Origin of the sequence: Burkholderia sp. 22088 (assembly GCF_052045915.1) — a bacterium.
In the GTDB taxonomy this organism is placed as follows: Bacteria; Pseudomonadota; Gammaproteobacteria; order Burkholderiales; family Burkholderiaceae; genus Burkholderia; species Burkholderia cepacia.
The window spans coordinates 1-57,169 of the sequence record NZ_JBQEPY010000001.1 but is presented as its reverse complement, the minus strand read 5'-3'; the positions used below and the strand labels follow the sequence as shown (position 1 = coordinate 57,169).

Here is a 57,169-nt window from a genome sequence, read left to right as displayed (position 1 = left end):
CGACCAGTGGTTCGTCGCAATGACGAAGCCGGCGCCGGAAGGCACGTTCAATCCCGGCAAGTCGATCACGGAAACGTCGCTCGACGTCGTGCGCAACGGCCAGATCAAGTTCGTGCCGGAAAACTGGACGACCACCTATTACCAGTGGCTCGAGAACATCCAGGACTGGTGCATCTCGCGCCAGCTGTGGTGGGGCCACCAGATTCCCGCGTGGTACGGCGAGAACGGCGAGGTGTTCGTCGCGCGCAACGAGGAAGAAGCGCGCGCGCAGGCTGCCGCGAAGGGTTACGCGGGCGCGCTGAAGCGCGACGAGGACGTGCTCGACACGTGGTTCTCGTCGGCGCTCGTGCCGTTCTCGTCGCTCGGCTGGCCGAACGAAACGCCTGAACTGAAGCACTTCCTGCCGTCGTCGGTGCTCGTCACGGGCTTCGACATCATCTTCTTCTGGGTCGCCCGGATGGTGATGATGACCACGCACTTCACGGGCCAGGTGCCGTTCCACACCGTCTACGTGCACGGCCTCGTGCGCGACGCGGAAGGCCAGAAGATGTCGAAGAGCAAGGGCAACACGCTCGACCCGATCGACATCGTCGACGGCATCGATCTCGACACGCTGGTCGCGAAGCGCACGACGGGCCTGATGAACCCGAAACAGGCCGCGACGATCGAGAAGAAGACGCGCAAGGAATTCCCGGACGGCATCGCCGCGTTCGGCACCGATGCGCTGCGCTTCACGATGGCGTCGATGGCAACGCTCGGCCGCAACGTGAACTTCGACCTCGCGCGCTGCGAGGGCTATCGCAACTTCTGCAACAAGCTGTGGAACGCGACGCGCTTCGTGCTGATGAACTGCGAAGGCCACGACTGCGGCAGCGACAAGCCGGAAGTCTGCGGCGCGGGCGATTGCGGCCCGGGCGGCTACCTCGACTTCTCGGCGGCCGACCGCTGGATCGTGTCGCTGCTGCAGCGCACCGAGGCCGACATCGCGAAGGGCTTCGCCGATTACCGCTTCGACAACATCGCAAGCAGCATCTACAAGTTCGTGTGGGACGAGTACTGCGACTGGTATCTCGAACTCGCGAAGGTGCAGATCCAGAACGGCACGCCGGAACAGCAGCGCGCAACGCGCCGCACGCTGCTGCGCGTGCTCGAAACGGTGCTGCGCCTCGCGCACCCGATCATCCCGTTCATTACCGAAGCGCTCTGGCAGAAGGTCGCGCCGCTCGCCGGCCGCTATCCGGAAGGCAAGGCCGACGGAGAAGCGTCGCTGATGGTGCAGGCGTACCCGGTCGCGAACCTGCAGAAGATCGACGAGGCGTCCGAACAGTGGGCGGCCGACCTGAAGGCGATCGTCGACGCGTGCCGCAACCTGCGCGGCGAGATGAACCTGTCACCGGCAACCAAGGTGCCGCTGCTTGCCGCCGGCGATGCCGAGCGCCTGCGCTCGTTCGCGCCGTACGTCCAGGCGCTCGCGCGCCTGTCGGAAGTGCAGATCCTCGCGGACGAAGCGGCGCTCGACAAGGAAGCGCACGGCGCGCCGATCGCGATCGTCGGGCCGAACAAGCTGGTGCTGAAGGTGGAAATCGACGTCGCGGCCGAACGCGAGCGCCTGTCGAAGGAAATCGCGCGCCTGACGGGCGAAATCGCGAAATGCAATGCGAAGCTCGGCAACGAGGCTTTCGTCGCGAAAGCGCCGCCGGCGGTGGTCGAACAGGAGCAGAAGCGCGTCGCGGAATTCCAGAGCACGCTCGAAAAACTGCGCGCGCAGCTCGATCGGTTGCCTGCGTAACAAAGGGTAAGGTTGTTTGCGTTCACTATAATGCGGACGTGAACATAAACCGTCTGACAAGTCGATTACAGAAATAAAGGTTCGATCATGTTGAAAGTCACCAAGGCGGTATTCCCTGTTGCCGGCCTCGGCACGCGCTTCCTCCCGGCAACGAAGGCAAGCCCGAAGGAAATGCTGCCGGTCGTCGACAAGCCGCTGATCCAGTACGCGGTCGAGGAAGCGATCGCCGCCGGCATTACCGAGATGATCTTCGTCACCGGGCGCAGCAAGCGCGCGATCGAGGACCACTTCGACAAGTCGTACGAAATCGAGGCCGAACTCGAGGCGCGCGGCAAGGAGAAGCTGCTCGAACTCGTGCGCAGCATCAAGCCGAGCCATGTCGACTGCTTCTACGTGCGCCAGCCGGAAGCGCTCGGCCTCGGCCATGCGGTGCTGTGCGCCGAAAAGCTCGTGGCCGACAACCCGTTCGCGGTGATCCTCGCCGACGACCTGCTCGACGGCAACCCGCCCGTGATGAAGCAGATGGTCGACGTGTTCGACCACTATCACAGCTCGGTGATCGGCGTCGAAGAGATTCCGCCGTCGGAGACGAAGTCGTACGGGATCGTCGACGGCAAGGAGTGGGAGGAGTCGATCGTCAAGATGTCGGCGATCATCGAAAAGCCGGCGCCGGAAGTCGCGCCGTCGAACCTCGGCGTGGTCGGCCGCTACATCCTGAAGCCGAGGATCTTCGAGCACCTGCGCGCGCTGAAGCCCGGCGCGGGCGGCGAACTGCAGCTCACCGACGCGATCCAGGCGCTGCTCGCCGATGAACAGGTGCTGGCCTACAAGTACCAGGGTACGCGCTACGACTGCGGCAGCAAGCTCGGCTACCTGAAGGCGACGGTCGAATTCGCGCTGCGCCACGCGGAAGTCGGCGCGGAATTCGACGCGTACCTGCGCGCGCGCGCCAGCGCTCACCCGGCCGACTGAACGCGGCAAGGGCACGAGGGCTCACTCCGGCGAGCCCGCCCTCACCTCACCGGCCGGCGCTCAGCGCGCTTCGGCCGGCTTCACCGAGACGACGCCCGGCATCCCGCCCGCGTCGTCTTTTTTCGTCTTGACGAGCCAGCCGTTGCCCGCGTCGAACGGCATCTTCGCGAGCGCGCTCTTCACGAGCGCCGGCGCGGCCTGCTGCGTGCCCGGCTCGCGATCGCGCAGCGACGCCGTCACGCGATAGACGTCGGCCCCCGACTTCGCGTCGACGAACCGCAGCGTCAGCACGTGGCGGTATACCTTCCCGGCGAACGGCAGCGCGAGCGGCGACGGCCCGTCGACGGTCACGCACGCGCTGCTCGCCGCACCGCACTGGTCGGCGACGGCCGCGACCGCCGTCGGCTGCGTCGCGTAGGCGACCGACAGCCGGTAGCGCGCGTCCTTGAGCGGTTTCGCATCGAAGCCGCGGTGCGCGAGTTCGTCGCGCACGAGCGTCTCGATCTGCCGGTATTCGGCATCGTTGGCCTGCGCGGCCGTCCGCACGAAATCGTAGCCGTGTGCATCGGATGCGAACGCGTTCGGCTGCCCGACCGCACTCACGCCGCTCGTCACGCCGGCGCAACCCGTCAACAGCGACGCCGCCAGCGCGGCCGCTGCCCATTCCTTTCTCATGGCTTTCCCCAAATACCTGCCGTCGTGCCCGGCCCTATCAGGCGGACGGCTCGTCGATCGCGGGCAGCGACACCGTCACCGCGGTGCCGACACCCACCTCGCTGTCGACCGACACGCTGCCCCCATGGCGCGTGACGACCGTCTTCACGAATGCCATGCCGAGCCCGGAACCCGAGATTTCGGGCCGCTCGCCGGCATGGAACCGCTTGAAACGCTCGAACAGATGCCGCTGATCTTCCGGCGCAATGCCGTACCCCTGATCGCGAATCGTACAGAACATCCGTCTCGATGCATGCTCGACCGCCAGCGTACACGTGATCACGGTATCGGACGGACTGTATTTGACCGCATTGTTCAGCAGGTTCACGAACGCGCGCGTGATCAGCGAGCGGTCCGCGCGCACCCAGCACATGTCGGTGCCGACGTCGGTGTCGATGCGGATGTGCTTCGCCTGCGCCTGCGGCCATACCTCGTCGCTCGCGTCGATCAGCACGTCGACGAGGCTCGTCGCCTCGAGCTGGTACGCCTGCGACTCCGCGCGCGCCAACTGCACGAACTCGTCGGCGAGCGACAGCGCGCGGTGCGCATAGCGCTCGATCCGCGCGAGCAGCCCGCGCATCGCGTCGGTCTCGACGCGGTCGCGCTCGATCTCGACGAGCGCGAGGATCGACGACTGCGGCGAGCGCATGTCGTGCGACAGCAGGTGCAGCGCTTCCTCGCGATGCCGCTCGGCCGCGTGCAGTTCGGTCACGTCGACGAGGCCGGCGATCCAGCCCGTCACGCGGCCCTGCGCGTTCGTGCAGGCCGCGTAGCGTAGCAGATGGTCGAGCCCGTCGCGATCGCGCACCTCGATGCCGCGCGCCATTGCATCGTGCTCGTCCTCGAGCGTCGGGTCGAGCACGGCCGGCCAGCGCTCGCGAATCGCCGCGTCGTGTTCCGCGTTGCCGTCGACGGTCTTCATGAACGTCAGCTCGCCGAGCGCGGTGCGCAGCGGCCGCCCTTCCGGCAGCGGCAGCGCGAGCCGCGACCCGTAGCGCTTCGCTGCATGGTTCGCGATCAGCACGGTGCCGGCCAGGTCGGTCACGAAGATCGGCTCGGGCATGCTGTCGAGGCTGTCCCACACGAAGCGCTTCATGTCCTGCACGCGCTGCGCGGCTTGCGCCATCAGCGCCATCTGCCGCTCGAGCACGTCGCCGCCGACGCTGCGCGTGCGCGGCGCCTCGGGCAGCAGGTGCGGCTCGTCGGCGAGCCGCTGCAGCTCGCGGCGCAGGTACGACATCGTCATTTCCAGGCGCCGCCAGTTCCAGATCGGGTAGACGGCGACCAGCCCGAAGATCGCGGGCGCCGGCGACAGCCAGATGCGCGCCTCGAACAGCAGCGCCATGCTCGCGACGACGGCGAGCCCGGCAAGGCTCAGCGTGAGCAGCAGCGCGCGCCACGGCGACAGCATCAGGAAGCCGCCCAGCAGCACGGCGAGCGGCAGCAGCGACGCGGCGAACAGCCCGGCGCGCGACGCGGGCGAGATCGCGCTGCCGGTCGCCAGCATGTCGAGCACGTTGGCGTGGATGTACACACCGGCGAGCGGCCCGAACTCGCCGGACACGGGCGTCGCGAAGCGGTCGTACAGCCCCGACGCCGTCACGCCGACGACGACGATCTTGCCGCGCAGCGCGTCGGGCTTCACGCGCCCTTCGAGCACGTCGTCGAACGACAGCGTCGGATACGCGGGCGTGTTGCGGCTGAACGGGATCAGGTAGCGGCCCTCGCCCGCCGCGTCGCGCGACAGGTCGTGCGCATGCGCACCGGGCACGCCGCCGACCGGATGCAGCCGGCCGCCCTGGATCGCGCGATACACGGGCACCATCAGTTGCGGCCAGCGCACGCGGCCGTCGCTTTCGAACAGCGCGACGCTGCGTACGATACCGTCGCGGTCGACTTCGAGGTTGATGTGGCCGAGCCCGACCGCGCGCGCCGCGAGCGCGGCCACCGGCGGATCGACCGCGCGCGTGCCGTCCGCCTGTTCGGGGCTCAGCAGCACGGGCAGGAAGGTCGGCACGTGGCTCATCGCGTCCGCGAACGCGCGATCCTCCGCGGACGGCTCGGTAAACAGCACGTCGTAGACGACGGCAGCCGGCTGCGCGCGCGCGAGCGTATCGAGCAGCCGCGCGTGCACGTTGCGCGACCACGGCCAGCGGCCGAGCGCGGACACGCTCTGGTTGTCGATGTCGACGACCACCACGTCGGGCGACAGCGGCAGGCTGCGCAGCATCAGCAGCCGGTCGTAGATCAGGCCGTCGACGCTCGTCGACAGGCGGCCGAGCGCGCACGCGAGGATCACCGCGATCCCGAGGCAGCCGATCGCGATCCATTCGATCAGGAAGCGGCGGCCGAGGCGCCGCCGCGGGGAAACGGAGTCAGGTTTCATGCGCCGCGGATCAGCGCGACAGCGTGAACGCGCTGACCGGACTGGTCTTCTCGTAGAACTTGCCGCCTTCGAATTCCTCGACGGTCACGGCCCAGAAATAGTCGCCCGGCGGCAGGTGCGCGACGGTGATCTGGCGCGCATGCAGGCCGACCTGGTCGACGACCGGTGCGCTCAGGTCCTTCGAGCGCGACAGCACGAACCGGTAGCGCGCATCCTTGCCCGAACCGTTCGGCGACCAGCGGAACTCGTAGCCGTCGGCGCCGGGCGACGCGCTCGCGTCGAGCCCCATCACGCGGCGCTCGAACGCATACGTGCGCGGCCGGCCCTCGAGGCCGTTCGCGTCGATCGCGGCGACCCGCACGAAGTAGTTCCCGTTCGGCACGTCGTGAAAGACCGCCCGCGGAGAATCGGTGCGCGTTTCGCGGAACAGGTCGAGCAGCCCGGCGTCGTGCGCGAGCTGCAAGCGGTAGCCACGCGCGTCGCCGAGCGGCGCGACGTCGAATGTGACGTCGGGCTCGTCCTGCACCTTGTCGGGATGCGCGAGCGCCGGTGCGGGCAGCAGCTCGACGGGCGCGCCGACCGCGCCGGACGACGTCGCGACGCTGCCGAAATTCGCATGCACGAGCGTCGGGCCGGCCGGCTGCCGATCGCCCGCGACGCCGACGGTGCCGTCGAGCACTTCGACGCGCGTCGACGCGCTACCGGCCGCGTCGTAATTCACGCGAAAGTGCGTACCGCGCACGCCGGCCACGACCGACGGCGAACGGATCTGGAAGCGGTCGTCGCGTTTCTTCAGATGGGTGACCTCGCTGTCGACCGAACCGCGCGTGAGTTCGAACTCGCGATCGAGCGTGCCGGTCAGCACCGTGCGGCGCAGCGCCTTCAGGTCGAGCTGGCTGTCGGGCGGCAGGCTCATGTGCGTGCCGTCGGCGAGCTCGAGCGTCACGAAGCCGTTCGGGCCCGTGCGCACGCGATCGCCCTCGGCAAGCGTCGCATCGTTCGCGAGCGGCGCGTAAGCGTCGCCGGACGCGCGTTCGGCCGTCCCCTGTACCGCGACGACGCGCGCGGTCAGTTTTTCCTTGCGCAGACGCGCCACCGGCAGCTTCAGCGCGATGCCGGGCTGCAGGTGCTTCGGCGCGGGTACGCCGTTGATCTGCTGAAGCAGCTGCCAGTCGTCCGCGCCCTGCAGGTAGCGCGCGGCGACGTCGTACAGCGTGTCGCCCGCCTGCGTGCGGTAGACGACCATCTTGCCTGCCACGGCAGGCGGCTGCGCGGCCGCATGCTGCGCGGCGAACGCAAACGCGACCGCGCAGGACACACGCAGCGCCGCCGTCCGCAGGTTCGCCGTGTGCTGCGTGATTCCCGTGGTCACTCCGGTTCTCCCTGGCCGACCCGCTCGAGCCGGTAGCCGTAGCCGTAGATCGGCGCGAGGCGATAGCCGTTTTCGGGCCGCAGGCCGAGCTTGGTGCGCAGCATCGAGATGTGCGTATCCATCGTGCGCGACGGGATGTCGGTCGCCTGCTTCCACACGAGATCGAGAATGTGCGCGCGCGACAGCGGCCGGTCGAGGTGCTGGAACAGCAGCAGCGCGAGCTCGAATTCCTTCTGCGTGAGGCTCACTGCCTTGTCGCCGACGTAGGCCTGCTTCAGGTTCACGTCGAAGCGGAACTGGTCGAACTCGCGAACGGTTGCCTCGGCGTTGACCGGATACGCACGGCGCAGCAACGAGCCGATGCGCGCACGCAGGATCGGGCCCGACACGGGCTTGACCACGTAATCGTCGGCGCCGGCGTTGAGGATCTGCGTGATCCCCGCCTCGTCGTCACGGCTCGTCATGAAGATGATCGGCAGGCTGTGCTCGGTCTGATTCGCACGCACCCACTTCAGCACTTCCTCGCCGGACATGTCGGGCACGTTCCAGTCGAGCACCAGCAGATCGAACGTCTCGCGCTGCAGGCGCTTCTTCAGGGCCTTGCCTTCCTTGAACGCATAGCACGTATGGCCGACGGCCGTCAGCGTTTGACTGACGAAATCCGTCTGGGCCGGATCGTCATCCAGTACAGCAATTCTCATAGCACCCCGCAAATCGAAATCGATTCGTCCAGTTCAGCTCCCCGCCCCCACCCCGGCCGCGCAGCACATGCGCGGCTTCCGGATACCGGCCGGCGAGCCGTCGTTCGCCGCTCGCGCCACCTGCGCAAACCGGCGACCCCGGCTAAATATCTCAAAAACGGGGCACGGACGAACCGGCGATTTCATCATAGTAGTATGAAATTCGCCAATAAATTGCGCGGACTACCGTCTTTTCTTCGAATAATGCTTCCTGTCGCGCAATCGGGCGTCTAGTCGGCGCCCGCGATGCCGGCCACCGGCTCGACAACATCGTCGGCCGGCACGTGCTGCGACAGCGGTTCCGCATGCGCCGGTTGTACAAGCATCCGCTGCAGCTGGCCGCGCACGCGCTCCCACGCGGCGGCCGCGTAGTCCGGCTGGCTCGCCGCCCACGCCTGCGCCAGATCGAACACGCGCTCGATCGTCGCACCGCAGTAGGTCAGGCCCGAGCCGTCGTCCAGCGCGGCGTCGCGCAGCCGTTCGTCGAGCCACTCGGCCAGCCACGGCATCTCGGCCGCGGCCGAATCCGCGTAAGCCTCCAGCGCCGCACGCGCGTGACGATCCTGCTGCGGATCAAGCTCGATACGGCTCAGTCCCGATACGCTGCGTTCCGCTCCGGACGGACTTCGAATGGTCCCTGGTCTGAAGGACATGTCCTCTCCCCGTTGTACGACGGTAGCGTCAGGCATGGCCCCCGTGCCCGCCGTAAGACGTACCGTGGCCGGCGCATCCGCTGGGAGCGGACGACCGGCCGGGTCAGTATACGCAGCCGGTCACGAAGCGAGGTTTAAGAATTGTCAGAAAAGCGCGGCCCGGCGCCAGGCGCGGCCGGCAGCATGACGCGGGCCTTCAGCGGCGGCGCATCAGGAACACGAAGGTCTTGTCCTGCGTCGTCGATTCGACGATCTCGTTGCCCGTCTGCTTGGCGAACGCGGCGAAATCGCGCTGCGAACCCGGATCGGTCGCGAGCACCTTGAGGATTTGCCCGCTTTCCATATCGGCGAGCGCTTTCTTGGCACGCAGGATCGGCAACGGGCAATTGAGCCCGCGCGCGTCTACTTCCTTGTGAATCTGCATCGGCTGTCGACCTTCGAATGTCGCGCCACACGCGGCGCGGGAAGAAGCCGCGATTTTACCGCAGCGCCGCCGCGCCTGCCCGGGCAGGCCAAGGCCCGGCACCCGCGGGCACCGGGTTCACGCGCCGGAGAAACCGCCAGCGAGCCGTTCCCGCAGGTGCCGCACGAGCGCGCGCACCGCGCTCGGCACGACCGGGCTGTACGGGCGGATCGCGAAGATGTGGTCGCCGAACGCACCCGACGGCCGCCAGCCGTCGAGCAGCGCGACGAGCCGGCCGGCGTCGAGATCGCGCTGCGCGCTGAAGTCCGGCAGCAGCGCGATGCCGAGCCCGCCGAGCGCGGCTTCGCGCATCGCCTCGCTGTTGTTCGCCGCGAAACTGCCGCGCACCGGCACGCTCACGCGCTGGCGCCGCCGGCCGTCCGGCTCGAAGCTCCACGCGGCCGGCTCGTGCTCGCGCAGGTAGCACAGGCAGCTGTGCTCGACGAGTTCGCTCGGGTGCCTCGGCGCGCCGCGCGCGTCGAGGTAGTCGCGGCTCGCGACGAGCAGCGAACGCGTGTCGCACAGCTTCCACGCGACGTGGGTCTGCGGCGCGATGGTCGTATGGCGGATCGCGAGGTCGAAACCCTCCTGCGTCAGCGAATGCAGCCGGTCCGACAGGTCGAGCTCGATATGCACGCCCGGATGCCGCCGCAGGAAATCGGGCAGGTGCGGCACGACCTGCTGGCGCCCGAGCGCGACCGGCACCGTCACGCGCAGCAGGCCGCGCGGCTCCCCGGCCAGGTCCTTCACGCGCGCGAAGTGCTGCCCGATCGACTCGAACGCGTCGCGCGTGCTGTCGACGAGCGTCTGGCCCGCGTCGGTGAGCCGCACGCTGCGCGTCGTGCGCCGCACGAGCGGCACGCCGGCCGCTTTTTCGAGATCGGCGATGCGCTGGCTCATCGCGGCCTTGCTGATGCCGAGCCGCTGCGCGGCGGCCGTGAAACTGCCGGCCGCGGCCAGCACCGTCAGCGAATGGATATGCGGCCAGAGGGCCTGGACATTTTGCTGATTCATCCGCCGATTATTCAGAATTCTGAACAGTGAATCAAGCTGCACGGCCTTCTCCCGCCCGGCGCGTTTGCCTAGACTGGGTGCCGTCCACCCTACCCGATCCCCCAGGAGACACGATGAATCCGGTTCCCGCGTACACCTCCGACGCCGACGTCGGCCACTATGTCGACGGCGCGCCCGTCTCCGGCCGCAGCGGCCGCTTCCAGGACGTGCTCAATCCCGCGCTCGGCCGCGCGGTGCGCCGCGTCGCGCTCGCCGACGACAGCGAAGTGCAGCAGGCCGTCGCGTCGGCCCATGCCGCGTTCCCCGAGTGGGCCGCGACGCCGCCGATCCGCCGCGCACGCGTCCTGCATCGCTTCCTGCAACTGATGAACGAGCATCGCGACGCACTCGCGGCGATCATCACGGCCGAGCACGGCAAGGTGTTCTCCGACGCGCAGGGCGAAGTCGCCCGCGGCATCGACATCATCGAATTCGCGTGCGGGGTGCCGCAGCTTCTGAAAGGCGACTTCACCGACCAGGTCAGCACCGGCATCGACAACTGGACGATGCGCCAGCCGCTCGGCGTCGTCGCGGGCATCACGCCGTTCAACTTCCCGTGCATGGTGCCGTGCTGGATGTTCCCGGTCGCGATCGCGACGGGCAACACATTCGTGCTGAAGCCGAGCGAGCGCGACCCGTCGGCGGCCTTGTTTATCGCCGACCTGCTCACGCAGGCCGGGTTGCCGGCCGGCGTGTTCAACGTCGTCCAGGGCGACAAGGGGGCGGTCGACGCGCTGCTCGACCACCCGGACGTGCAGGCCGTCAGCTTCGTCGGCTCGACCCCGATCGCGGCCTACGTGCAGCAACGCGCGGTGCAGTCGGGCAAGCGCGTGCAGGCCCTCGGCGGCGCGAAGAACCATCTGGTCGTGATGCCCGATGCAAACCTCGAGCAGGCCGTCGACGCGCTGATCGGCGCCGCGTACGGCTCGGCCGGCGAACGCTGCATGGCGATCAGCGTCGCGGTGCTGGTCGGCGACGTCGCGGACAAGATCGTGCCGCTGGTGGCCGAGCGCGCCCGCAAGCTCGTGATCGGCGACGGGATGTCGCCGGAAGTCGAGATGGGCCCGATCGTCACCGGCGATGCACTCAAGCGCATCGAAGGCTATATCGAGCAAGGCGTGAACGAAGGCGCGCAACTGGTGGTCGACGGCCGCGGGCTGCGCGTGCCGGGCCGCGAGGCAGGCTTCTTCACCGGCGGCACGCTGTTCGACCACGTGACCCCCGACATGCGCATCTACAAGGAAGAAATCTTCGGGCCCGTGCTCGGCTGCGTGCGCGTGAAGGACTTCGGCGAGGCGGTCGACCTGATCAACGCGCACGAGTTCGGCAACGGCGTGTCGTGCTTCACGAGCGACGGCGGCATCGCGCGCGAATTCGCGCGGCGCATCCAGGTCGGGATGGTCGGCATCAACGTGCCGATTCCGGTGCCGATGGCGTGGCATGGCTTCGGCGGCTGGAAGAAGAGCCTGTTCGGCGACATGCACGCCTACGGCGAGGAAGGCGTGCGCTTCTACACGCGCCAGAAGTCGGTGATGCAGCGCTGGTCGTCGAGCATCGGCAAGGGTGCCGAATTCGCGATGCCGACCGCGAAGTAATCGCCTGAAGGCACGCCGGCGGCCGGCCGCTGGCCGCCGGCCGCCGGTTGCCGGTCGCTCCTGCGGCCGGTATACCGGCAGGCGACTTCAGCCGGCCTTCGTACCGTGCGCGCCGTCGGCGGTCGGCAGGTACGACAGTTCGAGCCGATACGCGAGCGCGACGAACAGGCTCTGCGCGAGGCCCATCGTGGCCGTCAGCGCGCGGAAGCCGAACGTCTCGCTGTCCTGCACCATCAGCGTCACCTCGGCCTCCCGTGCAAGCGGGCTCATCCGGCTGTCGGTGATCGCGATCAGCCGCGCGCCGCGCTGCACGGCCTGCTGTGCGACCTGCACGGTTTCCTCCGCATACGGCATGAACGAGATGACGATCATCACGTCGCCCTCGCGCACCGACCGGATCTGCCCGAGATGCATGCTGCCCAGCGCGCTGAACAGCCCGATGCGCTTGTCGGTGTGCTGCAGCGCGTAGTCGAGGTACACGGCGATCGGAAACGCGCGCCGCGAGCCCGCGATCCAGATCGCCTGGGTTTCGGCGAGCAGGTCGACGGCCTGCGCGAGCGCCTGCGAATCGAGCGTCTGCCGCAGCTGCTGCATGCCGGCAATGCTGCCCTTGATGAATTCGTCGGCGATCTGTTCGGGCTGCAGGCTCGACGAGCCCGACTCGATCACGTCGCGCAGCCGCAGGTTGTACGCGCGCCCCGGCGCGATCTGCTGCGCGAGCCCTTCGCGGAACAGCCGCTGCATCTCGGAGAAGCCGGAAAAGCCGAAATGCTTCGCGAAGCGCACGACGGCCGACGGCTGGACGCCGCACGCCTCCGCGAGCGACTGGATGCCTTCCAGGCCAAGCTGGTCCCGATGCGTTTCCACGTGGCGCGCAATCACCTTCAGGCGATTGCTGAGGCCGTCGTATTCCTGCGTCAGGTGCTGCAGGAACTGCTCGACGGTGGCGGGAGGTTTCTCGGATGAACTCATCGGATAGCGCGAAGTTGACGGCCCCGATGCGCGCACGACACTGACGGACGCGGCCCGGGGCTCACCTGAACACATGCATGAAGGGCGAATTTAATCACGTTTGCGGCGCGGCCCGCGCCACGTGCTCGCTCCCACGCGCTCGATCATCACTTGCCTACGCTCCACGGCGATACTGGAAGCGATTGTCCAACGCTCGCGCGGCGTCGTAAAGATTAGGGCGTCTACCAAGCCGGCCATCGGGGCGAAGCGGCGAGAAACAGCGAGAAACGGCAAAAGCGACAGAAGCGGAGACATGCGGCAGGCAGCCGCCCGCCCCGCAGCCTGCCCGCGCCGCCGGTTCAGCGATAGTCGACCCACACCCCGCCCGCATCGGCGGAGCGCACGCAGTTCTCCACCCAGCGCACGCCTTCCACGCCCGCATGGACATCCGGAAAGCGAATGCTCTTCAACGCCGCGACGTCGCCGCGATCGGCCGCATCCATCGCAAGCGCGAAGCGCGCATAGAGATTCGACCAGGCCTCGAACAGCCCCTCCGGATGCCCGGCACCGATGCGATCTTCGCGCAATGCGTGCGGATGCAGATAACCCATCCCGCGATCGAGCACCTGGGCGGGCTGCCCCTGCACTTCGTAGCGCAACTGGTTCGGATGCTCGTCCCACCATTCGACGCTCGCCTTCGCGCCGATCACCCTCACCTTCTGGCCGTGCATCGAGCCCGCGTTCACCGCGCTCGACCACACGTAACCGACCGCGCCCGTGTCGTACTCCATGATCGTGAACGCGTTGTCCTCGAGCGGCGCGCGGCTCTTCACGAAGCTCTGCCGCGAGCACATCAGCCGCCGGATCTTCAGCTCGGGCGCCATCACTTCGGAGATGTACAGCGGATGCGTGCCGATGTCGCCGAGCACGTAGCTCGGGCCCGCGAACTTCGGGTCGACGCGCCAGCGCGCGGCCGCGCTCGCGGCCTCGACGCCCTCGCTGTGGAACCCGTGCGCGAACTGCATCTGCACGATGCGGATCTCGCCGAGATCGCCGCGCGCGATCATCTCGCGCGCCTGTTCGATCATCTGGTGTCCGGAATAGCCGTACGCGACGCCGACGACCCGGTTCTTCTCGACCGACAGCCGCTGCAGCGCCTCGGCCTCCTCGGTCGTGAAGCACAGCGGCTTCTCGCAGACCACGTGCAGCCCCGCGTTCAGCGCGGCGCGGCAGATCTCGAAGTGCGTGTTGTTCGGTGTCGCGATCGACACCGCGCGGATGCCGTCCGGGCGGCGCGCCTCGGCGTCGAACATCGTCGCGTAGTCGGGATAGCAGCGCTCGGCGGCGACGCCGAGCTTCACGCCGAACTGGCGGCCGCGTTCGGGATCGATGTCGAACGCGCCGGCGACCAGCTGGAAGCTGCCGTCGCGCAACGCGGCCGACCGGTGGCTGTAGCCGATCTGGCTGCCGAGCCCGCCGCCGACCATGCCCCAGCGAATCGAATGTCCAAGCAGAATCTGTCCGTCAATCATGATGGTGATGTTCCTGGTTCGTGTTCAGGGTGTTCAGGGGTGCAACGCGCGGTGGATCATGCGAAGCCGGCCGACGCGAGAAACGCGCGGCTCGCGGCGACGTCGCGCAGGCTCGTGCCGGCATTGCGCGGGTCGCGCTCCTGTTCGATCGTGATGTACCCGGCGTAACCGATGTCGTCGAGCGCGCGGCGGATCGCCCGGTAGTCGAGCACGCCGGTGCCGATCGGGCACATCACGCCGCGCGCGCACGCGGCGAAGAACGCGATGTGCTCGCCCATCACCGCGTCGTACACGGCCGCGTCGATGTCCTTGAAGTGCACATAGTCGAGGCGCGCCGCATGGCGGCGCAGCCAGGTTTCCGGGTCCATGCCCGAGTAATGCAGGTGGCCGGTATCCAGACAGAGGCCGGCCGTGTCGGCCGGAATGTCGGCGACGATCCGGTCGATCTCGTCCGCGAATTCGATGTAGCCGCCCGCATGCGGATGGATCACCGTGCGCACGCCGAATTCGCCGCGCGCGATCGTCGCGATCTGCCGGATGTGCTCGACCATGCCGGCCCAGCGTGCGCCGGACAGCCGCGGCGCGCGATCGGCGTGGCCGGCCGCGTAGTCGCGTTCTTCATGCCCCCAGTCGATCACGACCAGGTACGGCGCCGCGTAGCGCTGGCCGTCCTGCGTCGGCAGTTTCGGCAGCCGCGTGATCAGCGCGCAGATCTCGCGCGTCTGGCGCAACAGGTTCGACAGGTTCTCCGGCGCCACGAGATCGTCGAAGATCGTACCGGCGGTGATGCTCAGGCGCTGCCGCTCGAGCTCGGCGCTCACCACGTCGAGTTCGAGCGGGATGTAGCCGTACGGCCCGAGCTCGATGCCCGAGTAGCCGGCCTGCGCGGCCTCGGCGAGCACCTGCCGCCACAGCGGCAGGTGCGGGTTCTTCACGTCGTCGACACCCCAGCAGCACGGTGCGCAACCCATCTTCATCGTCATGTCGGTCAGTCCGGCAGGTAGGTAGGCGGCTGCGGTTCAGCCACGATAGAACGCGGGGCGTTCGGCCATCGCGATCGATTCGACCGCCCCGCTCTTTTGCGCACGCACGCATGCATCGGCCGCGACCGCCGCCGCGTAGCCGTCCCAGGCCGACGGCCCGGTGAGCGCGTGCGCGCGCACGCCGTCGATGAACGCCTGCAGCTCGACGTCGTACGATGCGATGAAGCGCTCCTTCCAGTCGGTCATGATCTCGACCGACTGCCGCGCCGCATGCTTGAGCCCCACCGCCGGCGGATCGGGCAGCTTCGCGATGCCCTGCTCGCCGACCACCTCGCACTGGATGTCGTAGCCGTACTGGCAGTTCACGAAGATCTCGACGTCGATGCGCACGCCGCTCGCGGTTTCCAGCAAAACGATCTGCGGATCGGCGAGATGCGACGATGCATGGCGCGTCTTCTTCGGATAGACGACCTGCGTGCTCACGTAGTCCTCGCCGAGCAGCCAGCGCAGCACGTCGAGTTCGTGAATCAGCGTGTCGGTGATCGCCATGTCGGTCGTGTAGCGCTCGCCGACCGACTGGTTGCGGTGCGCACAATGCAGCATCAAGGGCGCGCCGATCTCGCCGCTGTCGATCACGCGCTTGAGCGCGCGATAGCCTTCGTCGTACGGACGCATGAAGCCGACCTGCACGAGCCGCTTGCCGTGCGCGACTTCCGCTTCGACGATCCGCATGCAGCCTTCCGCCGTGACGGCGAGCGGCTTCTCGCAGAACACGGGCTTGCCGTGCGCGATCGCGTCGAGCACGAACGCTTCGTGCGTCGGCCCCCACGACGTGACGAGCACGGCCTGCACGTCGGCGGCCGCGACCACCTCGTGGCCGTCGGCGTAGATCTCGGCATCGAGCCCGTACTTCGTCACCGCGTCGCGCGCCTGCTGCGGATCGATGTCGTTGACGGCCACGACACGCGCGCCGGACAGCGTGCGGGTCAGTCTGCGGATGTGGTCCTGGCCGATCGCGCCGCAGCCGATCACGCCGATTTGCAAGGTCATCTAACAGTCTCCAGTCGTTCATCTGCGGTGCGACACCCGCCGCACCGGCCAGCAACAGGTCAGCGCGCGGTGCGATCGAAAAAACGATCGACGTAGCGCCGGATCGTGTCGCGCATGTAGCGCGACGACGCTTCCGCGCGGTCCTCCCACGCGAACACGCACGACGACATCACGCCGTCGAAGCCTGCCGCGCCGAGCGCGCGAAAGAACACGTCCCAGTCGATCTCGCCCTGCCCGATGTCGAGATGCTGGTGCACGCGAATCTGGTTCGAACCGGGCGGATTCACGATGTAGCGCAGCTGGCTGCTCTTGCGGTGGTCGAAGGTGTCGGCCACGCGCACGTGCGCGAGGATCGGCGCGGCCTGCGCGATCATCGCGGCCATGTCGTCGCCGTAGTAGAACGTGTGCGGCGCGATGTACGACAGCTTCAGCGACGGCGAGCCGATGTTCGTGACGATGTCGATCGCCGGCTGCAGCTGCTCGATCCAGTCCTCCGGATGCGGCTCGACCGACAGCACGATGCGTTCGCGCTCGAGGATCGGCAGCAGCTCGTCCATCGAACGGAACCACGCGGCTTCGCACAGCTCCTTCGGGTTCGCACCCGGCCGTTCGCCGACCGAGCGCTCGGGCGACGCACCGCGCCCGAACTCCGACACCATCAGCGCGCACTCCATCTCGACCGCCACCTCGATCGCCTTCTTCCAGCAGCGCACGGCCCATAACCGCTCGTCCTCGAACGGGCTCGCCCAGCGGTACATCGGCTGCAGCGACGCGAGGCCGACGCCGCTCGCGCGCATCGCCTGCCGGAAAGCGGCCATCCGCTCGCGCGTCGCGCGCGGCATCACCCACCAGTCGAGAAAGTCGCTGCGCGGCGACAGCTCGATCTGGTCGTAGCCGAGCTCGGCCACCGCGTGCGGCAGGCGGTCGAGCGGCAGGTGGCGAATCATGTAGGGGTCCAGCGCGATCTTCATCGAAAGTCCTCGGCGATAGCGGGTTCCGGACGAACGCAGCGGCACGTGCCGCCCTCGTCCGGCGATGCATGACGGTCAGCGGCGCTTCTTCTTGTTGCGGTACTGGTCGGCGATCACGGCCGCGACGATGATCGCGCCCTTGACCATCTCCTGGTAATACGCGTCGATGCGGATGAACGTGAAGCCCGACGTCATCACGCCGAGGATCAGCACGCCGATCACGGTGCCCGTCACGCGGCCGAGCCCGCCCGACAGCGACGTGCCGCCGATCACGACGGCCGCGATCGCGTCGAGTTCGTACATCACGCCCATGCCCGACTGGCCCGAGATCGCGCGCGCGGCGGTCACGGTGCCGGCGATCCCGCTCAGCAGGCCCGCGATCGCGTAGACGAAGACCAGGTGGCGCGTGACGTTGATGCCGGACACGACGGCCGCATGACGGTTCGCGCCGATCGCGTACGTGTACTTGCCGAAGCGCGTGTAGCGCAGCACGACGTGGAAGATCGCGGCGATCACGAGGAAGATGATCACCGGATTGGCGCCTGCGCCGATGGCCGCGAACTGGTCGGTCAGCATCGACACGGGCATCCCGTTGGTGAACCACTTCGCGAACCCGCGCGCGGCCACCATCGTGCCGAGCGTCGCGATGAACGGCGGGATGCCGGTCATCGCGATCAGCGAGCCGTTCAGCAGGCCGACCAGCAGCCCGACGCACACGCCGGCCAGCACGGGCCAGATGATCGGCAGGTCGGTCAGGTGCGGGAACACCGCGCGCGGGAAGTCGGACACCTGCGCGAGGCTTGCCGACACGACCGCCGCGGCGGCCACGACCGAGCCCGACGACAGGTCGATCCCGCTGGTGATGATCACGAGGTTCACGCCGACCGCGATGATGCCGATCACGGCCATCTGCAGCACGATGATCTCGAGCCGCTCGGTATTGAACAGGAAGCTCTGGCCGACGACGATCCAGCCGACGATCTCGAAGAACAGGCTGATGCCGACGAGCACGAGGAAGATGCTCAGTTCGGGCGGCCACTTCATGTGCCGCGCCTTGATCGTCATGGTCTGCGCATCCGCAGCCGGATTCAGGTTGCCCATTTCATTTGTCTCCAGTCTTGTTTCGGCTCAGCGCGACGCGAGATCCATGATGCGGACCTGGTCGGCGTCCTTGCGATCGACGATGCCGGTCATGCGCCCTTCGTGCATCACCATCACGCGATCGCTCATTCCCAGCACTTCCGGCATTTCCGACGAGATCATCAGCACCGCGACGCCCTTGCCGGCGAGCGCGCTGACGAGCCTGTGAATCTCGGCCTTCGCGCCGACGTCGATGCCGCGGGTCGGTTCGTCGAGGATCAGGATGCGCGGCTGCGTGAGCAGCCACCGGCCGATCAGCACCTTCTGCTGGTTGCCGCCCGACAGGTTCTGGATCTCCTCGTGCAGCCCGGGCGACTTCACGCGCAGCATCCGGCTCATTTCCTCGCAGTCGCGCTTCAACTGCGCCTGCCGCACGAAATTGAACTTCACGTAGCGGTTGCTGAGCACCGCCGCTTCCATGTTCGCGAGCAGGTCGAGATTCAGGAAGCAGCCGGTGTCCTTGCGATCCTCGGTGAGGAAGGCCATCCCGTGCTTCATCGCCTGCGCGGGTGTCGCGATCCGCACCGGCTTGCCGTCGATCCGGATCTCGCCCGACGTGGCCGGCACGACGCCGAACAGCGCCTCCGCGACGTTCGAGCGCCCCGAGCCGACGAGGCCGGCTACGCCGAGGATCTCGCCCGCGCGCAGCTCGAAGCTCACGTCGCGGAACACGCCGTCGACGCCGAGGTTCTTCACCGACAGCACGACGTCGCCGATCGGCACCTCCTCCTTCGGGAACATCTGCGTGATCTCGCGCCCGACCATCATGCGGATGATGTCGTCGCGCGTGACGTCGCTCGACGCATGCGTGCCGATGTACTTGCCGTCGCGGAACACCGAAAACTCGTCGGCAATCTCGAACAGCTCGTTCATCTTGTGCGTGATGTAGACGATGCCCTTGCCCTGCTCGCGCAGCTGGCGAATGATCCGGAACAGGTGCGTGACTTCCTTGTCGGTCAGCGCGGAAGTCGGCTCGTCCATGATCAGCACGTCCGAGTCGAACGACACGGCCTTCGCGATCTCGACCATCTGGCGGCTCGCGACCGTCAGCGTGCGCACGTCGGTTTCCGGATCGATGTCGATCGACAACCGCTCGAACAGCGCGGCCGTCTGACGGCGCAGCGCCGCGTGATCGATCAGGCCGAAGCGGTTCTTCGGTTCGCGGCGGATCCAGATGTTCTCCGCGACCGTCATGTACGGCATCAGGTTGAGTTCCTGGTGAATCATCGCGATGCCGCGGTCGAGCGCATCGAGCGGGCCGTTCAGCACGACCGGCTCGCCGTTGATCAGGATCTCGCCCTGGTCGGGCGTGTAGACGCCCGCGATGATCTTCATCAGCGTCGACTTGCCCGCGCCGTTCTCGCCCATCAGTGCATGGACGGTGCCGCGACGCACGCGGAACTGCACGCCGTCGAGCGCGACGACGCCCGGAAAGGACTTGCCGACACCGCGCACCTCGAGCACGCAGTCGGCCGCGGAAGAAGCCGGCGGGGCCGACGAGCCGGACAAACCCGACGCACCGGCCGACGCATCGTCGCCGGCCATCGGGCGCGCGATCCTGGCTGTAAACATGGACGTTCCTCGACGAGTCGCGCGCGTGCCCGGTCATGCCGGGCACGCGCAGTTCAACGGATCACCGGTCAGTGCTTCGCGTACTGGCTCATGTTCTCGGGCGTCACGAGCTCGAACGGCACGTTCACGTAGCGGTCGACGGGCTGCTTCTTCGCGAGCTTGAGCGCGGCCGCGACGGCCTGCTGCCCCTGCCCGGACGCGTTCTGGTACACCGACACCTTCAGCTCGCCGCTCTTCATCGAGGCGAGCCCGTCGGGCGTCGCGTCGATGCCGGCGACGATCGTCTTCGGCGTCCACTTGCGCGCGGCCTTCAGCGCATTGATCGCGCCGATCGCCATCTCGTCGTTGTTGGAGATGATCGCGTCGTACTTCGTGCCGGAGCTCAGCCAGTTCATCGTGATGTCCTGGCCCTGCGTGCGGCTCCACTTGCCCTCGCGCTTGTCGACGATCTTCATGCCCGCGCAATCCTTCGTCGCGATCACGTCCTCGATGTCTTTCGTGCGGGCGCGCGCCGATTCGTTGGACAGCTCGCCCATCAGCACGAGGAGGTCGCCCTTGCCGCCGAGCAGCTTGCACACCTGGCGCGCCTGCAGCGTGCCCGACTGCTTCTCGTCGGACGCGACGACCGCGACGCCGGCCGGCAGCTTGTCGAAATCGACCGGCTTGCGGTTCACGTAGACGAGCGGGATCTTCGCGGCCGTCACCATCTTCGTGATCTTCGGCGTCGCATCGGTATCGACCGCGTTCACGATGATCGCGTCGACCTTCTGCGCAATCATGTTCTGGACCTGGCTCAACTGCTTGCCGACGTCGTTGCCGCCGTCCTCGATCTGCACCGTCGCGCCGTCCTTCTTCGCCGAATCGGCGATGCTGTTGCGCAGGATGGTCAGGAACGTGTCGTCGAACGACGCCATCGTCACGCCGATCTTCTCGGCATGCGCGAGCGGCGCAGCCAGGATCGCGGCGGCCGCGACGGCCATCAGCTTGGTCTTCATGATCAATCTGTCTCCTCATCTCCGGGGGGCGGAAGACGGCGCGTTGCGCGCCGCCGGGCCGAGTCCGATCGAATCCGATACGGACTGAAGCATCCGGATGAAACTGTAGATCACTTCCTCGAAAATTTGGAAATTTATTTCTACGTGATTTCACCTAGGGAACTGGATTTCCAAAAAGTCTAGGCTGCGTCCGTAGCCCGATTCCTTGCGGCAGGCAGTCCCGCGTCGTGCAATACACGGTGCGGACGGTCGCGACCGGATCGGCCCCCTAATCCGCCGGCATTGCCGAACGCCGGCCGCGAGCGTGACACGTGATATGAGCCTGCTGAACTTTCCGAGTGACCGCCCCATCGATCTCGCCTGCCTCGGCCGCGTGGCCGTGGATCTCTATGCGCAGCAGTACGGCAGCCGCCTCGAAGACGCGCGCAGCTTCCAGATGTATCTCGGCGGCTCGTCCGGCAACGTCGCGTTCGGCGTGGCGCGGCTCGGGCTGAAGACCGCGATGATCTCGCGCGTCGGCGACGAGCAGATGGGCCGCTTCCTGCGCGAGACGCTCGAGCGCGAAGGCTGCGACACGAGCCAGCTGCAGACCGACCGCGAACGCCTCACCGCGCTGGTGCTGCTCGGGCTGAAGGATCGCGACACGTTCCCGCTGCTGTTCGTGCGCGAGAACTGCGCGGACATGGCCGTGCGCGCCGACGAGATCAGCGAGGACTTCATCGCCGGCTGCCGCGCGCTCGCGATCACCGGCACGCATCTGTCGACGCCGGGCACGCGCGAGGCGTCACTGACCGCGCTCGGTTATGCGCGCCGCCATGGCGTCGTGCGAATTCTCGACATCGACTACCGGCCCGTGCTGTGGGGCCTGACCGCGCGCGGCGCGGGCGAGAACCGCTACGTGCCGGACGCGCAGGTGACGCGTCAGCTGCAGCAGGTGCTCGGCGAATTCGACCTGCTGGTCGGCACCGAGGAGGAATTCCTGATCGCGGGCGGCGTGCCGCACGACCTGATCGGGTCGTTGCAGGCGGTGCGCGCCATCACGAACGCGACGCTGGTCGTCAAGCGCGGCGCGCTCGGCTGCTGCGTGATCGAAGGCGACATTCCCGCCCGCATCGACGATGCGCCGACCTTCCTCGGCGAACGTGTCGAGGTGCTCAACGTGCTCGGCGCGGGCGACGCGTTCCTGTCGGGCCTGCTGTCGGGGCTGCTGCGCGGCCGCGACTGGGCCGAGTCGACGCGCATCGCGAACGCGTGCGGCGCGATCGTCGTATCGCGCCACGCGTGCTCCGCGGCGATGCCGACGCCGGCCGAGCTTGCGCACTGGTTCGACGGCAGCCGCAATCCGGTGGTCGATGCCGATCACACGCTCGCGCACCTGCATCGCGTGACGGTGCCGCGCCGCGAATGGGACGACCTGTGCGTGATGGCGTTCGATCATCGCAGCCAGTTCTACGAACTCGCGGTGCAGGCCGGCGCCGACGAAGCACGGATCAGGACGCTGAAGCGCCTGCTCGTGCGCGCGGTCGAGCAGGTCGAGCGCGAGCGCCGGATCGAAGGCCATGTCGGCGTGCTGATCGACGGCGGCGGCTACGGCAGCGACGCGCTGGCGTCGGCCACCGGGCGCGGCTGGTGGGTCGGCCGCCCGGTCGAGCTGCCGGGCTCCCGGCCGCTGCGCTTCGACGAAACGCGCTCGGTCGGCTCGTCGCTCACGCACTGGCCGACCGAACAGGTCGTGAAGTGCCTCGTTCACTATCATCCGGACGACCAGGTCGACCTGCGCGTCGAACAGGAGCAGCGCGTGCTGGAACTGTGGGAAGCCACGCGCGCCAGCGGCAACGAACTGCTGCTGGAAATGATTCCGCCGCGCGCGGTCACGCCGGCCGGCACCGAGGACGACGCGGTGCTGCGCACGATCGCGCGCTTCTACAACCTCGGCGTGAAACCCGAATGGTGGAAGCTCACGCCGCTGAGCGCCGACGGCTGGGCACGGCTCGCCGCGCTGATCGCCGAGCGCGACCCGCACTGCCGCGGCGCGGTGATCCTCGGGCTGAACCAGCCGCTGCAGTACCTCGTCGACAGCTTCCGCTCGGCGACCAACCCGATCGTCAAGGGCTTCATGGTCGGGCGCACGCTGTGGGCCGATGCGTCGCTGAACTGGTTCGCCGGCCGGATCGACGACCAGGCGCTGATCGATGAAGTGGCCGGCAACTTCGCGCAGCTCGTGGACGCGTGGCTCGGCCGCCGTGCGGCGGCCGCCCGCGCCGCCGCGGCGTGACATGACGTGACGCGACACGAAGCGACGCCCGCGATGATCCACCCGAATCCTCTTCACCGACCGACATGACCTCTACCGTAAGACTGACCGTCAGCCAGGCGCTCGTGCGCTACCTGGCCGCCCTGCGCGCCGAAGTCGTCCAGCCCGACGGCCGCGTCGAGATCCTGCCCTACTGCGGCGGCGTGTTCGCGATCTTCGGCCACGGCAACGTGGCCGGGCTCGGCGAGGCGCTGCACGCTGAAAAAGACCGGCTGCCGACGTTCCGCGCGCACAACGAGCAAGGGATGGCGAACGCGGCGATCGCGTTCGCGAAAGCGAACTTCCGCCAGCGGATGATGGCCGCGACGTCGAGCATCGGCCCCGGCGCGACCAACATGCTGACCTCCGCCGCGCTCGCGCACGTCGGCCGCCTGCCGCTGCTGCTGCTGCCCGGCGACGTGTTCGTGTCGCGCCTGCCCGACCCGGTGCTGCAACAGGTCGAGGATTTCGAACAGGGCGACGTCAGCGCGAACGACTGCTTCCGGCCGGTGACGCGCTACTTCGACCGGATCACGTCGCCCGAGCAGCTGCTCGTCGCGCTGCCGCGTGCGATCCAGGTGATGACCGACCCCGCGCAGTGCGGCCCCGTGTGCCTCGCGCTGCCGCAGGACGTGCAGACCTTCGCGTACGACTGGCCCGAGGATTTCTTCGCGCCGCCGGTGATCCGGATGCGCCGGCCGCCGGCCGACGCGCTCGAGCTCGCCGATGCGCTCGACGTGCTGAAGGCCGCGAAGAAGCCGCTGATCGTCGCGGGCGGCGGCGTGCTGTACAGCCAGGCGTGGGACGCGCTGCGTGCGTTCGCCGATACGCATGGCGTGCCGGTCGCGGAATCGCAGGCCGGCAAGGGCAGCCTCGCGTGGGACCACCCGCTGAACCTCGGCTCGATCGGCGTGACGGGCTCGCCCGCCGCAAACCGCGCGGCCGCGCAGGCCGACGTGGTGTTCGCGGTCGGCACGCGGCTGCAGGACTTCACGACCGGCTCGCATGCGCTCTACGGCAACGCAACGCTGCTGAGCCTGAACGTGCAACCGTTCGACGCAGGCAAGAAACGCGGCCGGCAACTCGTCGCCGACGCGCGCACGGGCCTCGGCCAGCTGTCGGCCGCGCTGGCCGGCTGGCACGCCGATCCGGCATGGACGGCCAGCAACCGCGACCAGGCCGCCGCATGGAACGCGCGCGTGACCGAACTCACGACGCGCGTGCCGAACGACACGCTGCCCTACGACGCGGAAGTGATCGGCGCGGTGCGCGACTCCGCGGCCGACGCGGGGCGCGACAGCGCGCGCGACGACCTCGTGGTGTGCGCGGCCGGCACGCTGCCGGCCGAACTGCACAAGCTGTGGCGCAGCGGCGTGCCGGGCAACTACCACATGGACTACGCGTACTCGTGCATGGGCTACGAAGTCGCGGGCGGCCTCGGCGCGAAGCTCGCGCGGCCCGAGCGCGAAGTGATCGTGATCGTCGGCGACGGCTCGTACATGATGCTCAACGCGGAACTCGCGACCTCCGTGATGCTCGGCCGCAAGATCGTCGTCGTGATCCTCGACAACCGCGGCTACGGCTGCATCGAGCGGCTTCAACTGAACTGCGGCGGCGCGAGCTTCAACAACATGCTCGACGACTGCGTGCCCGAAGGCGGCGAACGCTCGACGATCGACTTCGCGATGCATGCGCGCGCGATGGGCGCCGAAGCCGTGCACGTGCGCGATATCGGCGAACTGCGCAGCGAAATGAAGCGCGCCCGCGCGGCGAAGAAGAGCCAGGTGCTCGTGATCGACACCACGCACCGGCGCACGACCGACGACGGCGGCGCATGGTGGGAAGTCGCCGTGCCGCAGGTGTCCGAACGCGCCGGCGTCGAGGACGCGCACCGCGCGTATCTCGACGCGAAGACCCGGCAGCGGCGCTGATGACGCACGCTGCCCACGCACCCTCCCCGCGAAAAACACATTCGAACCAAGGAAGCCCGTCATGAGCTGGAACGTCCGCATCGGTATCAATCCCCTGTCGTGGATGAACGACGACCTGCCGTCGCTCGGCGGCGAGACGCCGCTCGAAACGGCGCTGAAGGAAGGCGCCGAAATCGGCTATGCGGGCTTCGAGCTCGGCAACAAGTTCCCGAAGACGGGCCCCGAGCTGAAGGCGAAACTCGCCGGGTTCGGGCTCGTGTGCGTGTCGGGCTGGTATTCGGGCTTCCTCGCGGAAGTCGCGCCGGGCATGAGCGACGCCGATGCGGTCGCCGCGGAAATCGAGCGCTGCCGCGCGCACATGACGAAGCTGCAGTACAACGACGTGAACGTGGTCGTGTACGGCGAATGCGCGGGCACGATCCAGGGCAACATCGACACGCCGGTCGCGAAGCGGCCGCGCTTCGTCGACGAAGACGCATGGCGGCGCTACGCGGCACGCCTCGACGCATTCGGCGCGCACCTGCTCGCGACCTACGGCATCAAGCTCGCCTACCATCACCACATGGGCGCATACGTCGAATCGCCCGACGACGTCGACCGGCTGATGGCGCTGACCGATCCGGCGAAGGTATTCCTGCTGTTCGATACCGGCCACGCGTATTTCGGCGGCGCGGCCGACCCGGTGACGCTGTTGAAGAAACACGTATCGCGCGTGGTCCACGTGCATTGCAAGGACGTGCGGCCGCAGGTCGTCACGCAGGCGCGCAACGACGGCTGGAGCTTCCTGAACGGCGTGATCAACGGCACCTTCACGGTGCCCGGCGACGGCGCGCTCGACTACGAGGCGACGCTGCGCACGCTGAAGGATGCCGGCTACGAAGGCTGGCTCGTCGTCGAGGCCGAGCAGGATCCGGCCGTCGCGCCGAGCTATGCGTATGCGAAGAAGGGCTACGAATCGCTGCGCGCGATCGTCGACCGGTTGAGCGCGTGAGCCCCGTCACCCCCGCTGTCACCCCATTGCGGAGCCCCACCCCATGACGATTTCTCCCCTGCTGGTCAAAGCATCGCCCGAGCGCGAAATCTGCAACGTCACGCCGGAATCGGCCGGCTGGAAGCACGTCGGCTTTCGCGCGCTGCGCCTGAAGGCCGGCGACACCGAAACGCTCGACACGGGCACGCGGGAACTGTGCGTCGTCGTGCTCACGGGCACGGTGCGCGCGGAAGTCGACGGCACGACCTACGATGCGCTCGGCAAGCGCGACAGCGTATTCGAGGACGTATCGCCCGATGCGCTGTACGTGCCGGGCGGCAAGACGGTCACGCTGGTCGCGACGCGCGATGCGGAAATCGCGCTGTGCACCGCGCCGTATGCAAGCGGCGACAAGCCCGTGCAACGCCTCGACGGCGAACGGATGCGCCGCTCGGTACGCGGCCAAGGCACCAACACGCGCTACGTGTGCGACATCCTGATGGGCGACAACCCGGCGGCCGAACGCCTCCTCGTCGTCGAGGTCGTCACGCCGGCGAGCCATTCGAGCAGCTATCCGCCGCACAAGCACGACCGCGACGCAGCGCCCGACGAAACCTCGCTCGAGGAAACCTACTACCACCGGATCGATCCGCCGCAGGGTTTCGCGTTCCAGCGCGTGTACACGGACGACCGCAGCCTCGACGAAGCGTGCGCGGTCGAGAACCACGACGTCGTGATGGTGCCGCGCGGCTACCATCCGGTCGTCGCGCCGCACGGCTACAACCTGTACTACCTGAACGTGATGGCCGGGCCCAGCCGCGCGTGGGCGTTCAGGAACGACCCCGCGCACGAATGGATGCTCGACGCGGCGCCGAAGCGCTGAATGGAAGACGGGCCCGCGCGCGGCCCGTGACGATGCGATGCCCGGCACGCGCACCCAGAGCCGGGAACGCCACGGAGCCGCCATGGTGACGACCCTCTTTCGCCTCGATCCCCACCCGTTCGACGACGACGCGTCGAACCCGGCGCTGCCGCGCTTCGATGCGGCGCTTGCCCGCCGGATGGGCGAGATCGCGGTCAACCTCGCGTCGCGCCGCGGGCTGCCGATCGCGGTGAGCATCGTCGGCGAGCAGGCGCCGCTGTTCTATTGCGCGCTCGACGGCAGCCACGCGAACGACAGCGACGCGATCCGCCGGCGACAGAACACGGTGTTGCGCTTCGGCCTCAGCTCACTCGCGGTCGGCGAGCGCTTTCGACGCGCCGGCTGGTCGCTGCAGTCGCAGGGGCTGTCGGATGACGACTACGCGCTCGACGGCGGCGGCGTGCCGTTGCGCGTCGCCGGGGCCGGCATCGTCGGCGCGATGACGATCGCGGGGCTCGACTCGGAACACAATCACGCGCTCGTCGTCGAGAGCCTGCAGTGGCACGTCGGCCGTTACGCGCTCGCGCCGCACGCGTAACGACAAGGGCACGACCGGCGCAAGCGCGCCGAGGCACCGCCCCGCACGATCAGTTCAACCCGCCGCTCACGACGAGATGCTCGCCGGTCATCCAGCGTGCATCGTCCGACGCGAGGAACACGGCCACCGACGCGATGTCGTCCGGCTCGCCGAGGCGGCCGAGCGGCGTCTCGCTGCGCACCTGCTTGTCGAGATCCGAACCGATGATGCCCGCGCTGTGCGTGCCCTCGGTCACGATCATCCCCGGGTTGATCGCGTTCACGCGAATCTTGCGCGGGCCGAGTTCGAGCGCGAGCACGCCGGTGATCGCGTCGACCGCGCCCTTGGTGCCGCTGTAGACGGCGCTGGCGGGCGGCGTGATGCTGGTCACCACCGAGCTGATGTTGATGATGCTCGCGCCTTCGCCGAGATGCTTGACGGCGGCCTGCGTCGTCAGCAGCACGCCGAACACGTTCGTGTCGAACTGCCGGCGATAGTGCTCTTCGGTGATCGCCTCGATCGGCGCGAATTCGTACACGCCGGAATTGTTGACGAGCACGTCGAGACGGCCGTACGTGTCGATCGCCGTATCGACGATGCGCTGCGCGTCGGCTGCCTTCGACACGTCGCCGCCCACCGCGACCGCGCGGCCGCCCGCTTCGACGATCGCGCCGACGACCGCGTCGGCACCCGCCTTGCTGCTCGCATAGTTGACGACGACCGACGCGCCTTCGGCGGCCAGTGCCTTCGCGATTGCCGCGCCGATGCCCTTCGATCCGCCCGTGACGATCGCGACCTTGCCTGCCAGCTTGCTCATGATTTCATTCCTCAGTCAAAAGACCTTCGATGGATGGCGCCGGTTGCCGCGCAGTGTGTCGATGCGGCGACCGGCATGCATGGCAATGTACGGTGCGGCACCGCAGCGATAAAGCGGCTCGACACGAATTGACTGGCGGCGTTTTCCGAACAATCGCTCGCGCGCCGTCAGCCGGCGCTGAGCCAGGCGTTCGCGACCTCGCCGCCCAGGCCGTCGAGCGCGCCGTCGTAGACGATCCGTCCGCGCCCCATCACCGCGACGCGCCGCGCGAGCCGCGGCGCGAACTGCAGCCGCTGCTCGATCAGCAGGATCGCGACGCCGTCGGCCTGCAGCGCGGCCAGGCACGCGCCGACTTCGTCGACCGCGAGCGGCGCGAGGCCTTCGGCCGGTTCGTCGACGATCAGCACGCGCGGGCGGCCGGCCAGCGCACGCACCAGCGCGAGCACCTGCTGTTCGCCGCCCGACAGCCGCCCGGCTTTCACGTCCGCGCGCGCGGACAGCAGCGGAAAGCGGTCGAACAGCCGTTCGAGCGCCGCGCGTTCGGCCGCACCGCGGGCGCCGCGCAACCCGAGCCGCAGGTTGTCGCGCACCGTCAGCAGCGGGAACACGTCGCGGCTTTCGGCAACGTAAGCGACACCGCGCCGCGCGATCTCGAACGTGCGCGCGCCCACGCATTCGGCGCCGTCGATGCGCACCGAGCCGGCCGTGCGCACGAGCCCCATCACGGCCTTCGCGAGCGTCGAGCGCCCCGAGCCGTTGCGGCCGAGCAGCGCGAGCGTCTCGCCCGGTGCAAGCGCAAGATCGACGCCGTCGAGCACGGGTTGCAGGCCGTACCCCGCGCGCAGGCCGCGGATGTCGAGCAGCGCGCTCACAGGCCGCCCTCGCCCAGGTAGGCGGCCCGCACGGCCGGATCGGCGCGGATCGCATCGGGTGCGCCGGTCGCGACCACCGTGCCGCGCACGAGCACCGTGATGCGCTCGGCGAACCCGAACACCGTGTCCATGTCGTGCTCGATCAGCAGGACCGTTCGCCCCCGCGTCGTCGCACGGATCAGCGCGATCATCCGCGCCGCTTGCGCGCGGCTCATGCCGGCCGTCGGCTCGTCGAGCAGCAGCGTGCGCGCCCCGCTCGCGAGTGCGATCCCGAGATCGAGCGCGCGCTGTTCCGCATAGCCCAGTTCGGCGGCCGGCGTGTCGCGGTGCGCGTCGAGGCCGATGTCGTGCAGCACGCGCCCGGCCGCGAGATCGACCGACGCCGATTCGCGCAGCCGGTTCCACCAGCGCCGCCGTTCGGCGGGCGCATGCAGTGCCGCACAACGCAGGTTGTCGAACACGGACAGCCGCGCGAACGCGCTCGTCTGCTGGAAACTGCGGCCGATGCCGAGCCGGCTCGCGACGACCGGCCCGCGCCCGCGCAGCTCCACGCCATGCAGCACCACGCGCCCGCGCGTGGGCCGCGTCGCACCGGCGATCACGCCGAACAGCGTCGACTTGCCCGCGCCGTTCGGCCCGATCAGCGCATGACGCTCGCCGGCCGCGATGCTCAGCTCGACGCCGTCGAGCACCGTCTGCGCGCCGAAGCGCTGCACGACGCCGTGCAGCGCGATCGCGTTGCCGTTCATCGCACGTCCTCCCGCTTGCCCGCCTGCCCGCCCGGCGCGAAGCGCGCGCGCCAGCCCCACAGCAACGCACCGATGCCGGCCGCCGAACACGCGACGGCCCAGCCGGCCGGCGTATCGGCGTCGATGCGCCAGGCGCCGAACGCGAAGCCTGCGCCGTCGTCCTGCGCGAAGCGCCACGCATAACCGAGCTCCGCCGCGCAGACGATCGCGACGCCCCAGAACACGCACGCGGCGACCGCGCACAGCATGCGCCACCGCTCGGCCGCTGGCGCGCCGCGCCGCGATGCTTGCGCGAGCGCCTGCACGATCCCGGCGATCCCGCGCGGCGCGGCCACGACGATCGCGACGAACAGCACGCCGAGATACAGCGCCCACGCGCGCGACACGCCCGCGACGACGATGCTCAGCAGGGTCAGCACGGCGGCACCGGCCGCCGGCCCGAAGAACGTACCGGTGCCGCCGATCACCGCGGCGATCAGCACGGTCGCCGAACGCGCCATCGACACGCTGTCGGGCGTCGCGATTTCGACGTCGATCAGCGTCAGCGTGCCCGCGACACCCGCGAAGAACGACGCGCAGGTGACCATCGCGAGCCGCACGCGGCGCGGATCGGTGCCGAGCGCGGCGACGCGCGCGGGATTGTCGCGCACCGCGTTCGCGAGCCGCGCGAGCGGCATGCGCGTCAGCGCGTGCATGGCCCACGCCGACGCGATGCACCACGCGGCGATGACCGCATACGCCTGCACCGGTGCGCCGAAATGCCAGCCGCCCCACGGCGTGCCGCTCGCGCGGTCGATCGGCACGCCGCCGATTCCGCCGAACCACGCGGGCACGCTCCAGGCGGCGGCCGCGACGCATTCGCCGAGCCCGAGCGTGATCATCGCGAACGCGGTGCCGGAACGGCGTGTCGCGAGCAGCCCGGCCGCGAAGCCGAAACCGGCGCCGGCCATGCCGCCGACGAGCGGCAACAGCGGCAGCGGGCCGCCGAAGTGGTTGAACCAGTGCGCGGCCGCGAACGCGCCGAGGCCCGCGAACGCCGCGTGCCCGAACGACAGCAGCCCGGTCGTGCCGAGCTGCAGGTTGTACGACAGCGCGAGCACGACCAGCGCGGCCGTCTGCGCGAGATAACCGAGCACCGCGCCATGCGGCCACAGCCACGCGGGCAGCGCGACGCACGCGGCGAACAGCGCCCCGCGCGCCAGGCCGGCGGCAAGCGTGCGGCTACGCATCGGCGCGCTCGCCGAACAGCCCGCGCGGCCGCGCGACCAGCACCGCGACCAGCAGCAGGTACGGCACCAGCGGCGCGAGCTGCGCGATCGATACTGTGGCCACGCTGTCGGGCAGCGCGATGCCGGCCCATGACGCGAGGTCGCGCAGCGACGTATCGCTCGCGGCCGCGAAGGTCTGCGCGCAACCGACGGCGAGCGACGCCGCGAACGCGCCGCCGAGCGAACCGAGCCCGCCGATCACGACGACCGCGAACACGACCGAACCGACAGTTTCGGCCAGCGCGGGTTCGATCACCGCGAGCGGCGCGCCGATCACGCCGGCCAGCGCGGCCAGCGCGGTGCCCGCGCCGAACAGCGCCGTCATCACGCGCGGCACGTCGTAGCCGAGCGCCTCGACGGCCGCCCGGTGCGTGAGTGCCGCGCGCACCACGAGCCCGATGCGCGACGTGCGCAACAACGCGCCGAGCGCAACGAGCATCGCCGCGGACATTCCCATCATGAACAGCCGGTAGCGCGGCAGCGCGAGGCCGAAGACGGTCGCGGGCGCGCCGTCGAACAGCGCCGGCACGGGGGCCGGCAGCGGCGCCAGGCCCCACACGAGTTTCGCGCCCTCGCCGATCAGGTACGCGAGCCCGAAGGTCAGCAGCAGTTCGCTCGTATGGCCGCGCGCCTGGACTCGGCGCAGCAGCGTGCGTTCGCAGCCGGCGCCGAGCAGCCCCACCGCGAGCGGCGCGAGGACCAGCGCGGGCCAGAAGCCCGCGCGGGCCGCGATGCTGTAGCCGACATACGCGCCGAGCATGTAGAAGCTCGCGTGTGCGAAGTTGAGCACGCCCTGCACGCTGAAGATCAGCGTGAGGCCGGCCGACAACATGAACAGCAGCAAGCCGTAGCTGAGGCCGTTGAAGGCCTGGAGCGCGAATGCGTGCACCGCGAGGTCAGGCCGCGAGCGGCTCGAGCGCGGCGCGCAGCGCGTCGGGCAGCGGCACCGGGCGGCGCGTGCCGCGATCGACGTACACGTGCACGAAATGCCCCTGTGCGGCGGGCGACGCGTCGCCCTGCGCGAACAGCCCGACCTCGTAGCGCACGCTCGACGTGCCGAGCTTCACGACCCGCAAGCCCGCGTCGACCGACTGCGGAAACACCAGCGGCGCGAAGTAGTTGCACTGCGTCTCGACCACGAGGCCGATCGTCTGCCCGTGCTCGACGTCGAGCACGCCGGCGCGGATCAGGTATTCGTTCACGACCGTGTCGAAGTAGCTGTAGTAGACGACGTTGTTCACGTGCCCGTAGACGTCGTTGTCCATCCAGCGGGTCGTGATCGGCAGGAAGTGGCGATAGGCGTCGCGCGGACGCGGTTGCGGCTTGTCGGACATGGCGATGGCGGTCAGGACGATGAAAGCGCTGAGGACGAAGCGCGGCGGCCGCGTGGCACGGCGCGCCGGCAAGAAGCCGGGCGCCGCGATCGCTCGCGGCACGGCGGCTGCAACCCGACTGGCCGGCCCGTCACTGGCCCGGCCGGTCGACGAATTCGAAATCGAGGCCGCGCGCACGCATCCAGTCGGCGAGCGCGACACCCGTGCCGGCGCGCCACGGGCGCAGCAGCGGCGGATCGACGAGCTTGTATTCGAGCAGTTCCGGCGACAGCGCGACCGTGCCCGACGCGCGCACGTGGTACGCGATGATCAGTTCGTTCTTGCGGATGAATTCGTAGACGCCGACGAGCGACACGTGCTCGGCCTTCAGGGCCGTTTCCTCGAACACCTCGCGCGCGATGCCGTCCTCGGGCGTCTCGCCGTTCTCGAGGAAACCGGTGATCAGCGCGAACATGCCTTCGGGCCAGGCCGCGTTGCGCGCGAGCAGGATCTTGCCGTCGAGCTCGACGATCGCGGCCACCACCGGCAGCGGGTTGTTCCAGTGCACGTAGCCGCATGCGTCGTCGGGACAGGCCTGGCGGACGCGGCCGCCTTCATGGTCGGGATCGGCGCGCTCGGTGAGCGGGCTCGCGCAGCGCGGGCAGAAGCGGTAGTCGGCGGTGGTCATCGATGGGGATCTGGCGGGCGCGGGAAAGGCCTCATTCTAGCGAGTTTGCCGGCCGCAAGCCGTCGCCCGTGAAAGCGGACGACAGTGGCCGCCCCTCGCGCGACGCGTGCCGAATCCCGACCGTTGCCGCTCCCCCGCGCGCGCGGCACACCACGAAAAAGGGGGCTTCACGGCTCGGCGTGAAGCCCCCTTTGCGCGGCACGACCGCGACCAAGGCCACCCGGCGACGGCATACGTGCCGCCATCGCCGGCCGGCCATCCCGTCAGGCACGCACGCCGGGCGGGTGTCGGATCGAAGCCGCAATGGCGCGACGTTCCCGGAAGGCGTGTATCACCACCACGAACACCGCCTCCCGGAATGCGGCGATCAGTTCCGGATGTCGCCGAAATCGAGGCCCGCGACCGGCACCGCCGCCGCGCTTCCGCTCACGCTGCTGCCGCGCACGGAGCCGATGTTGAGGCCGACCAGCCCGCCGTAGAACTGGTCGTAACCGGCCGTGTACGCAACACGGCTCCTCGAGCTCGAGTTCTCGACCGTACCGAAGTTTCCACCCGCCACGCCACCCAGCCGCGCATTACGCCCGCCGGACACCTTGCCTGACGACGACGACGACGCGATCCTGCCTGCGTTGTTGCCGACGAGACCGCCGACCCAACTGTAATCACCGCCCTTTGCCGAACCCGACGAGTCCGACGCATTGATCGATGCGCCAGCGGAGTTGATGCCGACCAGTCCGCCGACGTTGCCATCGGTTCCGGCAACGACGTCACCCGATGCGCTCGACGACGATACGCTGCCGTCATTGCGTCCGACCAGACCGCCCGCATCGCCGGCTCCGTCGACGGTCACGGCCCCGCTCGCGCTGGCGCTCGCCACCGTGCCGGCGTTCTTGCCGACGAGCCCGCCGGCGCTGCTGTTCGCACCGGCCGATACGTCGCCCGCCGCGGAGGACGCGGTAAGGGTGCCGCCGTTTCCGTTCTCGCCGACCAGACCGCCAGCCTTCGCGTTGTCGCCCACGGTCACGCTGCCCTTCGCGTCGGACGCTTCGATCGATGCGGCGTTGTAGCCGACGAGGCCGCCCGCCGTCGCGTAGCGGCCCGCCTTCACGGTCGCACTCGACGAAGAGGCCTTGATCCGTCCGGCCTTGTCCCCGCCTTCGTTGAAGCCGACGAGACCGCCGACACGCCCGCCGCTGCCCGGCGCGTTGACGCTGCCCGCAGCCGACGAGCCCGCGATGATGCCCCGGTTGACCCCGACCAGGCCGCCCGTGCCGCCCGCCGAGCGGCTGCTCACCTGAACGTCGACGCGGCTGTTCGCGATGGTCGCGTCGCCGAGGTCGGGGTACAGGACCGTGCGGTTTTCGCCGACCAGGCCGCCAACCGCCAACGCATTCTTGTCGCCTTCGACCCGGCCCGACACGAACGCGCGATCGATCGAACCGCTCAGATTGCTGCCGACCAGGCCGCCGACATACGTCAGGCCTTCGCCGCTCACGAACACGTCCTTCGCCTTCACGTTCGATATCTTGCCCGCGTTGGCGCCTGCCAATGCGCCGACGCTGACGGGAGCGCGATTGGGCTGACCAAACGCTTGCGCCCTGACGTTCTCCAGCGTGAGGTTGGAGATCCGGCCAACGTTGCTCGCGAACAGCCCGACGAAGGCTGCGCCGGGATTCACGACCGACAGGTTGCCGATGGTATTGCCGAGGCCGTCGAACACGCCGCCGAATGCGTTGCTGTTGCCGCCGAGGCTGCGGAACTGGGCGCCGTTGCCGTTGATCGCATTGCCCAGCACGTAACGGCCGTTCAGGTTGCCGTCGACGTCGCGCAACCCCGCGAGGTCATGAATCACGCGATACGCTTCCCCGTTTGCCGAGAACGATGCATTGCGCCCCGACAGCGTGACCACCGCACCGTCGTTCGCCAGCGTATGCCCGCTGCCCGAATTCAGCTCGAGGTGCGCGTTTTCGCCCGTCAGCGCCAACGTGTTGCCGATACGGACGCGCTTCGCCGCATTCACCGCCACGCCCGCGTTCGCGCCGCTCGCCGTCAGCGACTGCTTCAGGTCGACGTTGCCCTTTTGCGACGTCAGCGTCAGCGCGTTGTCGCCCGTCCAGGTCACCGCGTCATTCACCGTCAGATCGCCCGACGTATTGGTCAACGCGACGTTCGTCGTGCCCAGGTTGCGCGACAGCGTCTCCCCGTCGATCGCGTTGGCTCCGGAGCCGACCCCTGCGTTGGCCGCCTCGATCGTCCACCGGCCCGCGCGGCCCGACGCCGCGCGCGTATCCACCTGCGCGTCGCGCGCCACCGTCACCCGCTCGCCACGCGTCGTCACCGTGCCGCCTGCCGTCGATGCGTCCTGCGCACTCGCGTCGAGCTTCCCGCCGACATGAACCTGGCCGCCGTCCAGCGTGATCTTCCCGTCGCGGCTGCTCAGGCCCTTCGCCTCGATCGCGCCGCTGTTCTTCACCACCGAACCCAGCAGATCGCCCGCCGCGCGCGCCGTCATCAGCACTTCACCGCCGTCCGCCTGCAGCAGCCCGCCGTTGTGCGCCTGCGCGTCCACCGCCCCGCCTTCCACCTGCAGGCTCAGCAGCCCCTGGCCGTCGAAGTTCACGTTGAACGCATTGCCCGCGCCCAGCGCCACGCGCCCCATCTGCGCGCGGATCACACCCGTGTTCGACACCCGCGCGCCCAGCAGCGCCACGCTGCCGCCGTCCGCCGCCGTGATCGTCCCCGCGTTCTGCACCGACTGGCTCGACGTCCCCGCGAACCGGTAGCGCCCCGCCAGGAAATCCGCGTCCGACAGGTTCTGCGTCGACGCCACCAGACCGCCCACGTTCACCTGGGCACCCGCACCGAACATCACCCCGTTCGGGTTCACCAGGAACACCCGGCCGTTCGCGTCGAGCTGACCCAGGATCTGACTGCCGTTCGACCCGAGCACCCGGTTCAGCGCCATCGACTGGCTCCCCGGCTGCTTGAACGACACCCGCTCGCCGCTGCCCACGCTGAAGTCCTGCCAGTTCGTGATCAGCTTGTCCGTGTGCTGGTGGATCGACATCGTTTTGCCGTCCACCGACGTGTCGATGTTCGCCTTTCCCGACTCGATCACGCCGCCCGTCGGCAGCGCATACGCGCCCGACGCCGCGAGACCCAGCAGCGACACGCCCGCCGCGAGCAGGCGCTTGCCGCCGCTCGACTTGCCACGACGGCGCGCCGTTTCCCCGACCGCGCACCAGCCTCCCTGCGCTTCATTCCATACCAACGAGTAGGCTTTATTCATTTTGGGATCCTCTTCAATTTACTCAAGAAAGACCGTCTTGCCAGACGGACTGCGATCACGCTCGCTCAGAAATACCGAGCGGCCTGAACCCATACGCTCGGCGCGCGGGTCGGCGAGTCGCCTCCCCTGCCGAGCGGCAATGCGGCAGTCAGCGACACCTGCCGGGTCGAGCCGTACCAGCTCGCGCCGAAGCCCACCGACTGCATGTGCTGCGTATTCCGTTCGCGCGTCCATGGATGCCGGTTGAGCTGCACGCCGCCCGCGTCGACGAACGTGCTGACCTGCCATCCGGGCGCGGCGAGATAACGCAGTTCCGCGCTTGCCTGCCAACCCTGATCGCCGCTGCCTTCGCCGAGCGCATACGCGCGCACGCCGTATGGTCCGCCGAGGCTGAATTTCTCCGACGAATCGAGATTGCGCGACGCAAGCTGGCCGCTGACCTGCGCGTACACCTGGAACCGGCTGCCCACGGCCTGAATGCGCTGCAGGTTCAGGTTCAGCTTCGTGAAACTGCCGATCGCGTTCGTCAACTCGTTCGCTCCGAGCGCATCGTTGCTGCGCAAGCGCCCGACGCCGAACATCACCGAGAAGCCGTTGCGACCGCCGCCCAGCCAGCCGTCCTGGCTGTTCCCGCTGAGCGCGACAGTCCACAAGCCGACGTTCTTGTCGTTGCGCAACGAAAAGACGCCGTATTCGTCATGCAGGTTCTTGTTCTCGTACTGAATCTGGGCCGTAAGGCCCGCGTTGCGTGCGCGCACGATCGGCTGCGCGACGTACACGGTCTGCACGCTCGCGCGCCCGCTCGCGTCGAGATCGGAAAAGCCGCCGGTGAGCCGGTAGCGCAGCGACGAATACCCCACCCCGACCCGCGTCGACGCCGGTCCGACCGGCACCTGATAGGCGGCGCGGCAATAGCGTTGCCGTTCATTGCTGACGAGCCCGCGCAGGCTCAGGCGATCGCCGAGCCGCAGCGGCGCATTGACGTCGACGCTGCCGCCGACGCGGTAACGCCCCGTCGACGGATCGCCGAAGTTGTCGAATTCGAGCGCCCCGGAAGCAGGCGACGCGCGCCCGGCCTCGACGACGAGATCGGTGGTGCCTGGCGCGTCGCCGGGACGCAACGTGCCGCGCGCGCCGACGCCCGCCAGATCGTCGAGCAGCAGCAGGCGGCGCTCGAGACTGGCGCCACGGACGACGTCGCCCGCGCGCAGTGCCGCGAGCGGCTGGCGCAGCACGGCGTCGAATACGCGGGAATGGTTCTGGATCTCGATGCGGCCGTAGCGGCCTTCGACGACTTCGATGCGCACGACGCCGTCGTCGATCTCCTGCTTCGGCAGATAGGCTCGCGCGAGCACGTAGCCGCGCGCGCGATAGAAGGCGGAGATCCGCTCGGCCGCGCGCTGAAGATCGGCGAAGCCCAGCGCATCGCCGGCCAGATCGGCGACGAGCGCCTGCAGCGTTGCGCTGTCGAATACCGTATTACCGCCGACCTCGAACCTGCGCACCCAAACACGTGCCCCGGTTTCGGCAGGCGCCTGCGCGGCGCTGCCGGACGGCACGATCTCAAGGTCGGGTGCGGCTTCCGCCGGCAGGTTCGGCCGGGACGTCTCGATGTCGCGCATCGCCGAGCCGGCGTTCGGCGCCTGCGCATACGCGTGGCCGAACAGGCTCGCGGCACCCGCTCCGCACAGCAGCGACAGGCACATCGCGCGGCCGACGCCGGCGGTCGCTCGCCGCATGCCGCGAGCGCCGATCACCCCGGCATACTCATCGGCAGCGCGAAGGCCCGCCGCCGGAAAACGGTCGATGTCGTCACGACAACGGACGACGATTCTGATTGGTTCTACCCACATGCGTCGCGGCACCCTGAATCGAGTTGCCGGATACTCGCCGGCAATCAAATAATTCGGGGCATGCTACCGATCGATAGTCCGCGTGTATGTAGGGCACGTACGAAATTAGCGCGGCATTTTTCGTTCAATTAGAGACGTGTATCAGCCTTCGCGAGCTGAAACATCGCAATCCTATTCATTTATCCCGTGCGATGCCGGCGTGCGACGGCGATCGTCGCAAAGCCCGCGGCTCCGGCCAGCAGCACCGCGGCCGCGAGCCAGAGCACCGGCGTGAACGACGCGTACCGCGCAACCAGCGGCGCCGCGACGAGCGGCCCCAGGATCTGCCCGACCCCGTACGACGCGGTCGCATAACCCATCAGCCCGGCCGCGCGTTCTCCGTGGAGCCGCCGCGCCTCGCGCATCGCGAACAGCGTGATCGCGGTGAACGGCAGGCCGAGCAGCGCGCTGCCGACCGAGAAGCCGGCCGCGTTCGGCCACACGATCCCCGCCGCGATCCCGAGCGCCTGAGTCGCGCAGCCGGCGGCGAGCAGCAGCCGGTTGTCCCAGTGGCCGGGCAATCGCGAAGCGGCGATCGCGCCGACGATCAGCGCCGCGCCGAACATCGGCCAGAACAGGTCGGGCCACGGCGAGCCGGCCGGCAGCGCGGCACGCGCGATCACCGGCAGGAACGTCGCGGTGATGATGTAGCCGAAGCCCGGCATCCCGTACAGCACGACGAGCCACGCAGCGTCGACCCGATGGCGCCGCGCGTCGTGCGGTGCCGCGACCGTCGCCGCATGCCGGGCAGGCTCGGCCGTCGGCACGGCTGCCGACACCGGCGCACTGCCGAACGTGCGCCAGATCGCAATCGACAGCACGGCCGACAGCGCCGCGAAACCGAGCCAGCCGGGCGCCGCGCGCTGGCCGGCCAGCGCGCTGCCGATCAGCCCCGTCACCACGATGCCCACGCCGGGCCCCGCGTAGATCACCCCGCTCCACTCGGGCGCGTGCAGTTCGGCCAGCCGCCGCAGCCCCCATTGCGACACGAACACGAACGTCCAGGCGCTGACGACGCCCGCGACGAAGCGCACCACGAGCCACACCGGCAACAGATGGCCGACGCCCATCGCGGCGGTCAGCAGCACGGTGGCGGCAAGCCCGATGCGCACCATCCGTGCGGGCGCGGCGCGCACCGCCGCGCAGCTGACCGCACCGACGAAATAGCCCGCGTAGTTCGCCGACGCGAGCCAACTGCCGGCCTTCAGACTGATCGAGCCGTCGGCGAGCATCAGCGGCAGCAGCGGCGTGAACGCGAAGCGGCCGACGCCGAGCGCGACCGCGAGCCCGATCATGCAGGCGAGCGCGGCCGCGCGGGCGCGGCGGTCGGCGTCGGCATCATCGGGCAGCTGTACGCCGGCGGCGGCGCTCGGGGCATCGGAACGGGACATGGCGGCATGGGCCGCGCGCGAAACGCGCCGGCCGGATCGGAAATCGGAACGTTTCCATCGTAGCTTGACCAAACGTTCTCGAAAAATGAATAATTGAGAATCCATTCATCGCTCGGAGAGAATCATGGATCTGGCGGCGCTGGCGATATTCCGGGCCGTGGTGCGCGAGAACGGCGTGACGCGCGCGGCGGCCAAGCTCAATCGCGTGCAGTCGAACGTCACGACGCGCATCAAGCAGCTCGAGGAGGAACTCGGCGCGGCGCTGTTCGTGCGCGACGGCCGCCGGCTCGTGCTGACGCCGGCCGGGCACACGCTGCTGCCGTATGCGGAGCGCCTGCTCGCGCTCGCCGACGAGGCGCGCGACGCGGTGCGCGAGGACACGCCGCGCGGGCGGCTGCGGCTCGGCACGATGGAGAGCACGGCCGCGAGCCGGCTGCCGACCGTGCTCGCGCGCTATCACCACGCGTGGCCCGACGTGTCGCTCGAACTGGTGACGGGCACGACGGGCTGGCTGATCGAGCGCGTGCGCGACTTCGAGATCGACGCCGCGCTGTTCGCGCGCCCGCCGGCACCCGACACGCTGCCCGACACGTTCGAGACCGTGCCGGTCTTCCGCGAGGATCTGGTGCTGCTCACGCCGCGCGGCCATCCGCCGGTGCGCACGCCGCGCGACGTGATCCTGCCGACGCTGATCGCATTCGAGCGCGGCTGCACGTATCGCAAGTACGTCGAACAGTGGTACGCGGCGCACGGCGTCAAGCCGGCGCGCGTGCTCGAACTCGGCTCGTATCATGCGATCGTCGCGTGTGTCGCGGCAGGTGCCGGCGTCGCGGTCGCGCCGCGGTCGGTGCTCGACCTGCAGCCCGAGACCGGCAACATCGCCGCGCACGTGATCCCCGAGCTGGAGGGCATCGACACGCTGCTCGCGTGGCGGCAGGGTTATGCGTCGGCGGCGTTGGCCGCGTTGCGCGATGCGCTCACCGAAGCCGCACGGCAGCCGGATGGCGCGGCGAAGCCGCCGGTGGCCGTGCCGGTCTGAACCGCCGGCCCCCGCTTCCACCGCGCACAAACAAACGGCCCGACCGGTATCAACCGGTCGGGCCGTTTTTCATGTCGAGCGACGCCGCCTTCAACGAGACGGCATCGCATCGGTCGTGACGATCAGAGCCGCTCTTCGACCCAGCCCTTCACGCCGGCCAGCGCGCCGGGCAGGTTCGCCGGCTCGGTGCCGCCCGCCTGCGCCATGTCCGGGCGGCCGCCGCCCTTGCCGCCGACCTGCTGCGCGACGAAGTTCACGAGCTCACCGGCCTTGACCTTCTTGCTCGCATCCGGCGTGACGCCCGCGATCAGGCTGACCTTGCCGCCTTCGACGGCCGCCAGCACGATCGCCGCGCTCTTCAGCTTGTCCTTCAGCTTGTCGACCGTTTCGCGCAGCGTCTTCGCGTCCGCGCCGTCGAGCGTCGCGGCCAGCACGTACACGCCGCCGATTTCGACGGCCTGCTGCGCGAGCTCGTCGCCCTGGCTCGATGCGAGCTTCGACTTCAGCGCGCCCAGCTCCTTCTCGAGCGACTTCACCTGGTCCTGCACCTGCGCGATACGCTGCGTCAGTTCCGACGGCTGCGCCTTCAGCGCCGCTGCCGCTTCGTTCACACGCGCGTCGAGCTCCTGCACGTAGCGCAGCGCGTTGTCGCCGGTGATCGCCTCGACACGGCGGATGCCGGCCGCGACGCCGCCTTCGACGACAATCTTGAAGAAGCCGATGTCGCCGCTGCGGCTCACGTGCGTGCCGCCGCACAGTTCGCGCGAGAAGCCGAGGTCGAGCACGCGCACTTCATCGCCGTACTTCTCGCCGAACAGCGCCATCGCGCCGCCCTTCACAGCTTCGTCGTACGGCATCACGCGCACGATGCCCGGCGCGTTGGCCAGGATTTCGTTGTTGACGATCTGCTCGACGCGACGGATTTCGTCGTCGGTCATCGGCGCGTTGTGCGCGAAGTCGAAACGGGTCTTTTCCGCGTCGACCAGCGAACCCTTCTGCTGCACGTGCGCGCCGAGCACTTCGCGCAGCGCCTTGTGCATCAGGTGGGTGGCCGAGTGGTTGCGCTGCGTGCGTGCACGACGGTGCGCGTCGATCTCCGCGCGCAGCACGTCGCCGACCTTCAGCGTGCCCTGCTCCAGCGTGCCGTGGTGGCCGATCACGTCGGCCTGCACCTTCAGCGTGTCAGCCACCGCGAAGCGCGTCGCGGCGTTCGCGAGCACGCCCTGGTCGCCGACCTGGCCGCCCGATTCCGCATAGAACGGCGTGTGGTCGAGCACGACGACCGCGTCCTGGCCGGTCTTCACTTCGTTGACCGACGAACCGTCGACGTACAGCGCGACGACCTTCGCGTCGTCGAACGCGATTTCCTCGTACCCGTGGAACGTGGTCTTCGCGCCCGTGTATTCGAGGCCCTGCGTGGCCTTGAACTTGCCGGCCGCGCGCGCCTGCTCGCGCTGGCGCGCCATCGCGTCGTCAAATGCCGGCTCGTCGACCGTCATCCCGCGCTCGCGGCACACGTCGGCCGTGAGGTCGAGCGGGAAGCCGTACGTGTCGTGCAGCTTGAACGCGAGCTCGCCGTCGAGCACCTTGCCGCCCTTCGCCTCGACGTCGGCCAGCGCCGCTTCGAGGATCGACATGCCGTGCTCGATCGTCTCGAAGAAGCGCTCTTCTTCCTGGCGCAGCACGTCGGTCACGCGCTGCTCGGCTTCCTTCAGCTCCGGATACGCGACGCCCATCTCGGCGACGAGGTCGGCCACCAGCTTGTGGAAGAACGCGCCCTTGCGGCCGAGCTTGTAGCCGTGGCGGATCGCGCGGCGCACGATGCGGCGCAGCACGTAGCCGCGGCCTTCGTTGCCGGGGATCACGCCGTCGACGATCAGGAACGAGCATGCGCGGATGTGATCGGCGATCACCTTCAGCGAGTTGTTCGTGAGGTCGCTGATCTCGGTCACGCGCGCGGCGGCCTTGATCAGGTTCTGGAACAGGTCGATCTCGTAATTGCTGTGCACGTGCTGCAGCACCGCGGCGAGACGCTCGAGGCCCATGCCGGTGTCGACCGACTGCTTCGGCAGGCGCGTCATGTTGCCCTGCGCGTCGCGGTTGAACTGCATGAACACGAGGTTCCAGATCTCGATGTAGCGGTCGCCGTCTTCTTCAGGCGACCCCGGCGGGCCACCCCACACGTCCGGGCCGTGGTCGTAGAAGATTTCGGTACACGGGCCGCACGGGCCGGTGTCGCCCATCGTCCAGAAGTTGTCCGACGCGTAGCGCGCGCCCTTGTTGTCGCCGATGCGGATGATGCGCTCGGTCGGCACGCCGACTTCCTTCGCCCAGATGTCGTAGGCTTCGTCGTCTTCCTGGTACACGGTGACCCACAGCTTGTCCTTCGGCAGCTGGTAGACCGTGGTCAGCAGTTCCCACGCGAACTTGATCGCGTCGTGCTTGAAGTAGTCGCCGAACGAGAAGTTGCCGAGCATCTCGAAGAACGTGTGGTGGCGCGCCGTGTAGCCGACGTTCTCGAGGTCGTTGTGCTTGCCGCCCGCGCGCACGCTGCGCTGCGCCGTCGTGGCGCGCGAATACGGACGCGGGTCCGTGCCGAGGAACACGTCCTTGAACTGGACCATGCCCGAGTTCGTGAACATCAGCGTGGGGTCGTTACCGGGCACGAGGCTCGACGAGCGGACGATCGTGTGGCCCTTCGATTCGAAGAATTTGAGAAATTTCTCGCGGATTTCGGCAGCTTTCATGGCGTGCGGGGACAGTCTGGCAAAGACGGCTTCAAACGCCGGCGCCCTTGGGCGGCGCGCGGCGGCATGGATTCGGAAACGGTCGATTATACGGGATCGGGGCCGGCTTCCGGGCAAAGCGCCAGCAAAGCGGCTCGGCCATCCGGACGGCCCAGCTGGGCCACCCGGACGGCCGATTCGCCTTAAGATGCTCGGCATGCCAATTCGCCTTGCCCGCCAAGGCCAGCCATGAAAGGAGACGATTCGACGATGGGTGCCCTGAGCCATATCCGCGTGCTGGACCTCACCCGCGTGCTCGCGGGCCCGTGGTGCGCGCAGACGCTTGCCGATTTCGGCGCGGACGTGATCAAGGTCGAGCGCCCGGGCGCCGGCGACGACACGCGCCACTGGGGGCCGCCGTACCTGAAGGACGCGGACGGCGCGGATACCGCCGAGGCCGCGTACTACCTGGCGGCGAACCGCAACAAGCGCTCGGTGACGGTCGACATCGCCACACCCGAGGGCCAGCAGATCGTGCGCGAACTCGCCGCGCAAAGCGACGTCGTGCTCGAGAACTACAAGGTCGGCCAGTTGAAGAAATACGGGCTCGATTACGAATCGCTGCGCGCGGTGAAGCCCGACCTCGTCTACTGCTCGGTCACCGGCTTCGGCCAGACGGGCCCGTACGCGCATCGTGCCGGCTACGACTTCATCGTCCAGGGGATCGGCGGCTTCATGAGCATCACCGGCGAGCGCGACGGCGAGCCGGGCGGCGGCCCGCAGAAGGCCGGCGTCGCGATCGCCGACCTCGCGACCGGCCTCTACTCGACGATCGCGGTGCTCGCCGCCCTCACCCACCGCGACCGGACGGGCGAAGGCCAGTACATCGACATGGCGCTGCTCGACGTGCAGGTCGCGCTGCTCGCGAACATGAACACCAACTTCCTCGCAAGCGGCAAGCCGCCGGTGCGCTGGGGCAACGCGCATCCGAACATCGTGCCGTACCAGACGTTCCAGACGAGCGACGGGTGGATCATCGTCGCGGTCGGCAACGACGGGCAGTTCCGCAAGTTCGTCGAGGCGGGCGGCCGGCCCGAGCTGGCCGACGACGAGCGCTTCGCGACGAATCCGTCGCGCGTGCGCCACCGCGACACGCTGGTGCCGATCCTCGCGGAAATGGTGAAGGCGCGCGGCAAGGCCGACTGGATCGACGCGCTCGAAGCGGCCGGCGTGCCGTGCGGGCCGATCAACGATCTCGACGAGGTGTTCGACAACGAGCAGGTCGTCGCGCGCGGGATGCAGGTGTCGCTGCCGCATCCGAGCGGCGCGGACGCGAAGCTCGTGCGCAACCCGATCCGGATGAGCGTGACGCCGCCCGACGCGCGTACCGCCCCGCCGCTGCTCGGCGCACAGACCGACGACGTGCTGCGCGACATGCTCGGCTACGACGACGCGAAGATCGCCCGGCTGCGCGCTAAACAGGCGATCTGAGAGGCGATCCGAGAAGCGATCCGGGCACGGCGCCCGGCGCGGGCGCCGGCGGGCAGGCCGCGGCCGCCCCGCCGCCCGCCGTCAGCCGCGGCGGGCGAGCGCGTCGAGCCAGCCGCGCGCCTCGGGCCAGTCGCCGAGCCCGCTGTCCGCATTGATGTGGCCACGCGGGCCGATATCGTGGAAAGCGCTGCCCCATGCGTTCGCGCAACCGCGCGCGAACGCGGGCGAGCCGTACGGATCGTCGCTGCTGGCGACGACGCAGGTCGGAAACGGCAGCCGTTCGAGCGGCACGGGCCCGAAGCCGTGCGCATCGGCCGGAAACGCAGGGCCGCCCGGGTCCGGCAGCGCGACGAGCAGCGCGCCGCGCACCTTCGCGAGCGCGGCCGGGCGCGCATAGCGGGTCGCCCACCACGCGGTGGTAAGCGTGCCGAGACTGTGGCCGGCGATCAGCACCGGCCCGGGCGCGGCTTCGACCGCGCGATCGAGCGCGAGACACCAGCCGTTGCGGAACGCACGGTCCCAGTCGGGCATCGCGACGCGCGAGAAACGTGCATCGGCACGCTCCCAGCGGCTCTGCCAGTGAAGCGGGCCCGAATTGGCGTAACCCGGCAGGACGAGAACGGGAAATGAGCTCATGGAAGGTGCGTCGACGGGTGAAATCGTTATATGGCGTCGACGCAGTGTCGCACACCCGTTCCTCCCTGATGCTGCCTGTCTGAAACCGGAAGGATGTGCAAGGGGCCGGGACGCGTGCGGGACGGCGTCGCGACCGGACGACGAGCCGCGTTGCACGCGGCTCGCGTCATGTCATCGATCAGCGCACGTTCGCGCCGACGATACCGCCCGCCGCGGCGCCGGCGACCGTGCCGAGCGGGCCGCCCGTCACCAGGTAACCGAGCGCGCCGCCCGCGGCCGCGCCGATGCCGGCATTGCGCTGCGTATGCGTCATGGCGCACGCGCCGAGTTGCGACAGGGCCGCGACGATCACGGCGGTACGAACGATAAACGTGGTCTTCTTCATCATGATTGTTGGTGTCCTCTCGCCGCGCGGTTATGCGAACGGCGGTATCGAATCGGTGAAGCCATCATAGGCAACGCCAAACGGCCCGGGCAATCCGATTTACGTCGTGTTACAGCCGACACAATATCGAGATAATCCGTCGAAACCCGTGCCTGCCGCGCCGCCAGCCGCGCGGGACGGACCCCGGTCAGGTAGAATCACGGGATTAAACCGGCGCGACGCGCCGACACAACCTGACGCCATCCGCATGAGCACCGAACGCAACGACGCCCCCGCGGCTTCCAATTTCATCCGCAACATCATCGACGACGACAACCGCACCGGCAAATGGGGCGGCCGCGTCGAAACACGCTTCCCGCCCGAGCCGAACGGCTACCTGCACATCGGCCACGCCAAGAGCATCTGCCTGAACTTCAGCGTCGCACGCGACTACGGCGGCGTGTGCCACCTGCGCTTCGACGATACGAACCCGGAAAAGGAAAGCGTCGAGTACGTCGACTCGATCGTCGACGCGGTGCGCTGGCTCGGCTTCGACTGGCGCAAGGACGCTGTCGATCACCAGTACTTCGCGAGCGACTACTACGACAAGCTGTACGAATTCGCCGAGCTGCTGATCCAGCGCGGCAAGGCGTACGTCGACAGCCAGAGCGCGGAAGAAATGCGCGCGAACCGCGGCTCGCTGACCGAAGGCGGCAAGCCGTCGCCGTTCCGCGACCGCACGCCGGAAGAAAACCTCGACCTGTTCCGCCGCATGAAGGCCGGCGAGTTCAAGGAAGGCGAGCACGTGCTGCGCGCGAAGATCGACATGGCTTCGCCGAACATGAACATGCGCGACCCGGTGATCTACCGGATCCGCTACGCGCACCACTACCGCACCGGCGACGCGTGGTGCGTGTACCCGATGTACGACTACACGCACTGCATCTCGGATGCGCTCGAAGGCATCACGCATTCGCTGTGCACGCTCGAATTCGAGGATCACCGCCCGCTGTACGACTGGGTGCTGAACGAACTCGCGGAAGCCGGCATGTTCACGCGCCCGCTGCCGCAACAGATCGAATTCTCGCGGCTGAACCTCACGTACGCGATCACCAGCAAGCGCAAGCTGCTGCAGCTCGTCACCGAAGGCCACGTCGACGGCTGGGACGATCCGCGGATGCCGACGATCGTCGGCGTGCGCCGCCGCGGCTTCACGCCGGAGAGCATCCACCTGTTCTGCGAGCGGATCGGCGTGACGAAGATCGATTCGTGGATCGACATGAGCATCTTCGAAGGCGCGCTGCGCGACGACCTCGACGACAAGGCAGCGCGCACGGTCGCCGTGCTCGATCCGCTGAAGCTCGTGATCGACAACTACCCGGAAGACCTCGAGGAAGCGTGCACGGCGCCCGTGCATCCGCACCATCCGGATCGCGGCGTGCGCACGTTCCCGATCTCGCGCGAGCTGTGGATCGAGCGCGAGGATTTCGTCGAGAACCCGCCGAAGGGCTATTTCCGCCTGTTCCCGGGCAACAAGGTGCGCCTGCGCTACGGCTACGTGATCGAGTGCACGGGCTTCGACAAGGACGCCGACGGCAACGTGACGGCCGTGCACTGCAACTACTTCCCGGACAGCAAGTCGGGCACCGAAGGCGCGAACAACTACAAGGTCAAGGGCAACATCCACTGGGTCAGCGCGAAGCATGCGCAGCCGGCCGAAGTGCGGATCTACGACCGCCTGTTCAAGGAGCCGCATCCGGACGCGGGCGGCGCGAACTTCCTCGAGGCGCTGAATCCGGATTCGAAGAAGATCGTCCAGGCATACGTCGAGCCGGGCAACAGCGACATCGCGCCGGAAACGCGCGTGCAGTTCGAGCGTCACGGCTACTTCGTGGCCGATCGTGTCGATTCGAAGCCGGGCAAGCCCGTGTTCAACCGGATCGTCGGGCTGCGCGACAGCTGGGGCAAGCCGGCCTGACGGATCGGACAGGCGCGGCGCCGGTCGCCCGCGCCTGACCCGTTCGTCATGCACGACAACGGCTGCGCCGATGCGCAGCCCGACCGGCCGCTCGCCGGGGCAGCCGGCCCCGAATGCCACGCCAGGAACCGTCGTCATGCCCTATTCGCTGCAGGCCATCGTCGCCAGATCCGGCGCATTTGCGTCCGCGCCGCTGCCGCGGGGGCTGCGCGTCGTCCGCCTGCGCGGCGACATCGACATGATCCCGCTCGACACCGCGTTCCGGAACGCTCACGCCATCCCGTTCTGCCCGTTGACCGACGGGGACGACACGGTGCTGCCGCCGGCACTTCTGTTGCTGTGCGAACAGTTGAGCGCGCACGCTGCACTGGCCTATGTCGAAGCCGAATTTTTCGGCGGCAGCGGCACCCAGGCGCATGCGCGCTTCGCGGATGGCCGCGCGAGCGGCCCGCTCGTCGTGTCGGACCATGCGATCAACGAAGCGCTTCGCGAACTCGGCGTCGCCAGGGGCGACGCGTTCGACGAATTCGAAGCGATCGGCCTCGACCAGCATCGCGACACCGATCGATGGCTGACCTGACTCGCCGGCGGCGAATCGGACGAACCATGAAAAAAACCGGCTTGCGCCGGTTTTTTTATTGCATGCCGGGGTTACGCGCCCGTCAACCGCCGATGCAGATCCACCAGCGACAGCTTCGTGCGAAACAGCCGCGCGAGGCTGCGGCTCGCATACGCGTCGATGTCGGCCGGCACGGTCCAGCGATACGCATCCATCTCGGGAATCATCGAGCCGTCGCGGCGGCTCGGAAACAGCGACGTGCACGTGCACTGCGCGGGATCGATCTCGCCTTCGGCCACCTGCACCGCGAACAGGTGCAGATCCTTGTCGTGCCGGTACGCAAAGCGGCCGAGATCGAGCAACCGGGCCGGCGCCAGCGCGATGCCGGTTTCCTCGAGCAGTTCGCGCAGCGCGGCGTCGGCCGGCGATTCGCCCGGCTCGCCCTGTCCCTTCGGGATGTCCCAGTGCGTGGTGTCCGTCGCATGCGCGAGGAACACGCGGCCGGCCGCATCGAGGATCACGACGCCGCACGACACCGTGCGCGGCGCGTCGCCCCGCTTCATCACGCGCGTGCTCAGCGCTTCTGCAACTGCCACTTGCCCGCGTCGGTCTTGCAATAGACGGGCTTGAGCGTCATCGTCTGGCCCTTCGCGGTGATTTCGGTGGCGATTTCACGGCAGGTCTTGCCGTCCGTCTCGGTCGTGGTCGGCGTGAGCTTCGCATCGATCTGCGTGCCGCGGCCGCTGCTCTGCCACGCCGTGGTCTCGCCGTCCTTGCCTTCGTCGCGCACCTGCGCGGCGGCCTTCGCGAGCGACGCGCGGTCGGCCTTGCTGAAGTAGCTGAGCGGCGTGTCGTTCAGGAAATTCAGGTTGTTCTGCGCATGGGCGGGCAGCATCGCGGCTGCGCACGCGGCGCCGGCCAGCACACGCGTGACGACGGAAAGGGATGCACGCATCGACATGTTGTTCTCCTTGGATGTTCGATCGAACGGCGCACCGCGCATGCCGGCGAACTGGCACGCACACTGCGCCTGTCAGCGAGCGAGGATAGCATGCGTGCCGTCCGCACCGCCTTCTAGTGGCCGGCCGGCACGGCCGCTTGCTGATATCCGTCAGTCAGCGTGCCGAGGAAGGCGATCACGTCCTTGATCTCGGCCGCGTTCAGCGCCGGCTGCTCGCCGCGCTTGCGGTCGAACGGCGCCTCGCGGTTGATGTTCGGCCAGTAGCGTTTCGGCAGGTCGTCATAGATCTGCACCTTGCCGTGCACGACCGGATAGAACTTCTCCGGATGAATGTCGCGCTCGACGTAGAAGCGCATCACGTCCTCGAGCGTGTGATAGACGCCGTTGTGGAAGAACGTCTTGCGCAGCGCGACGTTGCGCAGCGACGGCGTGCGGAACAACCCGCAGAATTCGTCGCGGCCCTTCAGGTCGGTACGCTCGGGGCCGCACGCGCCGAGGTCGTGGAAGCGCGGGTCGCGATTGACGGGCAGCGCGCGATTGCGCGGTACCGCGATCGCGATCAGCCCGAAATCGCTGAACTGCGGCGGCGTGCCGTCGAGTGCGCGCTGGCTGATGTGGCAGCTCGCGCAGTTGCCCTTCTTCTCGTCGTTGAACAACTGCAGGCCGCGCATTTCGGCCGGCGTGAGCTGCGCATGGCCCGCGAGATATGCGTCGTACTTGCTCGTGTACGGCGAGAACAGCTCGGGCGTCTGCTCGAACGTCTCGAGCGCGCGCAGCACGGCCTTGAACGTGGCCGCATCGTCGTCGAGCACCTTCACGCCGAACACCGCGCGGAACTCCTCCGCGTACGGTGCGGCCTTCACGGCCTGCGCGACCCTTGCCGGCGAGCTGTTCATCTCGAACGGCGACGTGAGCGGAATGCGCGCCTGCTCGGCGCCCGTGTCGACGCGGCCGTCCCACGTGAGGCCGCCCGTCGGGCCCGCATCGACGCTCTCGTCGCCTTCGTCGTCGGAATCGTGGAAGTGCTCGGTGAACTGCGGCACGCCCTGCAGGTACTTGAGCGACGGCACCGCACGAAAGCCCGGATGCTTCATGTCGTCGCCGCCGAACTGCACGTCCAGCGCATTGGGCGGCCCGAATGCGTGATCGGGGCTGTGGCACGACGCGCACGCGAGCTTGCCGGAACCTGACAGCGTAGGGTCGAAGAAAAGTTGCTTGCCGAGCGCCGTCATCCGGCGCACGCCTTCGTAAACTTGTGCCCGTGTCTGCGGCTGGTTCGTCGCGACCACGGCGCCGCTCGCGGCAACCGTTGCGGACGCAACGGGGTGCGCGCCGCCCGGCGCACTCGCGGCCTGTGCGGACGGCGCACCGGCACCGGGCTGTCCGTCACAGCCGGCAACGGTGACGAGCGTGGCGGCCAGCGCGAATGCGCCGGCGAGATGCAGCCACGAACGCGCGAACGCGCCGGCTGTCGGTTGGCGAGGCTTCATCGATTCGTCGGAAAGTAGGTTCAGGAGCGGCCGGAGTTTATGTCAGCCGCATGACCGTTGCATGACGACTCGTCGACAGCCAATCGAAAGGACGCCTACACCCGCCTGTCAAATCGCACCCTCAAAATGCGTGAAGCCGGACATGCCACGGTCACCTCGCGAACCGGCGGTACACGAATGCGCCGGTTCCCCACGCGACAAGAGAGAGATAGAGAGTACAACGGATGAAAAACCACGCCTGGATTCGCTTTACACCGATCGCCGTTGCCGCGGCCGCCGCCCTCACCGCCTGCGGCGGCGACGACGTGCAGCAGCAGGGCCTGTCGACGGTCAAGAACGTCGTCGTGATCTACGCGGAAAACCGCAGCTTCGACAACCTGTACGGCAATTTCCCCGGCGCGAACGGCCTGCAGAACGTGACCGCGGCCAGCGCGCAGCAGAAGGACCGCAACGGCCAGCCGCTCGCGACGCTGCCGAAGGCCTGGGGCGGCCTGACCGCGAAGGGCGTGACGCCGGCCGTGACCGAGGCGATGACGGCGAACCTGCCGAACGCGCCGTTCGCGATCGACGACCCGAACGGCTTCAACACGCCGATGAGCGTGACGACGCGCGACCTGTATCACCGCTTCTACGAGAACCAGATGCAGATCAACGGCGGCAAGAACGACATGTTCGCCGCATGGGCCGACTCGGGCGGCCTCGTGATGGGCCACTACACGCCCGACGCGACGAAGCTGCCGCTGTGGAAGATCGCGCAGCAGTTCACGCTGGCCGACAACTTCTTCATGGGCGCGTTCGGCGGCTCGTTCCTGAACCACCAGTACCTGATCTGCGCGTGCGCGCCGTTCTACGCGAACGCGGACAAGAGCCCGGCCGCCGGTTCGATCTCGGCCGTCGCCGCCGACGGCAAGTCGCTGCAGCTCGCGAGCAACTCGCCCGCTTCCGCGCTCGACGGCGCGCCGAAGTTCGTGAACTCGGGCAACCTGACGCCGGACTTCTACGCGATCAACACGATGCAGCCGCCGTACCAGCCGAGCGGCAACAAGGCGGCGTCGGGCGGCGATCCGAACCTCGCCGACCCGTCGGCCGCGACGACGCTGCCGCCGCAGTCGCAACAGAACATCGGCGACCTGCTGACCAACGCGGGCGTGTCGTGGGCGTGGTACGGCGGTGCGTGGAACCAGGCACTGCAGGCCGCGCAAAGCGGCACGGCGAACGTGATCTACGGCCCGAACATGACGGCGCCGAACTTCCAGCCGCACCACCAGCCGTTCAACTACTACGCGAACCAGGCGCCGGGCAGCACGAGCCGCGCGCAGCACTTGCTCGACGGCGGCACCGACGGCAGCGAGTTCATCAAGGCGATCGACGCGGGCACGCTGCCGCAGGTCGCGTTCTACAAGCCGCAGGGCAACCTGAACGAGCACCCGGGTTACACGGACGTCGCGAGCGGCGACCAGCACATCGCGAACGTGCTCGCGCACCTGCAGGCGAGCCCGCAGTGGAAGAACATGGTCGTGGTCGTCACGTACGACGAAAACGGCGGCTTCTGGGATCACGTGTCGCCGCCGAAGGGCGACCGCTGGGGCCCGGGCACGCGCATTCCGGCGCTGATCGTGTCGCCGTTCTCGAAGAAGGGTTTCGTCGACCACACGCAGTACGACACCGCGTCGATCCTGCGCTTCATCACGCGCCGCTTCTCGCTGCCGCGCCTCGCCGGCCTGCAACAGCGCGACGACGCGCTGAAGGCCAACGGCGGGCAGCCGATGGGCGACCTGACGAACGCGCTGCAACTGTCGCCGAACCTGTAACGGCATCGCGACAGACAGGCGGGCCGGTGTCATCGCCGGCCCGAAGGCACGAAGGGCGGCCTCCCGGCCGCCCTTTTTTCATCGGTGCGCGCGCGTCACCAGCCGTACTTCAGCTCGACCCCGACATAGTCGGCGTTGTGCCCGCCTGCCTCGCGGATCGCATCGCCGACCTGGAAATGCACGGCCTCGACCGCACCGATCAGGTTCGCGGCGATCGTCCAGTCGGCACGCAGCTGCACGTACATCCCCGTCCACGACCCGCCCTTGCCTGCCGTGCCCGGCACCACCGCGTTGCCCTGCTGGTAGACCGCATCGCCGGTCGTCTCGCGCCACTGGAAACCGAGCGCACCGAGCAGCGACAGGTTCGGCGACGGCTTCAGCGTCACCGACGGCTTCACGTGGATCAGGTTCGAATACCCGGTGAAGCCGGCGAGCGTGAAGTAATAGCCGTTCGGAAACAGCGGATTGAAGGTCTCGACACGGCCGTCGTGCGGATGCCGGTCGCCCGACGCCGCATCGACCTGCAGCGCGATGCGCGGCGACCACGGCGCGTCGAGCCGGTAGCCGGCGATCGAGCCGACCGCCCACGCGCGGATCGTGCTGCTGCCGACCGTGCCCGTCTGCAGCATCGTTTCGAGATCCCAGTCGAAGCGGCCGTGCGTGCCGGTGTAACGCAGGTCCCACACGTCACGGCGCTCCGCGCCGCTCGCATCGAGAAAGCGCGCGCTGCTGCGGTTGTAGCGCGACCAGTAGCCCGACAGGTCGCCGGGCCCGACCGACTGCCGCTCGAAGCGCACGCCGCTGAACGTGAGGTCGCGGTTCGACACGTCGTCGAACGCGGACACGGTGCGGTTCTGCACCGGCTGCGTCGCATACGCGATGAAGCGCCACTTCCGGTACTCGTAGTCGGCCCACACCGCATCGAACGCCAGCCGCACGTTCGGGCCGTCGCGCGCGGCGATGAAGCGCTGCAGGTCGAACGCCATCTCCTGACGGCCGACGCGGAACTTGAACGTCCCGCCGCCGAGCGCCCCCGTGTAGGTCGCGAACGCCTGCTCGAGATCGAGCGGGTTCCTGTCGACCGGCGAGATCGTGTTCTTGCCGAATGCGCGGTCGTCCTGCAGCTGCACGAAGAACTGCCAGTGCTGGCCGAGATGCGCATCGGCATGCACCTCGACACGCTGGATCAGGTACGTATCCGATTGCGCGGAGCCGATGCCGAACAACGGCGCGTCGTTGGTCTCGAGGCGCTCGCGCAGGTTCACGCCGAGCGACAGATAGGAAGCCGGATCGTTACCGAGCGGGATATATTTCAAGCCGTCGAGCGGTGCGCGCGGCACGCACGGATTCGCGAGCACCGACCAGTCCTCCTGCCAGCGGTTGAACAGCACGGTCGGCCGCTTGGCCGTGCAGGTCGCGGCGGGTGCGCCATCGGCGGCGGCCGGTGCGGCCTCCGCATCCGCTCGAGCCGCATCGGTACCCGCGAGCAGCAGCCCCGCGACGAGCGACGCGCGGGCAAGCCGGTCGAGGCGAGCGGCTCGCGGCGTCGCCCGATGCTGCCCGCCCGCCGCGGCCGTTCGGTCGCGCTCGCGTGCATCCGCGCGACCCGCTCGCCGGTCGCGGCCGCCGCGCATCCCGCCGCGCCGCCCGATCACGCATGCTCCCGCGCGGCGGTGCCGGCGGACATCCCCGCGCAGGCCGCCAGTCCCGCCAGCGCGACGGCCGGAGCCAGAAGCGCCCAGAACCCGAGATAGCGAAAGCCCAGCGCGCCGGCCATCGCGCCGAGCGCGAACGCGACGATCGCCGGCCACATCTTCGCGAAGCGCGCGCGTGCCGCCGTGCGCACGCTGTCGGGCGTGCCGGCGGACAGCAGGTCGACGACGTCGAGAATCGCCTGCGTGACGTTGCCGGTCATCACCGTGTTCGGCACGCCGGCGCGCGCGATCACGCGCGGATGCGCGTTCTGGATGCCCATCGCGAACGTGCCGACGATGCCGGCCAGCAGCACCGGCAGGCTGTCGGATTGCGTGACGGGCGACGCCCACACGCCGGCCGCGCAGAAGCCGAGCAGCAGCACGGCCTGGACCGCATGCAGCGCCCGCGTGCCCTGCCACGCGGGCCGCCCGGAAAACGCGCGCGCGATCAGGCTGCTCGCGACGACACCGCACACGAACGCGGGAAACACGCTCAGCTTCAGCAGGACGCCCTGGCCGAACCCCGCGGCCCCCGCGCCGATCAGCACGAAGTTGCCGGTCACGTGCGCGGTGAACAGCCCGAACAGCGCGACGAAGCTCAGCGTGTCGACGAAGCCGGCCACCGCGGCAAGAATCGTATCCTCGTGCTTCATCGCGCCACACCCGCGTGGATTTCGGCGACATAACCGCCGGGGAACCGGACCAGCGCCGCGTCGCGCCCGTCCGCCGTGTACGGCGGCACGAGCACGTCGACGCCGGCCGCCCTGGCTTTCTCCAGCGTTGCGGCCAGATCGGGCACCTCGTAGCCCGTCGTCTCGTGCCCGTACGGATAAGGCAGGTGGCCGTCCGTCACGAGCACCGTCATCTTGCCGAAGCCCGACGTGATGCGAATGCGGCGATAGGTGTCGTTCGGGCGGCCGATCTCGACGCCGGGCGCCTTCAGATCGTCCGAGACCACCTTGCCGTTCGAGAACTTGACGAAGTCGTGCACGAACTTGCGCACGCTCTGCGGCGACACGTACACGCGATTCTCGGGGATCGTCTGCAGTGCGTCGTACTTCGGCGCCTGCGTGTGCCAGTAGAGCTGCATCTTCACGCCGCCCGTCCACGCGATCACCGCATCGCGGCCGATCGGATCGGGGAACGTGTCGACGATCACTTCCGCGCCGTGCTCGCGCGCCACCTTCATCGCCGCATCCATGTCCGTGACGAGATAACCCGTGCGCTCCGCGCCGAACGGCCAGGGAGTCGGCGTCTTGAAGCCGAACACCGAGATCGTGCCGGCCGGCGTGAACACGAGCTGCGACATCGTCTGGCTCGGTGTCGGCGTGACCTGGAACACGCCCTGCTTCGACTTGCTGCCGCCGAACGTCGCGACGAAGCTGTCGGTGAAGCGATCGAAATCCTCCGGCGCCACGTACACGTGCGTCGTGTCGTATTGCGGCCCGACGGCGAGCGTCGGCGTGGCCGCCGGCAGGACGGGCGGCTTCGCGTACGCGGCCGGCGCCGCGACGAGGCCGGCGGCGATCGCCAGCGCGAGCAAGGCGGAACGAATCGATTTCATGACTGGATGTCCTTGTTGTTGATCGTCATCGAGTGGCACGGCCGTTGCCGGCCGGATACGTCGCATCGGCGAGCCGCGTCGCGAGCACGAGTGCCGCGATCAGCCCGAGATGCTCGAAAAAGCTGTTGAGCGCCATGAAACGCGCGGCGCCCGTCTGGTTCCAGAAGTCGTTCGCCACCGCCATCGCGACGAGCGTCAGCATGCCGAGGCCGCCGGCGCCGAGCCACGTGAAGCGGCGAAACACGATGCACAGCGAGCCGCCGATCTCGACGACGACCGCCAGTGCAGCCCACAACGCGGGCGGGTGCAAACCGAAATGCGCCTGCTCCGCGATTGCTGCGTCGAAGTGCATCGCCTTGTTGATCCCGCCGATCAGAAAGGCGGACACGAGTGCAAGTCGAACCAGCGCGCCGATCCACGGCTGCGCGAGCAGCGCACGAATCCACGCGGGGCTGTACCGGCCGGTTGTCGTCGCCATGTCAGACCGCCCAGCAGGAACAGCCGAACGCGCCCCAGAAGCCCTTCGTGTCCGACGTCGGCAATGCGCTGCCCCACGCGCTCGCGTGCGCATGCTGGTGCACGTTGCACGCATTCGCGCAGCCGCACATCGCGGCGGCCGCCGCCGCGCGTTGCAACGGTGCGCCGCTGCGCTGCGTCGCGCCCCAGCCGCCGTAGCCGCCGTACTCGCGCACCGGCGACCAGTCCGGCATCGCGGGCGGAATCGGCGCGTCATGCGACGCGAACGGGCCCGCGCCCCACACGATCCGGCCGCCGACCACCGTCAGCAACGCGGTCGTGCCCGCGATGTCGTCCTCCGCGCACGCGAAGAAGTCGCGATCCGGCACGACCACGTCCGCCAGCTGCCCGACCGCGATCCGCCCTTTCTTGCCGACTTCGTTCGAGAACCACGTCACGTATTCGGTCCACATGCGCAGCGCGGTCTCGCGATCGAGCAGGTTGCGCTGCGGATACATGCGCAGCCCGCCGATCGTCTTGCCCGTCACGAGCCAGGA

Annotated in this window: 49 protein-coding genes (1 of these 49 cut by a window edge); 13 read left to right on the top strand and 36 right to left on the bottom strand. The window is 68.6% G+C overall.

Translation table 11 applies throughout. The annotated features are described in order from the left end of the window. On the top strand, positions 1-1,789 hold the 3' portion of the coding sequence (locus tag ACTJLD_RS00245) for a valine--tRNA ligase (protein WP_322077801.1). Its footprint begins 1,079 nt before the window's first position; the window shows 1,789 of its 2,868 coding nt (coding positions 1,080-2,868); the start codon falls outside the window, past its left edge; its stop codon occupies positions 1,787-1,789. 87 nt (positions 1,790-1,876) lie between these two features. Beyond that, the gene (gene galU / locus ACTJLD_RS00240; protein WP_027787729.1) at positions 1,877-2,761 is read left to right on the top strand and encodes a UTP--glucose-1-phosphate uridylyltransferase GalU; all 885 of its coding nucleotides are present in this window, start codon (positions 1,877-1,879) and stop codon (positions 2,759-2,761) included. 60 nt (positions 2,762-2,821) lie between these two features. On the opposite strand, the gene ACTJLD_RS00235 is transcribed toward galU, so the two are convergent. From ACTJLD_RS00235 to ACTJLD_RS00205, 7 genes are all read right to left on the bottom strand, one after another. After that, complete coding sequence (locus ACTJLD_RS00235) at positions 2,822-3,436, bottom strand: DUF4136 domain-containing protein (RefSeq protein ID WP_027787730.1); 615 nt, start codon at positions 3,434-3,436, stop codon at positions 2,822-2,824. Between the two features lie 37 nt (positions 3,437-3,473). Beyond that, entirely contained in the window at positions 3,474-5,861 is a 2,388-nt protein-coding gene (locus tag ACTJLD_RS00230) for a CHASE2 domain-containing protein (protein ID WP_060196781.1), read from the bottom strand. Between the two features lie 10 nt (positions 5,862-5,871). Beyond that, entirely contained in the window at positions 5,872-7,233 is a 1,362-nt protein-coding gene (locus ACTJLD_RS00225; protein ID WP_440657620.1) for a FecR domain-containing protein, read from the bottom strand. Next, positions 7,230-7,934 (bottom strand): response regulator transcription factor, encoded by a 705-nt coding sequence (locus ACTJLD_RS00220; protein WP_006490421.1) that lies wholly within the window; start codon positions 7,932-7,934, stop codon positions 7,230-7,232. Before ACTJLD_RS00220 ends, ACTJLD_RS00225 begins: the two co-directional genes overlap by 4 nt. Positions 7,935-8,203: 269 nt before the next feature. Further along, positions 8,204-8,626 (bottom strand): hypothetical protein, encoded by a 423-nt coding sequence (locus ACTJLD_RS00215; RefSeq protein WP_027787733.1) that lies wholly within the window; start codon positions 8,624-8,626, stop codon positions 8,204-8,206. 196 nt (positions 8,627-8,822) lie between these two features. Continuing rightward, positions 8,823-9,050, bottom strand: coding sequence for a sulfurtransferase TusA family protein (locus ACTJLD_RS00210; protein WP_006402122.1), 228 nt, complete (start codon positions 9,048-9,050; stop codon positions 8,823-8,825). A 117-nt stretch (positions 9,051-9,167) separates the two neighbouring features. Continuing rightward, the gene (locus tag ACTJLD_RS00205; RefSeq protein ID WP_440657618.1) at positions 9,168-10,103 is read right to left on the bottom strand and encodes a LysR substrate-binding domain-containing protein; all 936 of its coding nucleotides are present in this window, start codon (positions 10,101-10,103) and stop codon (positions 9,168-9,170) included. A gap of 113 nt (positions 10,104-10,216) precedes the next feature. Here ACTJLD_RS00205 and ACTJLD_RS00200 point away from each other — a divergent pair, with 113 nt between their 5' ends. After that, the gene (locus tag ACTJLD_RS00200) at positions 10,217-11,737 is read left to right on the top strand and encodes a CoA-acylating methylmalonate-semialdehyde dehydrogenase (protein ID WP_027787736.1); all 1,521 of its coding nucleotides are present in this window, start codon (positions 10,217-10,219) and stop codon (positions 11,735-11,737) included. An 87-nt stretch (positions 11,738-11,824) separates the two neighbouring features. On the opposite strand, the gene ACTJLD_RS00195 is transcribed toward ACTJLD_RS00200, so the two are convergent. From ACTJLD_RS00195 to ACTJLD_RS00160, 8 genes are all read right to left on the bottom strand, one after another. Continuing rightward, positions 11,825-12,709 (bottom strand): MurR/RpiR family transcriptional regulator, encoded by an 885-nt coding sequence (locus ACTJLD_RS00195; protein ID WP_021162369.1) that lies wholly within the window; start codon positions 12,707-12,709, stop codon positions 11,825-11,827. 338 nt (positions 12,710-13,047) lie between these two features. Beyond that, complete coding sequence (locus ACTJLD_RS00190; protein WP_440657617.1) at positions 13,048-14,220, bottom strand: Gfo/Idh/MocA family protein; 1,173 nt, start codon at positions 14,218-14,220, stop codon at positions 13,048-13,050. A gap of 56 nt (positions 14,221-14,276) precedes the next feature. Then, positions 14,277-15,203: a TIM barrel protein gene (locus tag ACTJLD_RS00185; RefSeq protein ID WP_440657616.1), complete on the bottom strand. Its 927-nt coding sequence runs from the start codon at positions 15,201-15,203 to the stop codon at positions 14,277-14,279. 36 nt (positions 15,204-15,239) lie between these two features. Next, complete coding sequence (locus tag ACTJLD_RS00180; protein WP_021162372.1) at positions 15,240-16,253, bottom strand: Gfo/Idh/MocA family oxidoreductase; 1,014 nt, start codon at positions 16,251-16,253, stop codon at positions 15,240-15,242. A 59-nt stretch (positions 16,254-16,312) separates the two neighbouring features. Further along, complete coding sequence (locus ACTJLD_RS00175; protein WP_049096986.1) at positions 16,313-17,224, bottom strand: sugar phosphate isomerase/epimerase family protein; 912 nt, start codon at positions 17,222-17,224, stop codon at positions 16,313-16,315. A 75-nt stretch (positions 17,225-17,299) separates the two neighbouring features. Continuing rightward, on the bottom strand, positions 17,300-18,325 hold the full coding sequence (locus ACTJLD_RS00170; RefSeq protein WP_059484329.1) for an ABC transporter permease: 1,026 nt from the start codon (positions 18,323-18,325) through the stop codon (positions 17,300-17,302). Between the two features lie 27 nt (positions 18,326-18,352). Next, positions 18,353-19,936: a sugar ABC transporter ATP-binding protein gene (locus ACTJLD_RS00165; RefSeq protein WP_124818922.1), complete on the bottom strand. Its 1,584-nt coding sequence runs from the start codon at positions 19,934-19,936 to the stop codon at positions 18,353-18,355. Between the two features lie 68 nt (positions 19,937-20,004). Further along, complete coding sequence (locus tag ACTJLD_RS00160) at positions 20,005-20,931, bottom strand: sugar ABC transporter substrate-binding protein (protein WP_027787741.1); 927 nt, start codon at positions 20,929-20,931, stop codon at positions 20,005-20,007. A gap of 316 nt (positions 20,932-21,247) precedes the next feature. On the opposite strand from ACTJLD_RS00160, the gene ACTJLD_RS00155 reads away from it, so the two are divergent. From ACTJLD_RS00155 to ACTJLD_RS00135, 5 genes are all read left to right on the top strand, one after another. Then, complete coding sequence (locus ACTJLD_RS00155) at positions 21,248-23,206, top strand: bifunctional 5-dehydro-2-deoxygluconokinase/5-dehydro-2-deoxyphosphogluconate aldolase (RefSeq protein ID WP_060173015.1); 1,959 nt, start codon at positions 21,248-21,250, stop codon at positions 23,204-23,206. 65 nt (positions 23,207-23,271) lie between these two features. Beyond that, positions 23,272-25,155 carry a 3D-(3,5/4)-trihydroxycyclohexane-1,2-dione acylhydrolase (decyclizing) gene (gene iolD / locus ACTJLD_RS00150; RefSeq protein WP_027787743.1) on the top strand — a complete coding sequence of 628 codons (1,884 nt, stop codon included), beginning with the start codon at positions 23,272-23,274 and terminating at the stop codon, positions 25,153-25,155. A 61-nt stretch (positions 25,156-25,216) separates the two neighbouring features. Continuing rightward, positions 25,217-26,146: a myo-inosose-2 dehydratase gene (iolE, locus tag ACTJLD_RS00145; protein ID WP_059699022.1), complete on the top strand. Its 930-nt coding sequence runs from the start codon at positions 25,217-25,219 to the stop codon at positions 26,144-26,146. A 43-nt stretch (positions 26,147-26,189) separates the two neighbouring features. After that, on the top strand, positions 26,190-27,008 hold the full coding sequence (gene iolB, locus ACTJLD_RS00140) for a 5-deoxy-glucuronate isomerase (protein ID WP_027787745.1): 819 nt from the start codon (positions 26,190-26,192) through the stop codon (positions 27,006-27,008). Positions 27,009-27,090: 82 nt separating this feature from the next. Beyond that, a complete protein-coding gene (locus ACTJLD_RS00135; RefSeq protein WP_059497814.1) occupies positions 27,091-27,585 on the top strand; it encodes a heme-degrading domain-containing protein in 495 nt (164 codons plus the stop codon). 49 nt (positions 27,586-27,634) lie between these two features. Here the strand turns inward: ACTJLD_RS00135 and ACTJLD_RS00130 are convergent, their stop codons facing one another. From ACTJLD_RS00130 to ACTJLD_RS00085, 10 genes are all read right to left on the bottom strand, one after another. Then, entirely contained in the window at positions 27,635-28,381 is a 747-nt protein-coding gene (locus ACTJLD_RS00130; protein ID WP_021162382.1) for a glucose 1-dehydrogenase, read from the bottom strand. Between the two features lie 167 nt (positions 28,382-28,548). Continuing rightward, the gene (locus tag ACTJLD_RS00125) at positions 28,549-29,253 is read right to left on the bottom strand and encodes an ABC transporter ATP-binding protein (protein ID WP_027787747.1); all 705 of its coding nucleotides are present in this window, start codon (positions 29,251-29,253) and stop codon (positions 28,549-28,551) included. Next, entirely contained in the window at positions 29,250-30,002 is a 753-nt protein-coding gene (locus ACTJLD_RS00120) for an ABC transporter ATP-binding protein (RefSeq protein WP_440657614.1), read from the bottom strand. Before ACTJLD_RS00120 ends, ACTJLD_RS00125 begins: the two co-directional genes overlap by 4 nt. Further along, positions 29,999-31,231 carry a branched-chain amino acid ABC transporter permease gene (locus ACTJLD_RS00115; RefSeq protein ID WP_440657613.1) on the bottom strand — a complete coding sequence of 411 codons (1,233 nt, stop codon included), beginning with the start codon at positions 31,229-31,231 and terminating at the stop codon, positions 29,999-30,001. Before ACTJLD_RS00115 ends, ACTJLD_RS00120 begins: the two co-directional genes overlap by 4 nt. Next, a complete protein-coding gene (locus ACTJLD_RS00110) occupies positions 31,224-32,159 on the bottom strand; it encodes a branched-chain amino acid ABC transporter permease (protein WP_059699016.1) in 936 nt (311 codons plus the stop codon). The genes ACTJLD_RS00115 and ACTJLD_RS00110 overlap by 8 nt, the downstream gene beginning before the upstream one ends. A 7-nt stretch (positions 32,160-32,166) precedes the next feature. Then, a complete protein-coding gene (locus ACTJLD_RS00105; protein ID WP_027787751.1) occupies positions 32,167-32,604 on the bottom strand; it encodes an acyl-CoA thioesterase in 438 nt (145 codons plus the stop codon). 130 nt (positions 32,605-32,734) lie between these two features. Further along, on the bottom strand, positions 32,735-33,271 hold the full coding sequence (locus ACTJLD_RS00100; protein WP_027787752.1) for an NUDIX domain-containing protein: 537 nt from the start codon (positions 33,269-33,271) through the stop codon (positions 32,735-32,737). Positions 33,272-33,638: 367 nt separating this feature from the next. Then, positions 33,639-36,560 carry a two-partner secretion domain-containing protein gene (locus ACTJLD_RS00095; RefSeq protein WP_440657612.1) on the bottom strand — a complete coding sequence of 974 codons (2,922 nt, stop codon included), beginning with the start codon at positions 36,558-36,560 and terminating at the stop codon, positions 33,639-33,641. A 65-nt stretch (positions 36,561-36,625) separates the two neighbouring features. Continuing rightward, positions 36,626-38,299 carry a ShlB/FhaC/HecB family hemolysin secretion/activation protein gene (locus ACTJLD_RS00090; protein WP_440657611.1) on the bottom strand — a complete coding sequence of 558 codons (1,674 nt, stop codon included), beginning with the start codon at positions 38,297-38,299 and terminating at the stop codon, positions 36,626-36,628. Between the two features lie 293 nt (positions 38,300-38,592). Further along, on the bottom strand, positions 38,593-39,843 hold the full coding sequence (locus tag ACTJLD_RS00085) for a YbfB/YjiJ family MFS transporter (RefSeq protein ID WP_440657610.1): 1,251 nt from the start codon (positions 39,841-39,843) through the stop codon (positions 38,593-38,595). A gap of 124 nt (positions 39,844-39,967) precedes the next feature. Between ACTJLD_RS00085 and ACTJLD_RS00080 the strand changes: the two genes are divergently transcribed. After that, positions 39,968-40,882: a LysR family transcriptional regulator gene (locus tag ACTJLD_RS00080; protein WP_027787754.1), complete on the top strand. Its 915-nt coding sequence runs from the start codon at positions 39,968-39,970 to the stop codon at positions 40,880-40,882. A gap of 122 nt (positions 40,883-41,004) precedes the next feature. On the opposite strand, the gene alaS is transcribed toward ACTJLD_RS00080, so the two are convergent. Continuing rightward, a complete protein-coding gene (gene alaS, locus ACTJLD_RS00075) occupies positions 41,005-43,629 on the bottom strand; it encodes an alanine--tRNA ligase (RefSeq protein ID WP_059687268.1) in 2,625 nt (874 codons plus the stop codon). A 249-nt stretch (positions 43,630-43,878) separates the two neighbouring features. Here alaS and ACTJLD_RS00070 point away from each other — a divergent pair, with 249 nt between their 5' ends. Continuing rightward, positions 43,879-45,099, top strand: a complete 1,221-nt coding sequence (locus ACTJLD_RS00070) for a CaiB/BaiF CoA transferase family protein (RefSeq protein WP_059699011.1) — start codon at positions 43,879-43,881, stop codon at positions 45,097-45,099. A gap of 81 nt (positions 45,100-45,180) precedes the next feature. On the opposite strand, the gene ACTJLD_RS00065 is transcribed toward ACTJLD_RS00070, so the two are convergent. Together ACTJLD_RS00065 and ACTJLD_RS00060 are read right to left on the bottom strand one after the other, a co-directional pair. After that, complete coding sequence (locus ACTJLD_RS00065) at positions 45,181-45,735, bottom strand: RBBP9/YdeN family alpha/beta hydrolase (protein ID WP_175756011.1); 555 nt, start codon at positions 45,733-45,735, stop codon at positions 45,181-45,183. A 178-nt stretch (positions 45,736-45,913) separates the two neighbouring features. After that, positions 45,914-46,123: an ornithine acetyltransferase gene (locus ACTJLD_RS00060; RefSeq protein WP_011351716.1), complete on the bottom strand. Its 210-nt coding sequence runs from the start codon at positions 46,121-46,123 to the stop codon at positions 45,914-45,916. 244 nt (positions 46,124-46,367) lie between these two features. Here ACTJLD_RS00060 and ACTJLD_RS00055 point away from each other — a divergent pair, with 244 nt between their 5' ends. Further along, positions 46,368-48,077, top strand: coding sequence for a glutamine--tRNA ligase/YqeY domain fusion protein (locus ACTJLD_RS00055; protein WP_027787758.1), 1,710 nt, complete (start codon positions 46,368-46,370; stop codon positions 48,075-48,077). Between the two features lie 136 nt (positions 48,078-48,213). Beyond that, on the top strand, positions 48,214-48,657 hold the full coding sequence (locus ACTJLD_RS00050) for a hypothetical protein (RefSeq protein WP_440657609.1): 444 nt from the start codon (positions 48,214-48,216) through the stop codon (positions 48,655-48,657). 71 nt (positions 48,658-48,728) lie between these two features. On the opposite strand, the gene ACTJLD_RS00045 is transcribed toward ACTJLD_RS00050, so the two are convergent. From ACTJLD_RS00045 to ACTJLD_RS00035, 3 genes are all read right to left on the bottom strand, one after another. Further along, a complete protein-coding gene (locus ACTJLD_RS00045) occupies positions 48,729-49,199 on the bottom strand; it encodes an NUDIX domain-containing protein (RefSeq protein ID WP_027787759.1) in 471 nt (156 codons plus the stop codon). A gap of 11 nt (positions 49,200-49,210) precedes the next feature. Further along, on the bottom strand, positions 49,211-49,597 hold the full coding sequence (locus ACTJLD_RS00040; RefSeq protein ID WP_060206462.1) for a hypothetical protein: 387 nt from the start codon (positions 49,595-49,597) through the stop codon (positions 49,211-49,213). Between the two features lie 113 nt (positions 49,598-49,710). Next, the gene (locus ACTJLD_RS00035; protein WP_440657608.1) at positions 49,711-51,087 is read right to left on the bottom strand and encodes a cytochrome-c peroxidase; all 1,377 of its coding nucleotides are present in this window, start codon (positions 51,085-51,087) and stop codon (positions 49,711-49,713) included. Positions 51,088-51,311: 224 nt separating this feature from the next. Here ACTJLD_RS00035 and ACTJLD_RS00030 point away from each other — a divergent pair, with 224 nt between their 5' ends. Then, complete coding sequence (locus tag ACTJLD_RS00030) at positions 51,312-52,898, top strand: acid phosphatase (RefSeq protein WP_027787762.1); 1,587 nt, start codon at positions 51,312-51,314, stop codon at positions 52,896-52,898. A 95-nt stretch (positions 52,899-52,993) separates the two neighbouring features. On the opposite strand, the gene ACTJLD_RS00025 is transcribed toward ACTJLD_RS00030, so the two are convergent. The 5 genes from ACTJLD_RS00025 to ACTJLD_RS00005 form a co-directional block, all read right to left on the bottom strand. Further along, a complete protein-coding gene (locus tag ACTJLD_RS00025) occupies positions 52,994-54,532 on the bottom strand; it encodes an alginate export family protein (protein WP_416359902.1) in 1,539 nt (512 codons plus the stop codon). Between the two features lie 17 nt (positions 54,533-54,549). After that, entirely contained in the window at positions 54,550-55,245 is a 696-nt protein-coding gene (locus ACTJLD_RS00020; RefSeq protein ID WP_027787764.1) for a YoaK family protein, read from the bottom strand. Next, the gene (locus ACTJLD_RS00015; RefSeq protein WP_060173001.1) at positions 55,242-56,156 is read right to left on the bottom strand and encodes a hypothetical protein; all 915 of its coding nucleotides are present in this window, start codon (positions 56,154-56,156) and stop codon (positions 55,242-55,244) included. Before ACTJLD_RS00015 ends, ACTJLD_RS00020 begins: the two co-directional genes overlap by 4 nt. Before the next feature lie 25 nt (positions 56,157-56,181). Continuing rightward, positions 56,182-56,634: a DoxX family protein gene (locus tag ACTJLD_RS00010; protein WP_060206430.1), complete on the bottom strand. Its 453-nt coding sequence runs from the start codon at positions 56,632-56,634 to the stop codon at positions 56,182-56,184. Between the two features lies 1 nt (position 56,635). Beyond that, positions 56,636-57,169, bottom strand: a 534-nt coding sequence (locus ACTJLD_RS00005; RefSeq protein ID WP_440657607.1) for an amidohydrolase family protein, incomplete at its 5' end; no start/stop codon positions are given.

Excerpts from the sequence above, each read along its gene's own strand:
- galU (WP_027787729.1), top strand. The coding sequence starts at position 1,877 with ATGTTGAAAGTCACCAAGGCGGTATTCCCTGTTGCCGGCCTCGGCACG.
- ACTJLD_RS00235 (WP_027787730.1), bottom strand. The coding sequence starts at position 3,436 with ATGAGAAAGGAATGGGCAGCGGCCGCGCTGGCGGCGTCGCTGTTGACG.
- ACTJLD_RS00230 (WP_060196781.1), bottom strand. The coding sequence starts at position 5,861 with ATGAAACCTGACTCCGTTTCCCCGCGGCGGCGCCTCGGCCGCCGCTTC.
- ACTJLD_RS00220 (WP_006490421.1), bottom strand. The coding sequence starts at position 7,934 with ATGAGAATTGCTGTACTGGATGACGATCCGGCCCAGACGGATTTCGTC.
- ACTJLD_RS00215 (WP_027787733.1), bottom strand. The coding sequence starts at position 8,626 with ATGTCCTTCAGACCAGGGACCATTCGAAGTCCGTCCGGAGCGGAACGC.
- ACTJLD_RS00210 (WP_006402122.1), bottom strand. The coding sequence starts at position 9,050 with ATGCAGATTCACAAGGAAGTAGACGCGCGCGGGCTCAATTGCCCGTTG.
- ACTJLD_RS00205 (WP_440657618.1), bottom strand. The coding sequence starts at position 10,103 with ATGAATCAGCAAAATGTCCAGGCCCTCTGGCCGCATATCCATTCGCTG.
- ACTJLD_RS00200 (WP_027787736.1), top strand. The coding sequence starts at position 10,217 with ATGAATCCGGTTCCCGCGTACACCTCCGACGCCGACGTCGGCCACTAT.
- ACTJLD_RS00195 (WP_021162369.1), bottom strand. The coding sequence starts at position 12,709 with ATGAGTTCATCCGAGAAACCTCCCGCCACCGTCGAGCAGTTCCTGCAG.
- ACTJLD_RS00190 (WP_440657617.1), bottom strand. The coding sequence starts at position 14,220 with ATGATTGACGGACAGATTCTGCTTGGACATTCGATTCGCTGGGGCATG.
- ACTJLD_RS00185 (WP_440657616.1), bottom strand. The coding sequence starts at position 15,203 with ATGACGATGAAGATGGGTTGCGCACCGTGCTGCTGGGGTGTCGACGAC.
- ACTJLD_RS00180 (WP_021162372.1), bottom strand. The coding sequence starts at position 16,253 with ATGACCTTGCAAATCGGCGTGATCGGCTGCGGCGCGATCGGCCAGGAC.
- ACTJLD_RS00175 (WP_049096986.1), bottom strand. The coding sequence starts at position 17,224 with ATGAAGATCGCGCTGGACCCCTACATGATTCGCCACCTGCCGCTCGAC.
- ACTJLD_RS00170 (WP_059484329.1), bottom strand. The coding sequence starts at position 18,325 with ATGGGCAACCTGAATCCGGCTGCGGATGCGCAGACCATGACGATCAAG.
- ACTJLD_RS00165 (WP_124818922.1), bottom strand. The coding sequence starts at position 19,936 with ATGTTTACAGCCAGGATCGCGCGCCCGATGGCCGGCGACGATGCGTCG.
- ACTJLD_RS00160 (WP_027787741.1), bottom strand. The coding sequence starts at position 20,931 with ATGAAGACCAAGCTGATGGCCGTCGCGGCCGCCGCGATCCTGGCTGCG.
- ACTJLD_RS00155 (WP_060173015.1), top strand. The coding sequence starts at position 21,248 with ATGAGCCTGCTGAACTTTCCGAGTGACCGCCCCATCGATCTCGCCTGC.
- iolD (WP_027787743.1), top strand. The coding sequence starts at position 23,272 with ATGACCTCTACCGTAAGACTGACCGTCAGCCAGGCGCTCGTGCGCTAC.
- iolE (WP_059699022.1), top strand. The coding sequence starts at position 25,217 with ATGAGCTGGAACGTCCGCATCGGTATCAATCCCCTGTCGTGGATGAAC.
- iolB (WP_027787745.1), top strand. The coding sequence starts at position 26,190 with ATGACGATTTCTCCCCTGCTGGTCAAAGCATCGCCCGAGCGCGAAATC.
- ACTJLD_RS00135 (WP_059497814.1), top strand. The coding sequence starts at position 27,091 with ATGGTGACGACCCTCTTTCGCCTCGATCCCCACCCGTTCGACGACGAC.
- ACTJLD_RS00130 (WP_021162382.1), bottom strand. The coding sequence starts at position 28,381 with ATGAGCAAGCTGGCAGGCAAGGTCGCGATCGTCACGGGCGGATCGAAG.
- ACTJLD_RS00120 (WP_440657614.1), bottom strand. The coding sequence starts at position 30,002 with ATGAACGGCAACGCGATCGCGCTGCACGGCGTCGTGCAGCGCTTCGGC.
- ACTJLD_RS00115 (WP_440657613.1), bottom strand. The coding sequence starts at position 31,231 with ATGCGTAGCCGCACGCTTGCCGCCGGCCTGGCGCGCGGGGCGCTGTTC.
- ACTJLD_RS00105 (WP_027787751.1), bottom strand. The coding sequence starts at position 32,604 with ATGTCCGACAAGCCGCAACCGCGTCCGCGCGACGCCTATCGCCACTTC.
- ACTJLD_RS00100 (WP_027787752.1), bottom strand. The coding sequence starts at position 33,271 with ATGACCACCGCCGACTACCGCTTCTGCCCGCGCTGCGCGAGCCCGCTC.
- ACTJLD_RS00095 (WP_440657612.1), bottom strand. The coding sequence starts at position 36,560 with ATGAATAAAGCCTACTCGTTGGTATGGAATGAAGCGCAGGGAGGCTGG.
- ACTJLD_RS00090 (WP_440657611.1), bottom strand. The coding sequence starts at position 38,299 with ATGCGGCGAGCGACCGCCGGCGTCGGCCGCGCGATGTGCCTGTCGCTG.
- ACTJLD_RS00085 (WP_440657610.1), bottom strand. The coding sequence starts at position 39,843 with ATGTCCCGTTCCGATGCCCCGAGCGCCGCCGCCGGCGTACAGCTGCCC.
- ACTJLD_RS00080 (WP_027787754.1), top strand. The coding sequence starts at position 39,968 with ATGGATCTGGCGGCGCTGGCGATATTCCGGGCCGTGGTGCGCGAGAAC.
- alaS (WP_059687268.1), bottom strand. The coding sequence starts at position 43,629 with ATGAAAGCTGCCGAAATCCGCGAGAAATTTCTCAAATTCTTCGAATCG.
- ACTJLD_RS00070 (WP_059699011.1), top strand. The coding sequence starts at position 43,879 with ATGGGTGCCCTGAGCCATATCCGCGTGCTGGACCTCACCCGCGTGCTC.
- ACTJLD_RS00065 (WP_175756011.1), bottom strand. The coding sequence starts at position 45,735 with ATGAGCTCATTTCCCGTTCTCGTCCTGCCGGGTTACGCCAATTCGGGC.
- ACTJLD_RS00060 (WP_011351716.1), bottom strand. The coding sequence starts at position 46,123 with ATGATGAAGAAGACCACGTTTATCGTTCGTACCGCCGTGATCGTCGCG.
- ACTJLD_RS00055 (WP_027787758.1), top strand. The coding sequence starts at position 46,368 with ATGAGCACCGAACGCAACGACGCCCCCGCGGCTTCCAATTTCATCCGC.
- ACTJLD_RS00050 (WP_440657609.1), top strand. The coding sequence starts at position 48,214 with ATGCCCTATTCGCTGCAGGCCATCGTCGCCAGATCCGGCGCATTTGCG.
- ACTJLD_RS00045 (WP_027787759.1), bottom strand. The coding sequence starts at position 49,199 with ATGAAGCGGGGCGACGCGCCGCGCACGGTGTCGTGCGGCGTCGTGATC.
- ACTJLD_RS00040 (WP_060206462.1), bottom strand. The coding sequence starts at position 49,597 with ATGTCGATGCGTGCATCCCTTTCCGTCGTCACGCGTGTGCTGGCCGGC.
- ACTJLD_RS00035 (WP_440657608.1), bottom strand. The coding sequence starts at position 51,087 with ATGAAGCCTCGCCAACCGACAGCCGGCGCGTTCGCGCGTTCGTGGCTG.
- ACTJLD_RS00030 (WP_027787762.1), top strand. The coding sequence starts at position 51,312 with ATGAAAAACCACGCCTGGATTCGCTTTACACCGATCGCCGTTGCCGCG.
- ACTJLD_RS00025 (WP_416359902.1), bottom strand. The coding sequence starts at position 54,532 with ATGCGCGGCGGCCGCGACCGGCGAGCGGGTCGCGCGGATGCACGCGAG.
- ACTJLD_RS00020 (WP_027787764.1), bottom strand. The coding sequence starts at position 55,245 with ATGAAGCACGAGGATACGATTCTTGCCGCGGTGGCCGGCTTCGTCGAC.
- ACTJLD_RS00015 (WP_060173001.1), bottom strand. The coding sequence starts at position 56,156 with ATGAAATCGATTCGTTCCGCCTTGCTCGCGCTGGCGATCGCCGCCGGC.
- ACTJLD_RS00010 (WP_060206430.1), bottom strand. The coding sequence starts at position 56,634 with ATGGCGACGACAACCGGCCGGTACAGCCCCGCGTGGATTCGTGCGCTG.